The organism is Specibacter sp. NPDC057265, assembly GCF_042668835.1.
Lineage (GTDB): Bacteria > Actinomycetota > Actinomycetes > Actinomycetales > Micrococcaceae > Specibacter.
This window is the reverse complement of sequence record NZ_JBHUYE010000004.1, coordinates 57,039-112,929: the sequence shown is the minus strand read 5'-3', so window position 1 is coordinate 112,929 and position 55,891 is coordinate 57,039. Positions and strand designations below refer to the sequence as shown.

At 63.4% G+C, this 55,891-nt stretch carries 56 protein-coding genes and 1 tRNA gene (2 of these 57 only partly in view); 19 read left to right on the top strand and 38 right to left on the bottom strand.

From position 1 onward, the window contains the following. Together ACFUCV_RS04795 and ACFUCV_RS04790 are read right to left on the bottom strand one after the other, a co-directional pair. Positions 1–543 carry the 5' portion of a cystathionine gamma-synthase gene (locus ACFUCV_RS04795; RefSeq protein ID WP_380812593.1) on the bottom strand. Its footprint begins 618 nt before the window's first position, so 543 of the gene's 1,161 nt are visible here — the first part of the coding sequence; it begins with the start codon at positions 541–543; its stop codon lies beyond the left edge, outside the window. A gap of 9 nt (positions 544–552) precedes the next feature. Then, positions 553–1,938 (bottom strand): cystathionine beta-synthase, encoded by a 1,386-nt coding sequence (locus ACFUCV_RS04790; protein ID WP_380812591.1) that lies wholly within the window; start codon positions 1,936–1,938, stop codon positions 553–555. A 146-nt stretch (positions 1,939–2,084) separates the two neighbouring features. Between ACFUCV_RS04790 and ACFUCV_RS04785 the strand changes: the two genes are divergently transcribed. Then, the gene (locus ACFUCV_RS04785; protein ID WP_380812795.1) at positions 2,085–2,768 is read left to right on the top strand and encodes a type IV toxin-antitoxin system AbiEi family antitoxin domain-containing protein; all 684 of its coding nucleotides are present in this window, start codon (positions 2,085–2,087) and stop codon (positions 2,766–2,768) included. Between the two features lie 19 nt (positions 2,769–2,787). Next, a complete protein-coding gene (locus ACFUCV_RS04780; protein ID WP_380812589.1) occupies positions 2,788–3,228 on the top strand; it encodes a hypothetical protein in 441 nt (146 codons plus the stop codon). 144 nt (positions 3,229–3,372) lie between these two features. On the opposite strand, the gene ACFUCV_RS04775 is transcribed toward ACFUCV_RS04780, so the two are convergent. Continuing rightward, the gene (locus ACFUCV_RS04775) at positions 3,373–6,822 is read right to left on the bottom strand and encodes a bifunctional proline dehydrogenase/L-glutamate gamma-semialdehyde dehydrogenase (RefSeq protein ID WP_380812587.1); all 3,450 of its coding nucleotides are present in this window, start codon (positions 6,820–6,822) and stop codon (positions 3,373–3,375) included. 142 nt (positions 6,823–6,964) lie between these two features. On the opposite strand from ACFUCV_RS04775, the gene ACFUCV_RS04770 reads away from it, so the two are divergent. The 4 genes from ACFUCV_RS04770 (at position 6,965) to ACFUCV_RS04755 (ending at position 9,788) form a co-directional block, all read left to right on the top strand. Further along, positions 6,965–7,909 carry a LysR family transcriptional regulator gene (locus ACFUCV_RS04770; RefSeq protein WP_380812585.1) on the top strand — a complete coding sequence of 315 codons (945 nt, stop codon included), beginning with the start codon at positions 6,965–6,967 and terminating at the stop codon, positions 7,907–7,909. Positions 7,910–8,262: 353 nt separating this feature from the next. Further along, entirely contained in the window at positions 8,263–8,472 is a 210-nt protein-coding gene (locus ACFUCV_RS04765; protein WP_380812583.1) for a hypothetical protein, read from the top strand. After that, complete coding sequence (locus ACFUCV_RS04760) at positions 8,469–9,422, top strand: DNA-3-methyladenine glycosylase family protein (RefSeq protein WP_380812581.1); 954 nt, start codon at positions 8,469–8,471, stop codon at positions 9,420–9,422. The genes ACFUCV_RS04765 and ACFUCV_RS04760 overlap by 4 nt, the downstream gene beginning before the upstream one ends. An 87-nt stretch (positions 9,423–9,509) precedes the next feature. Next, positions 9,510–9,788, top strand: a complete 279-nt coding sequence (locus tag ACFUCV_RS04755; protein ID WP_380812579.1) for a putative quinol monooxygenase — start codon at positions 9,510–9,512, stop codon at positions 9,786–9,788. A gap of 86 nt (positions 9,789–9,874) precedes the next feature. On the opposite strand, the gene ACFUCV_RS04750 is transcribed toward ACFUCV_RS04755, so the two are convergent. Then, on the bottom strand, positions 9,875–10,255 hold the full coding sequence (locus tag ACFUCV_RS04750) for a thioredoxin family protein (protein ID WP_380812577.1): 381 nt from the start codon (positions 10,253–10,255) through the stop codon (positions 9,875–9,877). Between the two features lie 204 nt (positions 10,256–10,459). Here ACFUCV_RS04750 and ACFUCV_RS04745 point away from each other — a divergent pair, with 204 nt between their 5' ends. Continuing rightward, on the top strand, positions 10,460–10,702 hold the full coding sequence (locus ACFUCV_RS04745) for a hypothetical protein (RefSeq protein ID WP_380812575.1): 243 nt from the start codon (positions 10,460–10,462) through the stop codon (positions 10,700–10,702). 77 nt (positions 10,703–10,779) lie between these two features. On the opposite strand, the gene ACFUCV_RS04740 is transcribed toward ACFUCV_RS04745, so the two are convergent. From ACFUCV_RS04740 to ACFUCV_RS04725, 4 genes are all read right to left on the bottom strand, one after another. Next, positions 10,780–11,409, bottom strand: coding sequence for a hypothetical protein (locus ACFUCV_RS04740; RefSeq protein WP_380812573.1), 630 nt, complete (start codon positions 11,407–11,409; stop codon positions 10,780–10,782). A 157-nt stretch (positions 11,410–11,566) separates the two neighbouring features. After that, positions 11,567–12,304 carry a hypothetical protein gene (locus tag ACFUCV_RS04735; RefSeq protein ID WP_380812571.1) on the bottom strand — a complete coding sequence of 246 codons (738 nt, stop codon included), beginning with the start codon at positions 12,302–12,304 and terminating at the stop codon, positions 11,567–11,569. A gap of 138 nt (positions 12,305–12,442) precedes the next feature. Next, positions 12,443–12,527: transfer RNA gene (locus tag ACFUCV_RS04730), tRNA-Tyr, on the bottom strand. A 152-nt stretch (positions 12,528–12,679) separates the two neighbouring features. Then, positions 12,680–12,967, bottom strand: a complete 288-nt coding sequence (locus tag ACFUCV_RS04725) for a hypothetical protein (protein ID WP_380812568.1) — start codon at positions 12,965–12,967, stop codon at positions 12,680–12,682. 309 nt (positions 12,968–13,276) lie between these two features. Here ACFUCV_RS04725 and ACFUCV_RS04720 point away from each other — a divergent pair, with 309 nt between their 5' ends. After that, on the top strand, positions 13,277–13,765 hold the full coding sequence (locus ACFUCV_RS04720; protein WP_380812566.1) for a YajQ family cyclic di-GMP-binding protein: 489 nt from the start codon (positions 13,277–13,279) through the stop codon (positions 13,763–13,765). Between the two features lie 124 nt (positions 13,766–13,889). Here the strand turns inward: ACFUCV_RS04720 and ACFUCV_RS04715 are convergent, their stop codons facing one another. Genes ACFUCV_RS04715 through ACFUCV_RS04705 form a run of 3 tightly spaced genes read right to left on the bottom strand, consistent with a single transcriptional unit; the run spans position 13,890 to position 16,535 of the window. Next, positions 13,890–14,579, bottom strand: coding sequence for a response regulator (locus ACFUCV_RS04715; protein WP_380812564.1), 690 nt, complete (start codon positions 14,577–14,579; stop codon positions 13,890–13,892). A 2-nt stretch (positions 14,580–14,581) separates the two neighbouring features. Continuing rightward, a complete protein-coding gene (locus ACFUCV_RS04710; RefSeq protein WP_380812561.1) occupies positions 14,582–15,808 on the bottom strand; it encodes a sensor histidine kinase in 1,227 nt (408 codons plus the stop codon). A 34-nt stretch (positions 15,809–15,842) separates the two neighbouring features. Further along, the gene (locus tag ACFUCV_RS04705) at positions 15,843–16,535 is read right to left on the bottom strand and encodes a histidine phosphatase family protein (RefSeq protein WP_380812559.1); all 693 of its coding nucleotides are present in this window, start codon (positions 16,533–16,535) and stop codon (positions 15,843–15,845) included. 49 nt (positions 16,536–16,584) lie between these two features. On the opposite strand from ACFUCV_RS04705, the gene ACFUCV_RS04700 reads away from it, so the two are divergent. Next, complete coding sequence (locus tag ACFUCV_RS04700; RefSeq protein ID WP_380812557.1) at positions 16,585–17,472, top strand: hypothetical protein; 888 nt, start codon at positions 16,585–16,587, stop codon at positions 17,470–17,472. Continuing rightward, the gene (locus tag ACFUCV_RS04695; protein ID WP_380812555.1) at positions 17,469–17,855 is read left to right on the top strand and encodes an ankyrin repeat domain-containing protein; all 387 of its coding nucleotides are present in this window, start codon (positions 17,469–17,471) and stop codon (positions 17,853–17,855) included. The genes ACFUCV_RS04700 and ACFUCV_RS04695 overlap by 4 nt, the downstream gene beginning before the upstream one ends. Positions 17,856–17,938: 83 nt before the next feature. Here ACFUCV_RS04695 and ACFUCV_RS04690 read toward each other — a convergent pair whose 3' ends face one another. The 4 genes from ACFUCV_RS04690 to ACFUCV_RS04675 all read right to left on the bottom strand — a co-directional run bounded on the left by ACFUCV_RS04690 (position 17,939) and on the right by ACFUCV_RS04675 (position 22,440). Next, on the bottom strand, positions 17,939–19,435 hold the full coding sequence (locus tag ACFUCV_RS04690; RefSeq protein ID WP_380812553.1) for a catalase: 1,497 nt from the start codon (positions 19,433–19,435) through the stop codon (positions 17,939–17,941). A gap of 2 nt (positions 19,436–19,437) precedes the next feature. Further along, positions 19,438–19,902, bottom strand: a complete 465-nt coding sequence (locus ACFUCV_RS04685; RefSeq protein WP_380812551.1) for a Fur family transcriptional regulator — start codon at positions 19,900–19,902, stop codon at positions 19,438–19,440. A gap of 346 nt (positions 19,903–20,248) precedes the next feature. Continuing rightward, on the bottom strand, positions 20,249–21,016 hold the full coding sequence (locus tag ACFUCV_RS04680) for an oxygenase MpaB family protein (RefSeq protein ID WP_380812549.1): 768 nt from the start codon (positions 21,014–21,016) through the stop codon (positions 20,249–20,251). Between the two features lie 5 nt (positions 21,017–21,021). Beyond that, positions 21,022–22,440 carry an FAD-dependent oxidoreductase gene (locus ACFUCV_RS04675; RefSeq protein WP_380812547.1) on the bottom strand — a complete coding sequence of 473 codons (1,419 nt, stop codon included), beginning with the start codon at positions 22,438–22,440 and terminating at the stop codon, positions 21,022–21,024. A 232-nt stretch (positions 22,441–22,672) separates the two neighbouring features. Here ACFUCV_RS04675 and rarD point away from each other — a divergent pair, with 232 nt between their 5' ends. Beyond that, on the top strand, positions 22,673–23,650 hold the full coding sequence (gene rarD, locus ACFUCV_RS04670) for an EamA family transporter RarD (RefSeq protein WP_380812545.1): 978 nt from the start codon (positions 22,673–22,675) through the stop codon (positions 23,648–23,650). 103 nt (positions 23,651–23,753) lie between these two features. On the opposite strand, the gene gabT is transcribed toward rarD, so the two are convergent. Together gabT and ACFUCV_RS04660 are read right to left on the bottom strand one after the other, a co-directional pair. Continuing rightward, positions 23,754–25,115, bottom strand: coding sequence for a 4-aminobutyrate--2-oxoglutarate transaminase (gabT, locus tag ACFUCV_RS04665; RefSeq protein ID WP_380812543.1), 1,362 nt, complete (start codon positions 25,113–25,115; stop codon positions 23,754–23,756). A gap of 74 nt (positions 25,116–25,189) precedes the next feature. Continuing rightward, the gene (locus tag ACFUCV_RS04660; RefSeq protein ID WP_380812792.1) at positions 25,190–26,620 is read right to left on the bottom strand and encodes a gamma-aminobutyraldehyde dehydrogenase; all 1,431 of its coding nucleotides are present in this window, start codon (positions 26,618–26,620) and stop codon (positions 25,190–25,192) included. A 147-nt stretch (positions 26,621–26,767) separates the two neighbouring features. Between ACFUCV_RS04660 and ACFUCV_RS04655 the strand changes: the two genes are divergently transcribed. Continuing rightward, a complete protein-coding gene (locus ACFUCV_RS04655) occupies positions 26,768–28,216 on the top strand; it encodes a PucR family transcriptional regulator (RefSeq protein ID WP_380812541.1) in 1,449 nt (482 codons plus the stop codon). A gap of 87 nt (positions 28,217–28,303) precedes the next feature. On the opposite strand, the gene ACFUCV_RS04650 is transcribed toward ACFUCV_RS04655, so the two are convergent. The 8 genes from ACFUCV_RS04650 to ACFUCV_RS04615 form a co-directional block, all read right to left on the bottom strand. Further along, positions 28,304–30,361 carry a hypothetical protein gene (locus ACFUCV_RS04650; protein ID WP_380812539.1) on the bottom strand — a complete coding sequence of 686 codons (2,058 nt, stop codon included), beginning with the start codon at positions 30,359–30,361 and terminating at the stop codon, positions 28,304–28,306. A gap of 101 nt (positions 30,362–30,462) precedes the next feature. Continuing rightward, entirely contained in the window at positions 30,463–31,641 is a 1,179-nt protein-coding gene (locus ACFUCV_RS04645; RefSeq protein ID WP_380812537.1) for a hypothetical protein, read from the bottom strand. 308 nt (positions 31,642–31,949) lie between these two features. Beyond that, on the bottom strand, positions 31,950–33,407 hold the full coding sequence (locus ACFUCV_RS04640; protein ID WP_380812535.1) for an FAD-dependent oxidoreductase: 1,458 nt from the start codon (positions 33,405–33,407) through the stop codon (positions 31,950–31,952). Between the two features lie 31 nt (positions 33,408–33,438). Beyond that, positions 33,439–34,725, bottom strand: a complete 1,287-nt coding sequence (gene cobA / locus ACFUCV_RS04635; protein ID WP_380812533.1) for a uroporphyrinogen-III C-methyltransferase — start codon at positions 34,723–34,725, stop codon at positions 33,439–33,441. Between the two features lie 117 nt (positions 34,726–34,842). After that, positions 34,843–35,736, bottom strand: a complete 894-nt coding sequence (locus ACFUCV_RS04630) for an ABC transporter permease (RefSeq protein ID WP_380812531.1) — start codon at positions 35,734–35,736, stop codon at positions 34,843–34,845. Continuing rightward, positions 35,729–36,472, bottom strand: a complete 744-nt coding sequence (locus tag ACFUCV_RS04625) for an ABC transporter ATP-binding protein (protein WP_380812529.1) — start codon at positions 36,470–36,472, stop codon at positions 35,729–35,731. The genes ACFUCV_RS04630 and ACFUCV_RS04625 overlap by 8 nt, the downstream gene beginning before the upstream one ends. A 3-nt stretch (positions 36,473–36,475) precedes the next feature. Further along, positions 36,476–37,657 (bottom strand): ABC transporter substrate-binding protein, encoded by a 1,182-nt coding sequence (locus ACFUCV_RS04620; RefSeq protein ID WP_380812527.1) that lies wholly within the window; start codon positions 37,655–37,657, stop codon positions 36,476–36,478. Positions 37,658–37,843: 186 nt separating this feature from the next. Beyond that, a complete protein-coding gene (locus ACFUCV_RS04615; RefSeq protein ID WP_380812525.1) occupies positions 37,844–38,632 on the bottom strand; it encodes a helix-turn-helix domain-containing protein in 789 nt (262 codons plus the stop codon). Between the two features lie 73 nt (positions 38,633–38,705). Here ACFUCV_RS04615 and ACFUCV_RS04610 point away from each other — a divergent pair, with 73 nt between their 5' ends. Further along, a complete protein-coding gene (locus ACFUCV_RS04610) occupies positions 38,706–39,218 on the top strand; it encodes a VOC family protein (protein WP_380812523.1) in 513 nt (170 codons plus the stop codon). Positions 39,219–39,224: 6 nt separating this feature from the next. On the opposite strand, the gene ACFUCV_RS04605 is transcribed toward ACFUCV_RS04610, so the two are convergent. The 4 genes from ACFUCV_RS04605 to pnuC all read right to left on the bottom strand — a co-directional run bounded on the left by ACFUCV_RS04605 (position 39,225) and on the right by pnuC (position 42,823). Further along, positions 39,225–40,244 (bottom strand): GTP pyrophosphokinase family protein, encoded by a 1,020-nt coding sequence (locus tag ACFUCV_RS04605; protein WP_380812521.1) that lies wholly within the window; start codon positions 40,242–40,244, stop codon positions 39,225–39,227. Between the two features lie 94 nt (positions 40,245–40,338). Further along, the gene (locus ACFUCV_RS04600; protein ID WP_380812519.1) at positions 40,339–41,070 is read right to left on the bottom strand and encodes an NUDIX domain-containing protein; all 732 of its coding nucleotides are present in this window, start codon (positions 41,068–41,070) and stop codon (positions 40,339–40,341) included. Then, positions 41,067–42,167: an AAA family ATPase gene (locus ACFUCV_RS04595; RefSeq protein WP_380812517.1), complete on the bottom strand. Its 1,101-nt coding sequence runs from the start codon at positions 42,165–42,167 to the stop codon at positions 41,067–41,069. The genes ACFUCV_RS04600 and ACFUCV_RS04595 overlap by 4 nt, the downstream gene beginning before the upstream one ends. Positions 42,168–42,169: 2 nt before the next feature. After that, positions 42,170–42,823, bottom strand: coding sequence for a nicotinamide riboside transporter PnuC (gene pnuC / locus ACFUCV_RS04590; RefSeq protein WP_380812515.1), 654 nt, complete (start codon positions 42,821–42,823; stop codon positions 42,170–42,172). Positions 42,824–43,023: 200 nt separating this feature from the next. Between pnuC and ACFUCV_RS04585 the strand changes: the two genes are divergently transcribed. After that, positions 43,024–43,620, top strand: coding sequence for a hypothetical protein (locus ACFUCV_RS04585; RefSeq protein WP_380812513.1), 597 nt, complete (start codon positions 43,024–43,026; stop codon positions 43,618–43,620). Positions 43,621–43,708: 88 nt separating this feature from the next. After that, positions 43,709–43,828: a hypothetical protein gene (locus ACFUCV_RS04580; protein WP_380812511.1), complete on the top strand. Its 120-nt coding sequence runs from the start codon at positions 43,709–43,711 to the stop codon at positions 43,826–43,828. Positions 43,829–43,908: 80 nt separating this feature from the next. On the opposite strand, the gene ACFUCV_RS04575 is transcribed toward ACFUCV_RS04580, so the two are convergent. The 6 genes from ACFUCV_RS04575 to ACFUCV_RS04550 form a co-directional block, all read right to left on the bottom strand. Continuing rightward, complete coding sequence (locus ACFUCV_RS04575) at positions 43,909–44,361, bottom strand: VOC family protein (protein WP_380812509.1); 453 nt, start codon at positions 44,359–44,361, stop codon at positions 43,909–43,911. 83 nt (positions 44,362–44,444) lie between these two features. Then, positions 44,445–45,836, bottom strand: a complete 1,392-nt coding sequence (locus tag ACFUCV_RS04570; RefSeq protein WP_380812507.1) for a sulfate adenylyltransferase subunit 1 — start codon at positions 45,834–45,836, stop codon at positions 44,445–44,447. Further along, positions 45,836–46,783, bottom strand: a complete 948-nt coding sequence (cysD, locus tag ACFUCV_RS04565) for a sulfate adenylyltransferase subunit CysD (protein WP_380812505.1) — start codon at positions 46,781–46,783, stop codon at positions 45,836–45,838. Before cysD ends, ACFUCV_RS04570 begins: the two co-directional genes overlap by 1 nt. After that, on the bottom strand, positions 46,780–47,550 hold the full coding sequence (locus ACFUCV_RS04560) for a phosphoadenylyl-sulfate reductase (RefSeq protein ID WP_380812503.1): 771 nt from the start codon (positions 47,548–47,550) through the stop codon (positions 46,780–46,782). Before ACFUCV_RS04560 ends, cysD begins: the two co-directional genes overlap by 4 nt. Further along, on the bottom strand, positions 47,547–49,325 hold the full coding sequence (locus ACFUCV_RS04555) for a nitrite/sulfite reductase (RefSeq protein ID WP_380812501.1): 1,779 nt from the start codon (positions 49,323–49,325) through the stop codon (positions 47,547–47,549). The genes ACFUCV_RS04560 and ACFUCV_RS04555 overlap by 4 nt, the downstream gene beginning before the upstream one ends. 121 nt (positions 49,326–49,446) lie before the next feature. Then, positions 49,447–50,139, bottom strand: a complete 693-nt coding sequence (locus tag ACFUCV_RS04550) for a sirohydrochlorin chelatase (protein ID WP_380812499.1) — start codon at positions 50,137–50,139, stop codon at positions 49,447–49,449. A 172-nt stretch (positions 50,140–50,311) separates the two neighbouring features. Here ACFUCV_RS04550 and ACFUCV_RS04545 point away from each other — a divergent pair, with 172 nt between their 5' ends. From ACFUCV_RS04545 to ACFUCV_RS04535, 3 genes are read left to right on the top strand one after another with little or no spacing between them, the layout of a single operon-like run. After that, the gene (locus tag ACFUCV_RS04545) at positions 50,312–50,962 is read left to right on the top strand and encodes a trimeric intracellular cation channel family protein (RefSeq protein ID WP_380812497.1); all 651 of its coding nucleotides are present in this window, start codon (positions 50,312–50,314) and stop codon (positions 50,960–50,962) included. Positions 50,963–51,011: 49 nt separating this feature from the next. Further along, entirely contained in the window at positions 51,012–51,431 is a 420-nt protein-coding gene (locus ACFUCV_RS04540) for a hypothetical protein (RefSeq protein WP_380812495.1), read from the top strand. 51 nt (positions 51,432–51,482) lie between these two features. Then, positions 51,483–52,055, top strand: coding sequence for a hypothetical protein (locus ACFUCV_RS04535; protein ID WP_380812493.1), 573 nt, complete (start codon positions 51,483–51,485; stop codon positions 52,053–52,055). On the opposite strand, the gene ACFUCV_RS04530 is transcribed toward ACFUCV_RS04535, so the two are convergent. From ACFUCV_RS04530 to ACFUCV_RS04520, 3 genes are all read right to left on the bottom strand, one after another. Beyond that, entirely contained in the window at positions 52,039–53,142 is a 1,104-nt protein-coding gene (locus ACFUCV_RS04530) for a polyprenyl synthetase family protein (RefSeq protein ID WP_380812491.1), read from the bottom strand. The genes ACFUCV_RS04535 and ACFUCV_RS04530 overlap by 17 nt on opposite strands. Next, positions 53,139–54,461, bottom strand: coding sequence for a geranylgeranyl reductase family protein (locus ACFUCV_RS04525; protein WP_380812489.1), 1,323 nt, complete (start codon positions 54,459–54,461; stop codon positions 53,139–53,141). The genes ACFUCV_RS04530 and ACFUCV_RS04525 overlap by 4 nt, the downstream gene beginning before the upstream one ends. A gap of 73 nt (positions 54,462–54,534) precedes the next feature. Continuing rightward, complete coding sequence (locus tag ACFUCV_RS04520) at positions 54,535–55,236, bottom strand: demethylmenaquinone methyltransferase (protein WP_380812487.1); 702 nt, start codon at positions 55,234–55,236, stop codon at positions 54,535–54,537. A gap of 114 nt (positions 55,237–55,350) precedes the next feature. Between ACFUCV_RS04520 and ACFUCV_RS04515 the strand changes: the two genes are divergently transcribed. Further along, positions 55,351–55,891, top strand: the beginning of a protein-coding gene (locus ACFUCV_RS04515; RefSeq protein WP_380812485.1) for an isochorismate synthase MenF. Its footprint extends 800 nt past the window's final position; the window shows 541 of its 1,341 coding nt (coding positions 1–541); it begins with the start codon at positions 55,351–55,353; its stop codon lies beyond the right edge, outside the window.

Sequence of the window (55,891 nt, the reverse complement as noted above, 5' to 3'; positions counted from 1 at the left end):
GGTGTTGTCCACCACCAAGAGCGCCCCAGCCCCGCGTGCCGCCTCGGCGAGCGCTGCAATGTCGGTGATCTTCATCATGGGGTTCGACGGCGTCTCCACCCAGATCATTTTTGTCCTGCCCTCGGGTCCGCCGGCGGCAACAGCGGCAGCCAGCGCCCCGGCGTCGGACATGTCCACAGCGGCGCTGCTGATCCCCCACACCGAGAGCACACGCTTAATGAGCCGGTAGGTGCCGCCATACACGTCATTGCCCATGACAATATGATCACCTGGCACCAGCAGGGCACGGATCAAGGCGTCCTCGGCGGCCAGCCCGGAAGCGAAGCTGAAAGCAAAATCGCCGCCTTCCAGCGCCGCCAGCTGTGCCTGCAGCGAGTCCCGGGTGGGGTTGGTGCCGCGCCCATATTCGTAGCCGTTGCGCAACTGGCCAATGCCGTCCTGGGCGAAGGTGGTGGTTTGGTAGAGCGCGGGGATGACGGCGCCGGTGGTGGGATCGGGGGTTTGACCGGCGTGGACTGCCCGGGTATTGAAGCCTTCAGTCATGATGTACTCCTAGTCGTTGAGGTAGGTCAGCAGGTCGTGGCGGGTCAGGACGCCCACGGGGGCGCCCACAAAGGTCACCATCAGCGCATCCACATCCTGCAGTTTGGCGCGTGCTGCGGAGATGGGTTCCAAGGAACCAATGATGGGCAGCAGCGGCTGCATGTGTTCAGTGATCTTGTCGGTGAGTTTGGCCTCGTGGCGGAACAACTTCCCGGTCAGGGTGCGCTCATCGACGGAACCCAGCACCTCACCCATGACCACCGGAGGCTCGGCGGACAGTACGGGGATTTGCGAGACACCGTATTCACTCATCAAATTGATGACATCACGCACCGTCTCGTTCGGGTGGATGTGGACAAGTTCCGGCAGCGACCCCGTCTTGGCCTTGAGCACATCCCCAATCGCGGGCTCGTCCGTCACCTTCAGGAAGCCGTAGGACTGCATCCACTTGTCACTGAAGATCTTACCCAGGTAACCGCGGCCGCTGTCCGGCAGCAACACCACCATGACTGCCTCCGGGCCCAGATCCTTGGCGGCCTCCAACGCGGCAACCACCGCCATGCCGGAGGATCCTCCCACCAGCAGGCCCTCCTCGCGGGCCAATCTGCGGGTCATGGCAAAACTGTCATTGTCAGTGACGGCAATGATTTGGTGCGGGACGCCCTTGTCGTAGGAGCCGGGCCAAATGTCCTCCCCCACCCCTTCCACCAGGTACGGGCGTCCGGTGCCGCCGGAGTAGACGGACCCTTCCGGATCGGCGCCAATGATCTGCACCTCTCCGCCATCCGCCGCAGGCCGGTCCGCGGACACCTCACGCAGGTAGCGTCCCGTTCCGGAAATGGTGCCCCCGGTGCCCACGCCGGCCACGAAGTGCGTGATCTGACCTTCGGTGTCGCGCCAAATTTCGGGTCCGGTGGTTTCGTAGTGGCTCAGCGGACCATTCAGGTTGGAGAACTGGTCGGGTTTGTAGGCACCGGGGATCTCCTTGACCAGCCGGTCGGAAACGCCGTAGTAGGACTGGGGGCTGTCTGCGGCCACCGCCGTGGGTGTCACCACAACCTCCGCCCCATAGGCCTGCAGCACTGCGCGCTTGTCCTCGCCCACCTTGTCCGGCACCACAAACACACAGTTGTAGCCGCGGGCCTGCGCCACCATGGCCATGGCCACGCCGGTGTTGCCGCTGGTGGGTTCCACCACGGTGCCGCCGGGACGGATTTTGCCTTCCTTGGCAGCTTCGTCCAGCATTTTGACCGCAATGCGGTCCTTGGCGGAACCGCCCGGGTTCATGTATTCCAGTTTGACCAGCACGGTGGCGGCGATTCCCTCGGTGACTTTATTGAGTTTCACCAACGGGGTATTGCCAATAAGGTCCAGGACGGAGTTCGCATACTTCATATGTCCCAACGTATCGCCACGGGCCGCGCAGTCCAAAGGCGGGTTACTGTTTAGGGCTTCGGACCACCTGGGGTGCGCGGGTACCTCAGCGAATCCGGGGTGCGCAGTTGGCTGCGTATGTCCCCTCCTTTCGCGCATGTCTGGACATGCGCGAAAGGAGGGGACGTACGCGGCGCGGGACACGGAGGCGCGGGGACATACGCGGCGCGGGACACGGGCACGTTATCCACAAGTTTGCCCAAGCACTTACCTCCGGTCACGTGCGCTGGAACGCTTGGTGCATGAAGTCTCAGTTGATCCTTCCTGAAGATATGGCGCTCCAAGGCAGGGATTCCCGGTATCTTGCCAAGTTGCAGCAACGCGGGCAATTGGTCCGCATCCGGCGCGGCGCATATGTCAACGCTGCCACCTGGGAGAATTTGGATTCAGCTACCCAATATGGATTGAAATCCGCCGCATTCCAAGCCCGGTCGCAACGTCCACCGGTGTTTTGCCACGCCACGGCAGCGTTGCTGTGGGGACTGTGGCTGGTGGGAAAACCACAGAAAATCCACATCATTACGGCATCACGTGCCGGGGGACGCAGCCATCATGATGTCAGTGCGCATCCGGGGTCTTTGACCTGCAATGTTGTGCAGTGTGGCGGGCTGTTGCTCACTGACAAATTGACCACCACTTTGCAGCTGATCACCGGGTTGCCGTTTGAACATGCAGTGGCAATTTGTGATTCCAGTCTGCATAGCCCTTGGCGGCCCAAACTTGAAAACATCTTCTCGGCTCTCGGCTCCCGGCACCCCCGGCGATCTTCGCGGGCCGTCCTGGCGCAATGACCATCCCCAGGGCCCACCCTTGCAAAAATCCGAACTCCAGGCCGCGGCCCAACAATTACCATCGAAGGCCGCATGCAACCGCGCCATGGCGGTCATCACCTTCGCTTCCGGGCTTTCCGGGTCAGCGGGTGAATCCCTAAGCCGGGTCAGGATGGCAACTTTGGGCTTTATGGCGCCCGAATTGCAGCACCGGTTCGTTCTTCGCGACGGTAGCAACGCATTCGTGGATTTTTGGTTCGACGGGTCCCGTACAGTCGGTGAATTTGATGGCCGGACCAAATATCTGCGTCCGGATTGGGGCCTGGGGAGGCCCATCCAGGATCGGATCTTGAAGGAAAAGGACCGTGAAGATCAGATCCGCGCGCAGGGCATCGGTGTGGTCCGGTGGACCTGGCCCGAAATGCTGGACCTGCAGGGCTTCCAGCGTTTGCTACTGCAAGCAGGGATTCCCCGAAAATAGCACTTCAGCTGGGCGACGCGCATGTCCCCTCCTTTCGCGCACGTCCGGACGTACGCGAAAGGAGGGGACATGCGCAGCCGCCATAACCCAGCAGGAACCCAGCCATAACCCGGCAGGAACCCGGCAGGGGCGGGCGCGGTGCCCCTACACCAGAGCGTCGGTCAGGTGGTTGGCTGTGCCAAAACGGTGTGCCGTAATGCTGATGGCCTGCTCCCGCAGGAACGGCAGCAGTTCCACCCGCCCGGCCTCCGTGACGTCGCCGTGGTAAATCGCCAGGTCAGGCCGCCCACCGGTCGCGGCGTAAAGCGCCTGCGCGTCACCGCCAATCAAGCGGATCCGGCCAGCTTCGGACCGACGTGCACGGGTGAGCCAGGCGCCGTCGTCCTCCAAGCGGAGATCAATGCGCAGGCTCAGCAGCAGCGCCTTGACCTCGCTGGGAAGGTCGACGCCGCAGGAGACTTCCGGGGCCGCTCCGGCAAGGATTCCTGCCGCGAGGACGCGCAGGAGCTGGGCCACGGATCCGCCCTCGGCGAGCCGCACCAGGGGGTTCACCGGCAGGTAGCGGAAAATGTTGCGTTCGGCGGAGAGCGCCGAAACGTCCTGGGCCACGCCAAATTCCGCAGCCCACGCCTGGGCGTCGCTGTGGAGGGAGCGGGTGAGGAAGGCCCGTTCCTGCGCCGGCAGGGAGGAGGCCGCGGAGAGCACCTTGCGGGCGGCGTCCCCCAGCGGAGCCGTGGCGGCGGATGTGGCGCACCGCCAGCTGCCAAGACCCGTGAGGTAGTTGGGGCCGCCTGCTTTGGTGCCTGGTCCAACAGCGGATTTCTTCCAGCCACCAAAGGGCTGGCGCTGCACAATGGCGCCGGTGATGCCGCGGTTCACGTACAGGTTGCCCGCCTGCACGGTGTCCAGCCACAGCCCAATTTCGGCAGTGTCGAGGGAGTGCAGTCCGGAGGTGAGCCCGTAGTCGATGGCGTTGACCCAGGAAATGGCCTCCGCCAGGGTTTGGGCATGCATGACGCCCAGCACGGGGCCAAAGTACTCGGTGAGGTGGAAGTCCGAACCCGGCATGACGCCGGTGCGGATGCCCGGTGACCACAGGCGGCCGGTGCCATCGAGCTGCCGGGGTTCAAGGGCCCACGCCTCACCGCCGCCCAGGCTTGTCAGCGCGCCGAGCAGTTTGCCTGACGCAGCTTCAATGACCGGGCCCATCTGCGCGGCGGCGGACTCGGGGTAGCCCACGCTGAGACTGGTGACGGCGTCCAGGAGCTGGTTGTGAAAACGTGCGGACTGCGCCACCGGGCCCACCATGATGACTAATGAGGCGGCGGAGCACTTTTGCCCGGCATGTCCAAAGGCCGACGCCGCCACATCGCGTGCCGCCAAATCCAGGTCTGCGCTGGCGGTGACAATGATGGCGTTCTTTCCCGACGTTTCCGCCAGCAGCGGCAGGTCAGTGCGGAAGCTGCGGAACAGTTCGGCTGTCTCGTAGCCGCCGGTAAGAATCACCCGTTCCACGGCCGGGTGTGAGATGAGTTCTTGGCCCAGCTCGTCTTCGCCCAGTTGCACCAGCGCCAAAACCTCCCGTGGCACGCCGGCGTCCCACAGTGCCTGCACCATAAGCGAGGCGCAGCGCTGTGCCTGCGGGGCGGGTTTGATCACCACGGCGGACCCGGCCGCCAGGGCGGCCAGGGTGGATCCGGCCGGTATTGCCACCGGGAAGTTCCAGGGCGGGGCCACCACCGTCAGCTTGGCGGGAACGAACGCAGCGCCGTCCACCGCGTCCAGATCCTTGGCCCGCTCGGCGTAGTAGTGGGCAAAGTCCACGGCTTCGCTGACCTCGGGATCGCCCTGGTCCAGCGTCTTTCCGGTCTCGGCGGCCATGACCTCCAAAAGTTGCGCGCGCCGGGATTCCAGGACCTCCCCGGCCCGGTGCAAAACAGTTGCACGGGCGGCGCCGCTGAGGCCACCCCACGACGCGCCATGCTCGACGGCGGCCCCCACGATCCGTTCCAACTCGCCGCGTTCGGTGACGGTGGTCTCCGCGACGAGCGCGTTGCCCAGGGTCGATCCGGGGATGCGGGCCAGAATTTCCGCGCCCCAGGCACGGTTGCCGGCCAGTGCCGGGTCGGTGTCCGGGGTGTTGGCGAAACCCTCCGCCGCAGCGGCGGCAGGCTGGTTCCGGTCCTGCACCCGCCGGCTGGGCGGAACGCTGGTGTCCAGGGTTGCCAGGGATGCCAGGAAGCGGTCCTTTTCCCGGGTAAACAGCTCCTCGTTCTCGGATAGTTCAAACACCGCCGACATGAAGTTTTCACTGCTGGCGCCCTCTTCCAGGCGGCGGATCAAGTAGGCAATGGCCACGTCGAATTCCCCGGGGTGGACCACTGGGGTGTACAGCAGCAGGGAGCCCACATCGCGGCGGACCGCCTCGGCCTGCCCGGTGGCCATGCCCAACAGCATTTCAAATTCCAGCTGGCCCGTGCCCACGGCCACGCCGCGCCTTTGGGCCAGCAGCCAGGCATAGGCCACGTCAAAAAGGTTGTGTCCGGCCACGCCGACGTGCACATTGTCCAGATGCTCGGCAGTCAGCGCATAGTTGATCAGGCGCTTGTAGTTGGTGTCGGTGTCCGCTTTGGTGCCCCAGGTGGCCAGGGGCCAGCCGGTGAGCGATGCCTGGACCTGTTCCATGGGCAGATTGGCGCCCTTGACGATCCGCACCTTGATGGCGGCTCCCCCGGCGGCGCGGCGCGCAGCGGCCCATTCCTGCAACTCCATCAGGGCCGCCAGGGTGTCGGGAAGGTAGGCCTGGAGCACAATGCCGGCCTCCAGCTTGGCAAATTCCGGCTTGTCCAAAATGCCCTTGAACACGGCCAGGGTCATGCCCAGATCCTTGTATTCCTCCATGTCCAGGTTAATGAATTTGGCTTTCGGGAAGGAATTGGCCAGGCGGAACAGCGGGGTGAGTTTTTCCACCACATGCGCCACGGCGTCGTCGAAGGCCCAGGGCGAATGCGGGGCCACTGTGGCGGATTCCTTGATGGAGACATAGTCGACGTCGTTTCGCGCCAGCAGCGCCAGCGTCCCCTCCAAGCGCCGGTTGGCTTCCTTTTCCCCCAGCACCGCCTCACCGAGCAGGTTGATGTTCAAGTCCACGCCGGCGCGGCTGATCTTGGCAATGGCCGGCCCCAGCCTGCGCTCGGTGGCATCCACAATGAGGTGCCCCACCATTTCCCGCAGCACGCGGCGGGCCACGGGAATGACCAGCTGCGGCAGGGCCGGGGCCATGACACCACCCAGCCGGACGGCTGCCCGCATGTACCAGGGCAGAAATGCCGGCACCTTGGGAGCCAGGGCGGCCAGATTGCGCCCGGCCACGGCCAGATCCTCGGGGCGGACCACTCCGTCCACAAACCCCACCGTGAAGTCCAGGCCGCCGGGGTCCTTGAGCACCTCCGCCAACCGCTGGGCGGCGGCATCGACGGGGAATTGTGCCGCCTCCGTGAGCCAACGCCGCACCAATGCAATGGTTTCTTCGGCGAGGTCCTGCTCGGGTGTGGGAATGGTGCTGGTTGTGGTTGCAGCGGTGGCGCTGGTCATGGCGGTGGGTACTCAATTCCTCTAGCGTGGCAGGCGCCGTTGAGCTGGCGTCCAAGATCAGTATGGAACTTTTATCCATTTAGTAAAAGTGGTGATTTATGATGAATACCCATCACTTATATTGACGTGAATCGAGGCCCCCATGCTGGACATTAAAAGGTTGCGTCTGCTGCGCGAATTGCACCTCCGGGGCACCTTGGCCGACGTGGCCGCGGCGCTGCAATACAGCCCCTCGGCCATTTCGCAGCAGCTGGCGTTGCTGGAGAAGGAAGCCGGGACCCCGTTGCTGCGGAAGGTGGGCCGACGTGTGCAATTGACGCCCCAGGCGGAGATTCTGGTGGCCCACACCACCGAAATTTTGGAGACCCTGGAGCGGGCGGAGGCGGATCTTTCGGCGTCGCTGTCCACGGTCACAGGCACTGTGCGTCTGGCGGTGTTCCAATCGGCGGCGCTGGCCCTGCTGCCGTCCCTGCTCACGGCCATGGCGCAGACCCATCCCGAGGTGCGCATTGAGGTGGTGCAGCGCGAGCCTGAAGCCGCCCTGTATGAGACGTGGGCGCGGGACTTTGATTTGGTGGTGGCCGAGCAGTACCCGGGGCACGCCGCTGCGCTGCATCCTGAACTGGACCGGACCACCTTGACCACCGATGCCATCCGGCTGGCCGTTCCGGCCGAGGGTGTCAGCGGTGGCATGGCACGGCTTTTTGCCGGCCCCATCACCGGCATTGCCGACACCGCCAAACTTCCCTGGGTCATGGAGCCGCACGGCGCCGCGTCCCGCCATTGGGCTGAGCAAACGTGCCGCCAGGCCGGTTTTGAACCCGACGTGCGCTTTGAGACCGCTGATCTGCAGGCCCAGATCCGGCTCATTGAATCAGGCAATGCCGTAGGGCTCATGCCGGATCTCATGTGGACCGGCGGCGCGCCCGCGCTGTCGCTCATTGAGCTCCCGGACCGTCCCCGCCGCACCGTGTTCACCTCCGCGCGGCTGGCCAGCCGTACCCGTCCGGCCATCCTGGCCTGCCGGGAAATTCTGCAGCAGACCGCGGCGGGGCTTTCCGGGGAAAGTCCGACGCCGGCGGGCTGAGCCCATGGCGGGGTGAGCGCTGACGGGTTTCGGAACGAAAGCTGCGCAGACGCTGCCCCAGCAGCGCAGTTTCCGCTGCAATGAGGGCATAGCCGGCATGATCTTGACCGGCAAGCTCGGCGGTGGCAAGCAGGAAGGCGCACCGGCGGGACTTGGCATGGCGGTCGCGATGGCGGGCCAACGCGTCAAAAACCGCCAAAAGGCGCATCGAGGGTGGCCATGGAAACTTCCGCCCTTGCCAGGACGCTGTCAACACCGGTGGCAGTGATTTCGTTGAGATAAAACGGTCCATCCGCGGCATCCATGGGACTGGCCGCCTGGTCATTGGCGTTTGGCCTTCGAAGCTACCGGCCGTGTACCTGGGCGGAACGCTTTTCGGCGGCAGCTACGTTGCACTTGGCGGTGTCCTCATCGCGTGGGCAGCTGCCACGCTTCCCGGACGTGAACCGGCAGGAACGGCGGCGCTGTTCATAGTGCTGGTCCTGGGCCAGGCCCAACCACCCAGCCGGGCGGTCCCCGCCACCAGTCTCTTGTCAGGGCCCCGTGTCATCATGGAGCCATGAGAGCCGCAGCCACCGCCGGACCTGCCGCGGTCTATGACACCGCCGGCCCCTATTCCCTCAGCCAGACGCTGGGCATCATCCGCCGCGGCCCGGGCGACAGGACCATGGCACTGGCCCCCGGCCTCGCCTGGCTGGCCTTCACCACATCCCTTGGCCCGGCCACACTGGGGATCACGCAGCGCGCAAGCAGGCTCCACGTGCGGTCCTGGGGGGCCGGAGCGGAGCAGGCGCTGGCAGGTGTCCCGTCCCTGCTGGGGCTTCACGACGACTGGACCGCCTTCGACTCCCCCACCTTTGCCGCAACCCTCCCGCACCGTGTCCGGGAAGCCCGACGCCGGCACCAGAGTGTGCGTCTGCCGTCCACGGGCCGCATTGTTGACGCGCTGGTGCCGGCCATTTTGGAGCAAAAAGTCACCACACTTGAGGCGGTGCGGGCCTACACCGCACTGCTGCGCAAATACGGCACCCCCGCACCGGGAGCCGGCCTGCACCCGGACGTGCCCGGCACCTTGACCGTGGCGCCCACCGCGGCGCAGTGGGCCGCCATTCCGTCCTGGGACTGGCACCGGGTGGGCGTTGGACCACAGCGCTCGGACACAATCCAGCGGATGGTGCGTTCGGCGTCGGGCCTGGAAAGGCTGAACCAGCTGCCCGCAAAAGAGGCGGGCCGGAAAATGCAGAGCATTCCCGGCATTGGTGTGTGGACAGCGGCGGAAGCCACCCAGCGCACCCACGGCGACCCCGATCAAGTGTCAGTGGGCGACTACCATCTGGCGGCTTACGTGGGGTGGGCGCTGGCCGGAAAACCGGTGGACGACGCGGGCATGCTGGAACTGCTGCAGCCCTGGCAGGGGCACCGGCAACGGGTGGTGCGGATGCTGCAGCTGAGCGGTTTCCGCAAGCCCACATTTGGCCCCCGGATGACCGTCCAGGACCATCGCAGGCATTGACTGCGATGGCCGCGGCTTCACTGCGCGGGGCGTTCACAGTGCGGATGCGCTTGTTGTGCGTGTGCGCCCATGCCCTAGGCTGTTTTCATGAGCGAGATCATTAACCTACAGGCCACTTTTTTCCCCAACAAGGGCGAGTTCTTCCGCGTGAAGCTTGCCCTTGAAATTGCCATCGAGCAGGTTGTGGCAGAGGCGGGCTGCATCCAGTATGAGATCACGGAGGAATCGGACGAGAAGATTGTCCTGACCGAGCAGTGGGCCTCCGAAGCGGACCTTGAAAAGCACAGCAACGGCATCGCTGTGCAGGACCTCAACGAATCCCTCAGCGCCCTTCTGGCCAAGCCCGTGGAACTCGTCCGCCGCTAAAGGCACAAAGGCACAAAGACGCCGCACGCCCTGTGAAGTCAGGGGTGTGCGGCGTCTTGGTGCTGCGGGGCGCGTCGGCTTGTACGTCAGGCGGGGGCGGAACCCTCGGCCTGCTTCGCTGCCACGGCGGCGTGGACCTCCTTCATGTCCAAGGCCTTTACCGCATCAATGACGGAATCCAGCTGGGTTGCATTCAGTGCACCGGGCTGGGCAAACACCAGCACCTTTTCCCGGAACGCCATCAGCGTGGGGATGGATGTGATGTTCGCTTCCGCGGCCAGCTCCTGCTGGGCTTCGGTGTCAACCTTGCCGAACACAATGTCGGCATGCTTGGTGGAGGCAGCCTCAAAGGTGGGGGCAAACCGCACACACGGCTGGCACCAGGACGCCCAGAAATCCACAATGACAATGTCATTGCCATCAATGGTGGGTCCAAAAGATTCCGTGGTGATTTCAACAGTAGCCATGGCTTCCACGGTACGGCAGGGAAGCAAAGCCTGGCCAGCCATTTCGCTCAGCGCGTGAGCCTCCCGCCGTGGGCCTGTGCCGCCTGTTTCGTGAACGGTGGCCAAAAAGACGCCCCCCGTTCACAGGGAGTTCATCCGTGTCGGGAACACTGAAGGTGTTGACAACTAAAGGAAGCAGCGATGACTTCCAGCCAAGGAGAACCCATGAGCCGCCGAGCAATCCCCCGAACCTTTACGGACCCTGAAAACAACGATGTCTGGCCTGCCTTGCCCGCGGACAGGCCCGTGGCGCTGATCAATGAGCGTGGCTGGCGTCTGGAAGGGCGCGTGGAGACCCTCTCCCACGACAGGCAGTGCCTGTGGATCCAGCTCAACTCTGGAATGGGCCGCCAGCTTATTCACCATCAAGACGGCTTTGTCCTGGAAGGCGGCTCTGAGGACAGCTAAGCGCTTGTCCCAAATGCAAATTGCCCGGCCCCACAAGGGCCGGGCAATTTTTTCATGTGCGGTGCAGGCGCATCCCGCTAAACCTTGGATTTGCGGTAGCCGGCCTGCTTGGCGGCGGCCTCGGTGCTGAAGCAAATCTCAGGAGTTGTCTTGGCGTAGAAACGCTGGTTCTTGAGGTGGTAGATCTTGCTTGGCGCGTTGCCCTTGATGGGCGCCCACGACGGGCAGTTCCACTTGCTGGCAGGCTTGGCTGAGGTGGGACTGGGCGCCGGCACCACCTTGATGGCTTTGACGGCCGTGGACGAGGCCTTGTAGCTGCCCTGAGCCGGCAGCGTTACGGACCATTTGCCTGAAACTGCCGCCACTGCCGTTGCATTGAACTTACCCGCTGAAGTGGTCCTCAGCGTCCGGACCAGCTTTTTGGGTGCGGAACCGTCGGCATCAAAGTAGACGTTTACCGTCACGGCTCCGGCGTTTGCCCAAGCCTTGCCCGAAAGCCGCTGCACCAGTCCGGAATAGCTGATGTTCTTGCCCTTGACGACTGTGGCCGGACCCGCTGCAAAGTTGGCAATACGGGTGCTGGTGGTTGCGGCGGCATGTGCGGATGTCGGGGCCACCACCATGGGCAGCACTACAGCCAGGGAAGCCACAACGGCGAGCAGGAAATAGCGCAGCTTTCGCGAGCCGAGACGCATGGAAACGTTCAAACGATCCCCCAAAGGACATGGCCGGCAGGTCGCCCTGCAGGCAAAGAATTTACAACTGACTGCCAAACATTAGCGAAAGACTGTCCGTTTGGTTATTCTTTATGGCCTATATGACGCACCGGCCCGCAAATGAGACAGGAACGCCCCGCATCAGCCATTAGTCTTCGGGACCAATCATTGAGACAAACTCCCGGGCATCCTCGACCCCAATGTCCGCGTGGTCCCGGAGCAGGCTGGCAGCGGCGTCATAATTTCCGGACTGTGCCAGTTGCCGGATCCGGGTGTAAATATCCGCGTTCAGCCGCGTGCTCGCCACCTCACGGACGTCGTCACCGCGGGAGACAATGGCGCGGTAGCGGTAGCTGCCGGCAGCGGCCACGGGCGGGGCGGCCTGCGCAGCTTCCGGAACGGACCCGGCGGCAAGAATGTCCTCCACCGTCAAAGGTGCCTCGGCCGCAGGCTGCGCGGATTGCGGGGCCACACCCGCTTTTGCCTGCGTGGACTGCGGCTTCACGTCTGCCTGTTTTTCAACTTTCCGCTCCGGGGCAGGCTGCGGGAACTGCGCCAGGGCGGCCACACTTGCAGTTGCTTCCCGCAGTCCCGTCCGGGTCGCCTGCCGGTATTCCTTCACGGCGTTGAACACTTGGCGCTGGGCAATCAGGGAATAGATCCGCCGGTGGGTTTCGGGGTCCAGCCGCGCACTGGCCCGTTCGGCATCCGCTCGAGTGATGTCCATGCCGCTGCCGGCCTTGCCGGCACCTTGCGTGGGCCCCACAGCTGCGGCCGGGGCAGCCGTCCCGTCCTCGTGGTGGCTGCGCCGCCCCAGGAACCGCGATCCCATCCAAACGATCAGGACAATAACCAACACAATGACCAGCGGGACCAGATATTCCATCCCCTAACTGTAGTTTGCTTCCCCGCGCCGCCGTTAGCCATGGCTGGAGTGGGACCGGGTGGGGCTTCGCTGCCCGGGCAGCGAAAACAGAAAGACCCGGAACCCCGCGTTTTGCGCGTGGTTCCGGGTCTTCCCGTTTGGTGGCAGATACTGGATTCGAACCAGTGAAGGCGTTGCCAGCTGATTTACAGTCAGCCCCCTTTGGCCGCTCGGGTAATCTGCCGTGGCCTGCCAGACCCCAACTGCGGATCGGACTTTCGCCCCCAACAAGTGGGAGCAGTAAAACAATACAGGGAATTTGCCCAAGAATCGAATCGGGCGGCATCCGGGGTGGTTTGGACACCGCCGGGGCACCGGCAAGCTGGCGATTGTCCGCTAAATGGGCAATGCACCTGATTGGATCCGGCGCACCAGCTGCTCCGCCACAAACGCCGCCTGCTCCGACGTGAGCTGCTGCAGTTCCACGGCCCGGGCCGTGTCTGCCTTGACGCCGGCAATGCGCTGCTCCACGGACTCCCCTGCGCTGTGCTGCACATGGCACACGTTCACCTCCGTGCCCGTTTCACCGGGGACCTCCGATGCGCCAAGTAGCGCCACAGCCGCCAATGAGGCTGCGGCAATTTTGATGGTCCCCCGCTGGGCGGCCGACAGTGGCATTGGCACGGTTCCTCCTGTTTCGGTGTTTCCTTTGCCTCCACTGTGGCTCCTCCAGATGTGCACGTTCCCTGAAGCCACCCGGAGAAGGCTGTGGGCGCGCCCTGCTCCGAACTGGTGGCCGGTTGTTCGCATGGAGGTGCCATGTGCCGAACCGGGCTTGGGTTTTTCGCATGGCGGGGCGGGCACCGCCGTGGGTCCCGGGCCCGCGGACCCAGGGCTGCCCAGCTGGCCACAGCACGCTTCCCCGGCTTTGGCCAGCTCTGGCGCTAGGCTTGGAAGCAAAGCTCATTAATCTTTTTACCAGGTGGAGGAATCATGGCCAGTGAGTCAACGTTCGACGTCGTCAGCAAAGTGGACAAGCAGGAAGTCGCCAATGCACTGCACCAGGCCCAGAAGGAAATTGTGCAGCGTTATGACTTCAAGGGTGTGGGAGCGGAAATAGATTTCAGTGGCGAGAAGCTGCTGCTCAAGGCGAATTCGGAAGAACGCGTCATGGCTGTCATGGATGTCTTTGAGTCCAAGCTGATCAAGCGCGGCATCTCGCTGAAGTCCCTCGACGCCGGCGAACCGTACGCCTCGGGCAAGGAGTACCGTCTGGAGGCTGAGATCAAGGAAGGCATTGCCCAGGACGTGGCCAAGAAGATCAACAAGCTCATCCGTGACGAAGGCCCCAAAGGTGTCAAGTCCACCATCCAAGGTGACGAGCTGCGCGTGAGCTCCAAGAGCCGCGACGACCTCCAGGAAGTCATGGCCATGCTGCGCAAGTTCGAGGATGCGGATCTGCAGTTTGTGAACCTGCGTTAATCCTGCATTCCACAAGCGCCCATGGCAGTGGCTGCCATGGGCGCTCGTGCCTGCCCGCGCGTCTGGGAGCCGTAGCTGCTGTGGCCCCCAGCAGCAGCAACTGTCCGTTCCCGGCCCCGCAGGCTCAGCCGCCGTCCCCGAAACCCGGCGCCACCAAGCCGGTTTCATAAGCCAGGACCACCGCCTGCACCCGGTCCCGCAGGCTTAGCTTGGCCAAAATTTTACTCACGTGGGTTTTGACCGTCTGCTGGGCAATAAAAAGCTCCGCGGCAATTTCCTGGTTGGAGAATCCGCGTCCAATCAAGGTCATGACCTCCAGCTCGCGTTCGGTCAGGCTGTCCAGGCGCTCACGGGAGGGCACCGAACGGGGTCCGGCGGTGGCAAATTGCTCAATCAGCCGTTTGGTGACGGAGGGCGCCAAGAGTGCCTCACCTGAGGCCACCACCCGCACCGCGGAAACCAGTTCCTCGGCGAGCGCGTCCTTGAGCAGGAATCCACTGGCGCCCAGACGCAGGGCGTCATAGACGTAGTCGTCAATGTCGAATGTTGTCAGCATGAGTATGTGTGCATGGTCCGCTTGATCCGCATGTGGCGGAAATGCCAGAATTTGGCGCGCTGCTTCAAGCCCGTCCATCACCGGCATGCGGACGTCCATGAGGACCACATCCGGGTGGTGCAGTGCCGCCAGCTCAACAGCCCTGGCGCCATTCTCCGCCTGCCCCACAATGGTGATGTCCTCCTGCGCACCCAACAGGGCGGCAAAACCTTCCCGGACCATGGCCTGGTCGTCCACCACAAGGACCCTGATGGTCATGTTTACACCCTCCGGTTTGTTGTGCCGCTGGCATCCAGGGGCAACACGGCATTTACGGCGAATCCGCCGTCGCGCGTTGGTGCGCACGTCACTTCCCCACCCACAATGGAGGCGCGTTCACGCATGCCAATCAAGCCTTGGCCCACATGCCCGCCCCTGTCCAGTTGAGCCATTACGGCACCCACATCGGAACGGGAATTGACTATGGAAACGGCAAGCCGGCCGCCGGTGACCCCGATGGCGACCTCGGCGGTGGCTCCCGGGGCGTGGCGGACCACGTTGCTCAGTGCCTCCTGGACAATTCTGTAGGCCGTCAAGGCAATGACCTCCCCAATGTCATGATCACCGACCCCGGAAATTTTCGGTTCCAGCACCTTCACCCCCGTGGAGCGGATTGAGGAAATGAGTTCGGGCAGATCGGCCAGACCTGGTTGCGGGCCCAGCTCACGGCCCGGAGCGGTATTGCGAAGGGAACCGAGCATGCTGCGCATTTCCGTCATGGCACGGCGGGAATTTGCGGCAATGTCATCAAATTCCCGCTTCAGTTCCGGGCTCAATCCCGGATGGCGGTAGACGGCGGTGGTGGCCTGGACCACCACGACCGACATGCCATGCGCCACCACATCGTGCAATTCACGGGCTATGCGGGTGCGCTCTTCAGCCAATCTGCGCCGGGATTGTTCTTCGGCGCTGACCGTTCGCTCCGCGGCCAATTCAACACGCAGGTGCTGCCACTGTTGGACCACCACCGAGGCCACCATGAGCCCCCCTGAGACGGCGGCAAAAATGACCACATTGTTCTGGGCGCCGTCGTCGGGCCCCTCGGGCATGGTGAGGTAGTTGCTCAGCACACCCACCACAACGCTGGCCAGCCAGCCTCCGGCGGACACCATCCAATGGGCACGCAGACCCGCGACGCAAAGCACCAGGACCTGGGTGATCATGGCCACCACGCTAAAAGGCATCGGGACAAGCAGCACCGGCGCGGACACCAGCGGCAGGATCACCAAAGGCGCCAGGGAAGCCAGAATGCCGGCGGTCGGCCGCGCCGCCGTCAGACCCAGCGACCCGGCGTGCAAAATGGCCAGACCCAAGCCGAAGGGCAGGCTCATGTTGTACAGGTTGATGTTCAGCGGGGCACCGACGGCCAAGAGGGCAATGCAGACGGCCGCCGTGCCGAGCCACACCCAACTCAGGCCCTTCATCCCCCACAAGGTGATGGTGCTCAAGGGATCAACCAGGCCTTCGCCTCTGGGGTTGGGTTTAGCGGCCATGGTGGGCGGCAGGGGTGTCCTGGTCCGAAAGTTCCGCCGTCGGACCGTCCGCGTCAAGGCCGCTGAGTCCGCCGGCGGGCTCGCCGTGCCACGATTGGATCCGCCACCCGCCCGTAGCCGCGCTGCCGGTGGGTTCGCCCTCGAGCGTGACGATCCCGGTGTTGGACAGCTCGTGATAACGCCTGTCCGACCAGTCAAGGTTTTCCCCGCGGTGCGCTGCCCAAAAGCGGATCATGGCTCCGTGGCTGACCATGGCCACCGCCTCATGGGCGGCCGCTTCCGCCACCACCGCATCAAAGCGTTCCAGCACCTCAAATCCAGTGTCGGCTCCGGGCATGCGGGCGGACAAGTCACCTGACAACCAGATTTTGACTGTTTGCAGATAACTTGCAATGGAGGTTCCATCGCCGCGCATCTCCAGGTCGCCGGCGCTGATTTCCCGCAAGCCCTCGCGAACTTGCGGTACGAGTGCCCTCTGGGCGGCAAGGGGCGCGGCGGTCAGGGCGGTGCGGGTGAGGTTGGAGATGAACAGGGCATCGATCCGCTCAGCGGCGAGGTCACCGGCAACTGCCTGCGCCTGCGCAACCCCCAACGCTGTCAACCCCGGACCCGGAGCGGCAGTATCCAGGAGTCCGCGCACATTATTGGGGGTTTGGCCGTGCCTAATCAAGATCAATCGCATGGTTCCATTCTGTCCTATGGGGCTGCGTTATGCTGGCAACAATTGACATGTGGAAAGGGGCCTGCCGGTGCCAGGGCGCGAGCAGCTTTACGCTTCCACTTTTTGGGGGGTTAGACGGCCTCAGTTTCCACTGACGCCCGGACACTTTGTCATCCGGCTTGCCGACCCTTCGCTGGCCTTCGGTCCTGATTCCGCCGGCGACCTGCTGCATTGCTACGGTCGGCTGCGGCAGGCGCTGACTGCACTGCGGGGCGCCACGGCCGCGCAACTTTTTATCTCACGGAACTGGTCTCCGGTGGGCGACGCCATTGGCGAGCCCCTTTCTGAAACCTCCACACCCACGCTTCACGCCTTCATCAGCTGGCCGGGAAGCCCCCTGGCAGCTGCCGCTCTCCGCCTGCCGGCCCATCTGCGTGCCGCGACGCCACCGGACGCGGATCAGGATGAGGCGCTGCGCCTGTGGAGCGGCAGCAAGGGGCCGCTGCGGGAGCCGGAGGGGCCCACCAGAGGGCCCACCAGGGCCAGCCACGCCCAAGATGCGGCAGCTGCTGCGCAGGGGGTTGCTCTGTGGCAGTCGCGGGCCTTTGCGGTGCAGGCTGCCCCGGCGGCGAACGCGGGCACGTCCCGTACGCAGCATTGGACGGCCGTTCCGCGCCAGAGTGTGAAGTCCCTGGACGGGATGGGCACCGATGCCTTGTTGGAATTGGCTGCCGGCGTGGAACAACTGGCATGGAATGCCAACCCCCGCCACGCCGGCATGACGGTCTGGGCCACCGATGTGTGGGGCGGAGGCGCCTCCATTGACATTTTTGGCCGCGAACATGGCCAAGCGACCAATCAGCTGGCTGAATTCGTCACCCATGGCGGGCTCGGTCTTGAGCAGGCGGCGTTAAGAACGCGCGAATTCCGGGGCCCATCCCCTACTGTTGAGAAATGACCAATTCATCCCCCCTCAATGACGACCAGACCGCACAAATCATTGCCCTCGCCATGGATTTGGCACGTGCGGGCAAGACCACTGAACTGGCGGAATTTTTGGATCACGGCCTCCCCCTTGACGTGCAGGACGGCGACGGAAACACGCTGCTGATGCTGGCCACCTACAGGGGCCACGGGCAGACGGCATCGCTGTTGCTGGACCGTGGCGCCAATGTGGATCTTTGCAATGCGCGCGGGCAGTCACCACTGGCCGGTGCACTTTTCAAGGGCGAGGATGAAATAGTGGCACTGCTGGTGGCTGCCGGGGCCGATCTTGAGGGCGGCACACCATCCGCCCGCGCCACCGCTGCCATGTTCGGCCGCGAACATTTGCTGCCGTAAAGGGATCCGTCCCGGCAGTCCCACGGCAACAAAAATGCCCGGAGGCAACCGTGAATGGTTGCCTCCGGGCATTTGGTGGTGGCTTAGGCTGCGTCCGTGTTGACGTCCACGGGTGACAAGTTGCCGGCCTTCAGGGCCTCAATGGCTGCACGGACACCTGCGCCGTAGGCCGGATCGGCCTGGGTGCAGTTGTAAATGTGACGCTCAATGGTGGCCTCGGAGGCGCCGTCAATGGCGCGCGCGGTGTTCTCGAAGAGCACCTGGCGCTGCTCGTCATTCATCTTCTCGCGGAAGAGGATGCCGGGCTGCTCAAAGTAGTTGGCGTCGTCTTCACGGTAGTTGAACCGGTCCGCCGTGGCACCTGTGGCCAGTGCCGGATCAGCGTAGGCGGGCTGTTCCTGCCAGCGGCCGTAGGAGTTCGGTTCGATGCCGGGGGTGCGTCCCTGGTTGCCGTCCACCCGTCCCTGTCCATCGCGGTGGTAGGTGTTGACGGGGCTCTTGGGCGCGTTCACCGGAATCTGGTGGTGGTTCACACCCAGGCGGTAGCGCTGGGCATCGCCGTAGGAGAACAGGCGGCCCTGCAGCATGCGGTCCGGGGAGAAGCTGATGCCCGGAACCACGTTGGCCGGAGTGAAGGCGGACTGCTCGACGTCGGCGTAGTAGTTCTCCGCATTGCGGTTCAACTCCCATTCACCCACCTCGATCAACGGGTAGTCCTTCTTGGACCAGACCTTGGTCAGGTCGAACGGGTGGTACTTGTAGCTATTGGCGTCGGCCTCGGGCATGATCTGCACCATGAGCTTCCACTTCGGGAAGTCGCCTTCCTCGATGGACTCGAAAAGGTCGCGCTGGGCGGACTCGCGGTCTTCACCCACCAGGCTGGCAGCTTCCGCGTCAGTCAGGTTTTTAATGCCCTGCTGCGTGCGGTGGTGGAACTTGACCCAGTAACGCTCGCCTTCGGCGTTGATGAAGGAGAAGGTGTGTGAACCAAATCCATGCATGTGCCGGTAGCTGGCCGGGATGCCACGGTCGGACATGACAATCGTGATCTGGTGCAGGGCCTCGGGCAGGTTGGTCCAGAAGTCCCAGTTGTTCTCGGCATTGCGCAGGTTGGTGCGCGGATCGCGCTTCACTGCACGGTTCAGGTCGGGGAACTTCAGCGGATCACGGAAGAAGAACACAGGGGTGTTGTTGCCCACCAGGTCCCAGTTGCCTTCGTCGGTGTAGAACTTCAGGGAGAACCCGCGGATGTCGCGCTCTGCATCGGCTGCGCCGCGTTCGCCGGCAACGGTGGAGAAGCGTGCGAACATTTCAGTCTTTTTGCCCACCTCGGAGAAGATGCTGGCCTTGGTGTACTTGGTGATGTCGTTCGTCACGGTGAAAGTACCAAAGGCACCTGAACCCTTGGCGTGCATGCGGCGCTCGGGGATGACCTCGCGGCTGAAGTGGGCCAGCTTCTCAAGCAGCCACACGTCCTGAAGCAGCACTGGCCCCCGGGGACCAGCTGTCATGCTGTCCTGGTTGTTGGCAACGGGTGCGCCCGCGGCGGTTGTCAATGGTGCGGTGTTGTCGACAGTCATCTTTACTTATCGCTCCTAGCGGTGGTGAGATCTTGATTCAAAAGTCTTTTGGCGGTGCAGTCGGGGCAGCTTCCCCAATAAATGACCTCGGCTTCATCAATGCTGAAGCCGTGGCTGTTGGAAGCATGCAGACATGGCGCCTCCCCAATGGCGCAATCCACATCCGCAATGTCTCCGCAGGAACGGCACACCACGTGGTGGTGGTTGTCCCCCACCCGGCTTTCGTACCGGGTGGCCGAACCCGCCGGTTCAATGCGGCGGACCAGATTGGCATCGACCAACGCGGCAAGCACATCGTAGACGGCCTGCTTTGAGACGCTGCCCAACTCTGCCCGCACCGCGCCAATGATGGAGTCCGCGTCCGCATGTGGGTGCGCGCTGACAGCATCCAGCACCGCGACACGGGGACGGGTGACACGCAGTGACGCTGCCCGCAACTTGTCTTCGTAGTGCTGATTACTGATCATGGGTCCAGTATGTCCACTTTTCTGGACTGAGTCCAATTTGGACGGTTTTAGTTACTTTGCCCGCAACAGCAGCCGCCGTTCCGCTGACCATGGTTGTCACCACCGGGCTTCGTGCCGCATCTGCCCAATTCCGCCGGGCACGGGGGCACAGCTGGTGGAACGTGGGGGCAGGCCCTGCCTGTCACCGGCCCAAGTCCCCGGGAGAACCAGCCCCGGGGACTTGGGCAACCCTTCTTTGGCAGCACCGGGGTCAACTGCCGCCAATGCGGATCCACCCAATCCTTGGGTGTCTGCCTGCGGGTCCCGGCGGTTAGGGCGGTTTCGGCATGGCTCAAGAAAGCTGCATTCAGCCCAAACGTTTCAGGTAGTAACGCATGGGGGCGTGGCGGATGCCTGCGGGGACAACGCGCACCAGATGGGAGGTCAGGGCCAAAAGGGTGCGCAGCAGACGCTCCCGCCGCGGTGACCAGCTGAATCCGTACAGCTGCCGAACCGGCGCGGGTAGAAGGCCCACGCTGAGAAATCGCACCAGGGGCATGAAAGGCTTGAGCCAGACGGGGGCCTGCCGCGCCGCCAAAAGTTCCCGGGCCACCTCCCTGACGGTCCCGTCCACGCTGAGCGTCGCCAGCTGGCGGTCCCAGTACTCCTTGAAGTCCGCGCGGGAGGCAGGCCACAGTTGGGCCGGCATGCCCAATTCCACACCAAGCACGGCATAGCCTTGATACACGGATTCATCATCCGCTTCAGAGAGCGCCGGAAAGACAGCGGCATAGACATCCCTGGCAGAGTCGTAGAGTGTGGCGGCCACCCATAACTGCAGCTGCCCGTCAGAGGCATCATAAGCGGGGGTGGCGGCGGTGCCAGGGGACCGCACCGGCAGATGAGCCCTTTGCACATGGGCCTTCATGGTGCGACGTTGTTGCGTTGTTCCATTGCTGAGGGCATAGATGTACTGCAGCGTGTGATGGAGGCGCTTGAGGGGGTTGGCGGTAAAATCCGAATGCTGCGCAACGCCATAACCCACTGCCGGGTTGGCCAGCTGCAGCAAAATGGCACGGCCCGCTCCGGCCAGCAGCACCCCTTCAGGTGCAACGTCCGCCAATGTCTTGACCACGGCAGCTAGCTGTCCGTGGAGATGCGCACCATGTGGTCACGGTCCACGACTTTAATGCGCTCGCGCGCAACATTGACGCCCGGGTCCGCCAGATAGGCGGCGCCCAACTGTTTTTCGTGGCTGTCCAAGCGGTTCCACCCCTCCCACGTGGTGAACTGCACGCCCCGTGATTGGAGCAGTTCCACAATGTGCTGCTCTGTGGAATGTGCAGGCTCAGGCAGGCTGAGACGGTCTTCCAGGAGGCAGCCGATGGTCTCCAAGGCATCACCCTTGGTGCTGCCGATCAAGCCCACAGGACCACGCTTGATCCATCCGGTGGCATAGAGCCCGGGAACGGGGCTGCCATCGGCGGCAAGGACCCTGCCGCCTTCGTTGGGGATGACACCGCGCTGGGCATCGAAAGCCACCTCGGCAAGCTCAGCGCCAAAATACCCCACAGCCCGGTACACGGCTTGCACGGGATAGTGGATCAGCTCCCCGGTCCCGCGGACATTGCCGGTCCCGTCCAGCTCATTGCGCTCAAAGGTAATACCTGTGACTGCGCCATTGCTGCCGGTGATTTGCTGGGGTGTGTGGAGGAAATGCAGGTGCAGGCGCCGCGAGGCGGGTTGTTTTTTTGCATCGTGTTCCTCGGCCAACCAGTTGCTGAGGGTGTTCACCATGATCTTGACCTGGTTGTTGCTCCTAATGGCCAGGTCAGAGGCCGCATCAAAATCGAAGTCCTCTTCATAAAGAACAATGTCAACGTCACGTGAGTGGCTTAACTCCCGTAATTCCAGCGGCGTGAACTTCACCTGCGCAGGCCCCCGGCGGCCGAAAATGTGCACATCCGTCACCGGAGAGGACTTGAGGCCGCGGTAGACGTTCTCTGGAATTTCGGTCACCAGCAGATCGTCGGGGTGTTTGGACAGTATCCGGGCTATGTCCAGGGCTACATTGCCATTGCCGATCACCGCTATCTCCTTGGCATTCAAGGGCCACTCCCGGGGCACATCGGGATGACCGTCGTACCAGGAGACAAAATCGGCCCCGCCATAGGAGCCCTCAAGATCAATGCCGGGAATGTCCAAGGCTGCATCCCTCATGGCTCCGGTGGCGAAGATGACGGCGTTGTAGTGGCTCTGCAGGTCCGCCAGCGTCACGTCCCTGCCGTACGTGACGTTGCCAAAGAACCGGATGTCTCCGCGGTCCAATACCTTATGCAGCGCATTCATGATGCCTTTGATGCGGGGATGGTCAGGAGCCACTCCATAGCGGATCAATCCGTAGGGTGCCGGCTGGGATTCAAATAAATCAATGCCCAGCTGGACGTCCCCGCCAGCCACCTCCTGCGATTTGGTGAGAATGTCTGCTGCATAGACTCCCGCCGGACCGGATCCAACAATGGCAACACGGAACGGTTGGTTGACACTTGAAGAAGACAAGTCGGAAGCCCCTTTGAACTGTGAACCGGCACAAGATTGCCGTGCATCAACAGTTGCACATAAAAGCACACCTGATGCGTTGGCTCCTTCAGTCTAATGAACATGGCACACGGCCATAAGTGGCCAGCCAGCGCGGCACCTGCACTCCAAAGCCGCGGTGTTGCGCTGCTGCCTGCAGCGGGGGGTTGTAACTTATTGGCATAGATCCGGACACAAGTTTGTTATCAGCGGTGTGACCTCCAAAAAAACAGCAGCCCCCACCACGCACGGGCAATTGGCCAAACCGCCCAAAGCCGCCCGTTCAGATGGCACCACAGGGGTCCTCTTTGGCCTGGGAGCCTATGGCTTGTGGGGGCTCATGCCCTTGTACTTTGTTTTGTTGGTCCCGGCGAACAGCCTGGAGATTGTGGCCAACCGCGTGCTCTGGTCCTTGGTCTTTTGCGCCCTCATCACCACCGTCAGCCGGGGCTGGGGAAAAATCAAGGCAGCCGCACGCAACCGGCGCATCATGGGATCTTTGACCGTGGCTGGTTTGCTCATTGCCATCAACTGGCTGACATACGTTTTTGCCGTCACCACCGGCAATGCCATTGAGGCGTCCCTGGGTTATTTCATCAACCCGTTGTTCTCAGTGTTGTTGGGGGTGTTCCTCTTGAAGGAAAAGCTGCGGCCCCTGCAGTGGCTGGCCGTGGGGGTGGGTTTCGTGGCCGTGGCCATTTTGACCATTGGTTATGGCAAGCTGCCCTGGGTTGCGCTCGTTTTGGCCACCAGCTTTGGCTTGTACGGCTTGGTGAAAAACCGCATGGGCAAGAAGGTCGACGCCATCACCAGCTTAAGTCTGGAAACCGCCGCCTTGGCGCCACTGGCCTTAACCACCATGCTGATCCTGACATCTTTGGGCCAGGCCACATTGACTGACAGAGGCCCGGGGCACTTTTGGTTGATGGCTGCCTCGGGCGTCATCACTGCCGTTCCACTGCTGTTCTTTGGCGCCTCCGCCAGCCGGCTGTCGCTGACCAGCATTGGTTTGCTGCAGTTCGTGGCGCCGCTGCTTCAGTTCATTGTGGCGATAACCGTGCTGGGCGAAACCATGACCCTCGAACGCTGGATTGGGTTTGCAGTGGTGTGGGTGGCGCTGGCCATACTCATAGTTGACATGCTGCGCACCTACCGCAAATTTTCCACGAAGAATTCCGTGGCTGCCCACTAAAACTCCGGCACCGGCCAGCTTCAGCCACGGGCCCGGCGGGGGATGCATGGCGGCACCCGCCGGAGGCAATGCCACCGGCGGGTGCCGCATGCGGACCGTGTTGTCAGGCCGCTTGGCGAATGGCCTCGCAGAGCACGTCCAAACCGTCGACCAGCAGTTCGTCGCTGATGACCAGCGGCGGGAGCAGACGGATCACGTTGCCATAGGTGCCACAGGTCAAAATGATGACGCCGGCCTGCAGGCAGGCACCAGCAATGGCCTTGGCAGCTTCGGCGTTGGCTTCCTTGGTGGTGTTCGCCGTTCCGGGCTTGACCAGTTCAAGGGCCAGCATGGCCCCGCGGCCGCGAATTTCCCCAATGATGCCTGACTGGCCCAGTTCTTCCGCGAGCGCCTTGAAGCGATCGGTCACAATCCGTTCAATGTTTACGGCACGGGCGTTGAGGTCGTGCTCCTTCATCGTCTTGATGGCAGCCAGCGCCGCGGCGCAGGCAATCGGGTTTCCACCGTAAGTGCCACCCAGACCACCGGGATGCACAGCGTCCATGAGGTCGGCGCGGCCAGTGATGGCTGAGAGCGGCAATCCGCCGGCAATGCCCTTGGCCATGGTGATGATGTCCGGGACAACACCTTCGTGCTGGCTGGCGAACCATTCCCCCGTGCGGCAGAAGCCGGACTGGACCTCGTCTGCAATGAAGACCACACCGTTGTCCTTGGCCCAGGCGGCCAGGGTGGGCAGGAAGCCCTCCGCCGGGACGATGAAGCCACCCTCGCCTTGAATGGGTTCGATCAAAATTGCAGCCACGGAGCCTGCACCAATTTGCTTCTCGATCATGGTGATCGCCCGGCGTGCGGCGTCCTCGCCCTTGATCTGGGATTCTTCGCGGTACGGGTAGGACATGGGCACGCGGTAGATCTCCGGCGCAAAAGGACCGAAGTTGGTCTTGTACGGCATGGCCTTCGCCGTGAGCGCCATGGTCAGGTTGGTGCGGCCATGGTAGGCGTGGTCGAATGCGACGACGGCGTCGCGGCCAGTGGCCAGGCGGGCCACCTTGACGGCGTTCTCCACCGCTTCGGCACCGGAGTTGAACAGCACGGTGCGCTTCTCATGGGTGCCGGGCGTCAAGGCGTTGAGTTCCTCGGCGACCTCAATGTAGCTTTCGTAGGGGGTGACCATGAAGCAGGTGTGGGTGAAGTGTCCGACCTGCTCGCGGACGGCCTCAACCACGTTGGCATCCGAGGCGCCCACGGAGGTGACGGCAATGCCGGAACCCAGGTCAATAAAGGAGTTGCCGTCAACGTCGGTGATGATGCCGCCGTCGGCGTCCGCTACATAAACGGGAACGGTGGAGGCCACGCCGCCGGCAACGACCGACTTGCGGCGCTCGTTGAGCGCTTGGGACCTGGGCCCGGGGAAGGAAGCCGAAATCTGGCGTTTTTGGGCAAGGCGGTATTGGATGTCGCTCATGGAAGTTCCTTTCACAAAGTGCAGTGCACGGTTGGTGACCAACGCGCCCCAGCCAGGGCCCGCCGTCGTGGTTCTCAGCTGTCGAGGTTGCTCATGACGTGCTTGATGCGCGTGTAGTCCTCCACGCCATAGATGGACAGGTCCTTGCCGTAGCCGGACTGCTTAAATCCGCCGTGGGGCATCTCGGCCGTCAACATGATGTGCGTGTTGATCCACACGGCGCCAAAGTCCAGGTCACGTGAGACGCGCATGGCCACGCCATGGTTGGAGGTCCACACGCTGGAAGCGAGGGCGTAGTCGACGTCGTTGGCCAATTCCACCGCCTCGTCCTCGGTCTTGAACGTCTGCACGGTGATGACAGGACCAAATGTTTCCTGCTGGACAATGTCATCGCTTTGCTTAACGCCGTCCACCACGGTGGGCGCGAAGAAGAACCCCTTGTCCCCCACCCGCTGGCCACCGGTGACAACTGTTGCGTGCGCGGGGATGTTCTCCACCACCTCCAACACTTGGTTGAAGTGGTTGATGTTGTTCAACGGACCAAAGTAGTTCTTGGATTCGTCAGGGTTGCCGGTTTCCAAGCCCTTCGCGGCCGTGGCCAGAGCCGCCACAAATTCTTCATGCGCGGATTCCTCCACCAGAATGCGGGTAATGGCGGTGCAGTCCTGCCCGGCGTTGAAGAAGGCGTATTCCGCAATTTCCTGGGCCGTCCTGCCCAAGTTGGCATCCGCAAAAACAATGGCCGGGGCCTTGCCCCCCAGTTCCAAATGCGCGCGCTTAAGACCCTTGGCGGCACCGGTGGCCACGGCGATGCCTGCACGCACGGAACCCGTAATGGACACCATAGCAGGAACCTTGTGCTCCACCAGGGCGGCGCCCGTGGCACCATTGCCCAAGACAAAATTCAACACGCCCGCCGGAACAATGTCTTTGGCAATGTCGGCGAAGACCAGGGTGCTTTCAGGGGTGGTGTCGCTGGGTTTAAGCACCACCGTGTTTCCCGCCGCCAACGCCGGACCAAGCTTCCAAATCAACATCAGGAAGGGGTAGTTCCAGGGCGTGACCTGGGCAATGACGCCCACCGGTTCACGGCGCACGAAGGAGGTGAAGTTCTCCATGTATTCACCTGCGGAACGGCCCTCAAGCAAGCGGGCGGCACCAGCAAAGAAGCGCAACTGGTCAGCACCGGCGGCCACCTCCTCGGCGGCAATCATGGCCTTGACCTGGCCTGTGTTGCGATGCTGCGCCTCCACAATTTCATCGCTGCGGGCCTCGACCGCATCCGCCAGTTTCAGCAACACGCTTTGACGCTGGCCGGGGGTGGCACGCTTCCAGGTTTTAAAGGCCTCCGCGGCAGCCGTCATTGCTGCATCCACATCGGCCTGGTTGGAAATTGGCGCATGGGCAACAACGTCACCGGTGCTGGGATTGACAATGTCCAGCAACTGCGTGCCGATGACTGGGACAAATGCTCCATTGATGAAATTTTGCAAGGTCTGGACCACGGTGTTCAACCTCTTTAGTTTGTTGAGTACGGCACGCAGCATTTCATGCGACGTCTTACGCGCAAGCCTAGGCCCGCCCGCCCCGCAATTGAATAGCCAATTGCACCATCGCCGCTATTTTTAGCAGTGCGTTTGTATAGTTGCCCTATGGCACTTTCTTTGGCGGACCTGCTCACCATTCCCGCCCTGCACCTGAAAAACATGGGTTCCACCCTGATTCCCTTGACAGCACCCATTGATTGGGTGGCTGTCACCGAACTGGAAAATCCGCAGGCGTTTCTCAGCGGCGGGGAATTGGTGTTGACCACCGGAGCCCGCCACAACACTGCAGCGGCCCAGCGGTCCTTTGTCCGCCAAATTAGGCGTGCCGGCGCCGTCGGCATTGGTTTCGGTGTTGGTTTTGAGCACGACGCCGTTCCTGCGGCATTGCTGGCCGAGGCCAACCGCTGGTCGGTCCCCGTGGTGGAAGTGCCCTACACCACGCCTTTCATTGCCATCGGCAAGCTCGTGGCCGACGCCCGCTCGTCGGACCATTACACAAAGCTGGAGCGGCTGCTGCGCGAACACCAACTGCTTGCCCGGACCCTTTTGACAGGTGGCGGGTTGCCGGCACTTTTGAAAAAGCTTTCCACCCTTGTGGCCGCGGACCTGATCATTACCCAGTACGGCGGCGTCGTGGCCAGCACCGCCACCAACACCGTCCCTGAAGAGGGCACATGGCATGCCGTGGCGCTGTCCACGGGCAAGCGCGATTCAAGCGTTTTATGGTTGCGCAAACCCTTTCACGACGACGGGATAGTTGACTATGCCCGCGGGCTCATCAGCATTGAGTTGAACAACCTGGTGCAGCGCCGTCACAGCATGCGGCAGATAGCCGGGCAGGTTTTGCAGGACATCATTCGGGGCACGTTGGAACCCGCCGATGCCATGGCCCGGCTGGAGACCGTGGGCGTATCCACCGCCGGGAAGAACCTGGTCCTGCTGGTCAGCGCCGGTGAGGAACACTTCGAAGCGCTCGCCGGGCTGACCCTGCCAGCCAGCTTGGTCAATGCTGTGGCCGCGACAATTGTTTCCGAAGGCAGACGTGAATTACTGCTGGTGGTGCCGGCTGCTGTGGGTGAGCCGGCCAAACTGGGCAGGCAATTGAGCCAGCAAATGCATAATGTCGGCATCAATGCCCCGGTGGGCATTGGGGGTGCGTACTCCCAAGCCAACGGCCTGCGGTGGAGCTACTTTGAAGCTCGTGAAGCCGCAACACGGGGTTTGGACGTTAATGTTCCGGAACGCCTGAGCCTGACCTCGCTGTTGTTGGCCAGCGAAGACGTGCCCATGGCAGCCATGGCCAAGGAGGCCCTTGATCCGCTGCTGACCTTCGATGCAATCCACGGCTCTGAGTTGCTCGAAACCCTGGAAAGGTATTTACAGCTCAACGGATCGGTGGCAGCAGTAGCCGAGGCCCTGGCACTTCACCGCAATACCGTGCGTTACCGGCTGACCCAGATTGCTGAACTGACGGGTTATGACCCTGCCTCGACGCCGGACCGTGTCCAGCTGTGGCTGGCGCTGGCCGTCCGAAGGCTTACTCCGCACAACTGACGGAAGGATCCGCTGCCAGCGCCCACAGGTCACGCCGGCCTCCTGCGAGGCCAGCGTGACCTGTGGATTGGGCAGGAACTGAAACCACTAGCTCAGACGTGCCGCCCTGCGCAGGACCAGCAGGCCCAGGCCTGACAGGAGCAACATGACCGACAGGAATACCGGCCACATGCCGGTGCCCGTGTAGGCCAGCTGAGCGGATGCTGCACTGCCCATGGCCTGCAGCTTGCTGTCCGCGCCCATGGAAATCCCTGCCGCTGCCGTGTGTGCCGGGTTCAGCGTCACTGTCACAGCTGAATCAGCGGACGACGCCGGTGCCAGCGGAGTTGCCGGGTTGCCGGGATTGATCGGTGCCACCGGAGCAACAGGCGCTACGGGTGAAACTGGGGTAACTGGGGTAACCGGGGTAACCGGTGTAACCGGTGTAACCGGTGTAACCGGTGTAACCGGCGTTACGGGTGTGACCGGTGCAACCGGCGTTACAGGTGTGACGGGGGTGACCGGAGCTACGGGAACCACGACGGCGGTGTCCGCACCGATGGTTTCGGCGTCACCAACAACTGCGAGGGCATTGTCGGAAATGTTCACCGGGATGGTGATGGGCAGATCCAATCCAATGTCGCCCAGGACGCCGTCGAGCAATCCGCCACCGTTGTTGGTGCCACCGGTGCTGCCGTTGCCGGCACCCGGGTTCACCACAGGAACAGTGTTCGTGGTCTCAGCGCCGTTCGAGGAAGCATCACCAACAACACCCACGGCGTTACCCGACACATTCACAGGAATGGTGATGGGCAGATCCAATCCAATGTCGCCCAGGACGCCGTCGAGCAATCCGCCGCCATTGTTGGTGCCACCGGTGCTGCCGTTGCCGGCGCCCGGGTTCACCACAGGAACAGTGTTCGTGGTCTCAGCACCGTTCGAGGACGCATCACCAACAACACCCACGGCGTTACCCGACACATTCACTGGAATGGTGATGGGCAAATCCACCTGAACATCACCAAGGATGCCCTCGAGCAATCCGCCACCATTGTTGGTGCCACCGGTGCTGCCGTTGCCGGTACCCGGGTTCACCACAGGAACAGTGTTCGTGGTCTCAGCCCCGTTCGAGGAAGCATCACCAACAACACCCACGGCATTACCCGACACATTCACAGGAACCGTCACCGGCACATCCACTCCAATGTCACCCAGGACGCCGTCCGGTGAGCCAGCACCTGTGGCACCGTTGCCGACACCTGTGTTGACCACAGGAACACTGTTCGTGGTCTCAGCACCGTTCGAGGACGCATCACCAATAACGGACACACCGTTCCCTGAAACGTTCACAGGAACCGTGATGGGCAAATCCACCTGGACATCACCGAGGATGCCCTCGAGCAAACCGCCACCGTTGTTGGTGGTACCTGTGCCACCGGTGCCGGCACCCGGGTTCACCACAGGAACAGTGTTCGTGGTCTCAGCACCGTTCGAGGACGCATCACCAATAACGGACACACCGTTCCCTGAAACGTTCACAGGAACCGTCACCGGCACATCCACCTGGACATCACCGAGGATGCCCTCGAGCAATCCACCGCCGTTGTTGGTGGTACCTGTGGCACCATTGCCGGCACCCGGGTTCACCACGGGAGCAGGAACACTGTTCGTGGTCTCAGCACCGTTCGAGGACGCATCACCAATGACAGACACACCGTTCCCCGAAACGTTCACAGGAACGGTGACCGGCACATGGATCGGCAACTCACCGAGGACCCCACCCAGCAGCCCTCCATTGTTTGAAGCGTTTGAGGTGACAACGGACCCGTCGTTCACCACCGGCGCGGGAACACTGTTGGTGGTGTCAGCGGCGTTCGAAGACGCATCACCAACAACGCCCACCGCGTTGCCGGAGACATTCAGGGGAACGGTGACCGGCACGGTGGCCTGGACGCCATCAATGACGCCTCCCACCACCCCATCAAGCAACCCGGCAAGGAGTCCCTGTGAGCCGTTGTGGGCAGCGGGCTGGTTGTACACGCCGGTGGTGGATTCTCTGGCGGCTGGGGTGGACTGGTCTGCAGCATTGGCTGCACCTACGCCGAGGGCAAGAAGCCCGCCGGCAAAGACCGCTGCACTGAGCGATCGACGAATGACAGTACGCATGATTGTTTACTCCTGAATTAAGATTTTTTGACCGTGTCCGCGAATGCGAAACAGGGAAAGACCGTGGCCTGCCGCCTTGGTGGCGGAAGGCTGAGGGTCATCTAGCCAGGGGTTGAACCGGGATTTTCAGGCATGGAGGCGGGCAGCGGCCAATCCGCTGCCAGCGGCTGTGCCGCACCGCCTGCGTTGTGGAAGTAGCTCCAGAAATGCTCACTGGCCGCCGCGGCGCTGCCGCTGGCACCGGACCCGCCGGATACCAGGCTTGAGGACGAACCAGATGCGGCGGCTGTCGTCGCAGCCGGTGCGCAGGGACCCACGGCATCGCCGTCGGAGTCCGATCCGCATGCCTGGATGGCAGCGGGAGCAGTGGAGGAAGCGGGTGCCTGGACGCCAACGCCGTCAACAGAAGTGGAGAAAGCCGGCAGCGCGGCGGCCGCCAGGTAGCGTGCCAAGACACCGGGTGTGGCGGCTTGCGGGGATGCATCGGCAGCCTGCTGCGCTGCTCCGGTCGAAACCGGACCGTCCACCCGAGCGGGGCTGTCCATTTGAACCGGGCTGTCCACGGATTCCGTGGCTGCTCCACCACCAGCGGGCGCTGCAGGCGCGCTTGGGAGCACCGGTGCGGCGGGCAGGGTGTCAACACCTGCCGGCAACTCGGTGACGGGATCAGTTGGGCTTGGAACGTCGGCCGCTCCACCGGGGCCACCTGGCACGGCCGGGGGTACCAGCGGACTCACAACGGGAGTGACAACGCTGTCCACCAGCTCTGCCGCGCCACCTGCCACTCCGTCAACAACGGGCTTTACAGCTCCGGTGACGGGATCAAGCACGGGGGCGGTGATCTGAAGAACCGGAGCGGTCACCTGGTTCACGGCACCAACGGTGGGGGTGACCACCGAATCTGCCAGCTGAACCACCGGGGTGACAACACCGGTGGTGATGCCCTGCACCGGCGTCAGCACCTGTCCCACCACCGGAACGGAGGTCAGATTGCTTTCCAGCTGATCCGTGGCGCCGGTGACAGGAGCCACCAGATTGCCCACGGTGTTCGGGCCGGTAATGTCCTTGACCACGGGAACCTGCTGCACCGTGGTGTCCAGCAGATCGCCCACGGGGTCAAGAATTCCGGAGAGCAGCCCCTTGTCCGAGGCCGTTTTGAGGGACGCGGACGAGGATCCTGAAGCCGCGGAGGCGTTCGTGGAACCGAGCACAATGAGGACGGCTGCTAAAAGGGCGGTGCCTAAAGCGATCCGCAGAATGCGCACCAGAGGGGCACTCATGGGCAAAGACATGAGCCTGCCATCCATTGAGTCCACCCCCAGTCGGCAACATCGTGAGACCAGCTATAAGACCTGACACCGCAACTGCACGGCGTCTGAGACCGCCCGGCTCCGCACGAACTTCAAGGTGCGAAGCAGAACATGCATCCCACCCTATGGCCCAAATCACAGAACGTCAAAGGTTCTCACCATCCGCCTGGCACAGCGGTCCTTAAAGCAACGACGGCGGGGACCCACCTGACAAAGGTGGGTCCCCGCCGTCGTTGCTCCGGCAACCTGCGCCGGCGGGCTGTATCCAGCGGGTGGGGCTATCGGGTGAGGGAGGCGCCTCGGGAGACGCCCACCATCTCATCCCGGGCCACCACCTTGATGCGTTCACGCTGCACGGCGCTTGAGTCGGTGGCTGCCGCGCCCAACGCCTTCTCGTGGGCGTCAAGCTCCAGCCAGCCTTCCCAAGTGGTGAATTCCACGCCGCGGGCATCGAGCAGTTCCACCACTGTTTCCGGTGCCGCCTCGGCGGCCAACGGCAGGTCCCCGCGGTCAGCCAACAGGTGGGTGATGGTTTCCAAGGCATCGCCCTTGGTGTGGCCAATCAAGCCCACGGGCCCACGCTTGATCCAGCCGGTCGCATAGAGGCCGGGAACGTGGCTTCCATCAGTGGCCAGGACGCGGCCGGCGTCGTTCATGACCACCCCGCGAAGGTGGTCAAACTCAACATCGGGCACGGCCGAGCCGAAGTAGCCCACGGAGCGGTACACGGCCTGTACGGGGTAGTCCAGGAATTCACCGGTGCCGCGGACATTGCCCGTGCCGTCCAGTTCAGTGCGTTCAAACTTAATGCCCGAGACCTTGCCGTCCTCGCCCACGATTTCCACCGGGTTGTGGAGGAAGTGCAGGTGCAGCCGGCGGGAAGCTCCGGTGGTGGGATCGGCGGCGTCATCATCCTGCTCGGCCAGCCAGTTGGTGAGGGTGTTGACCATGGTCTTGACCTGGTTGTTGCTCTTGACGGCGGCATCGGAGGCTTCGTCGAAGTCGAAATCCTCCTCATACAGGACAATGTCCACATCGCGGGAGTGGCTCAGTTCGCGCAGCTCCATGGGCGTGAACTTCACCTGGGCAGGGCCACGGCGGCCAAAGATGTGCACATCCGTCACTGGAGAGGACAACAGGCCCTGGTAGACATTGTCGGGAATCTCCGTCACCAGCAGATCATCGGCGTGCTTGGACAGGATGCGTGCCACATCCAAGGCAACATTGCCATTGCCAATGACGGCTATTTCCTTGGCGTTCAAAGGCCATTCACGGGGCACATCGGGGTGGCCGTCATACCAGGAGACAAAGTCGGCGCCGCCGTAGGAGCCGTCCAGTTCAATGCCGGGGATGTTCAAATCCGCGTCCTTGATGGCGCCGGTGGCGAAGATGACCGCGTCGTAGTGCTTTTGCAGGTCTTCAAGGTTGAGGTCCGTGCCGTAATTGACGTTGCCAAAGAAACGGATGTCACCGCGGTCCAGGACCTTGTACAGGGCGTTCACGATCCCCTTGATCCTGGGGTGGTCGGGGGCCACGCCGTAGCGGATCAGGCCGTAGGGTGCCGGGTAGCGGTCAAAGAGGTCAATGCTGACCACCAGACCGTCACGGACCTCGGCGCTCTTGGTCAACATGTCCGCCGCGTAGACGCCTGCCGGGCCGGAGCCAATGACGGCGATGCGCAGCGGGCGCTCCTGCGTGCCGGGCGCTGAAGAGTTTGAAGACACAGCTGTGCTCATTTCCTTGGGTTCAAAGGGCTTATGGATAATTCTAAGAGACGGAACTGACAGTTTCCCGCGTGCCGTAGTGGGCTGTGGCAAGTTCCGGCGGAGCGAGCGGGCTGACCCGCACCACGTCGCCAACAATGACGACGGCCGGGTTGCGCACCTGGGCCGTCCGGGCGAGTTCCACAATGGTGCCCAAGGTGCCGATGGTGACGCGTTGGTTCTTGGCATAGCCGTTCTCGATGATGGCCACCGGACATCCGCTGCCACGGCCGGCGGCGGCCAGAAGGGGCATGGACCGGTTGAGGGTCCCCACCCCCATCAGCAGCACAACCGTGTGATCACTGCCGTGGGGGATGTGCTCAAGTTCCTCATGGCCGCTGATCATGGTGAAGGCCTTCGCCACTCCGCGGTGTGTGACGGGGATCCCCGCCGCCGCCGGAACGCTCACGGCGCTGGTGACCCCCGGGACCACCTCGACGTCCACCCCGGCGTCGCGGCAGGCAATGGCTTCCTCCCCGCCCCGGCCCAGCACGAAGGGGTCGCCGCCTTTAAGCCGGACCACCCGTTTCCCGGCCAACGCTTCCCGGACCAGGATCGCGTTGATTTCAGTTTGCGGCACGGGATGGTGGCCGGGGGTTTTTCCCACTTCAATGACCGTGACGTTTTGGCCCAGGGTTTCCAGCAGACCGCGCGGTCCCAATCTGTCGGCCACCACCACGTCAGCCTCCGCCAAGAGCCTGCGGCCGCGCACTGTAATAAGGTCTTCAGCTCCCGGGCCGCCGCCAACAAGTGCCACGGAACCGCTGCGGCCCAGGCCCGATTCCCGGTGGGCAGGGCCGTGGGGGGTGCCCCGGTACCGGCGCAACGGCAGGTCACCGCTTTCCAGCGCCGCCGCGATGGCATTGCGCAGGGCGGCCGCACGCAAGGGGTCTCCCCCGGCATTGACCGCCACCATAATGTCCTCAACAGTGGCCACGGCGGGGGTCCAGGCAGCTGATTCCTGCGCGTCGGAATGGTTCACACACCAAATGCGCTGGGCCTGGGCATCGGCGGCCACCTGGGCATCAAGTTCCACATCCTGCGTTGCCGCCACCGCATACCAAACGCCGTCCATGTCCGAGCTCAGGTAGTTGCGGGCCCGCCACGTCAGCAGGCCGGCGTCGGCCAGCTCCCGTGCGGCGGCACTGAGGGTGGGGGCCACGAGGGTGAGCTGCGCACCGGCGTCGAGCAGGGCCTTGGCCCGCCGTGCAGCGACGGTCCCGCCGCCGGCAACGAGCACAGGGCGGCCCAGCAGCCGCAGCGAGGTGGGATAAAGGTCAGCAATAGCCATGAAACGACCCTAGATACCGGCGTTCCCGGCAGACAACAGCGCCGTTACACCCGTTCACGCAGCGTCACGTGGGGACATATTAACGGCGCTGCCTTGCCCCACATGTCAGGGGAAGCCCTACCGCGTGCTGCCGGCCAGGAGACCGCGGCCGCGCAAAAGACGCTTTTCCACGGGCGCAAACACTGCCAGTTCCACCAGGATCCCTACAAAAAGGATGATCAGGATGGCGGACATCACAATGCCCATGTCGGAGAGTTGCCGGCCCTGTTCCAGCAATGATCCCAGTCCGAAGCCCAAGGAGCCGCCCATGGCAATGATTTCCGCCGCCATGAGGGAGCGCCAGGAGAACGCCCAGCCTTGCTTCAACCCGCCCACATATCCCGGCAGGGCTGCCGGGAGCACCACATTGACAGCCATCTCCCAGCGCGAAGCGCCCAGAATGCGGCCCACCCGGCGGTGCTGGGGCGGTATTTGATCCACCCCGGCAATGAGCCCGTTAATGATGGAGGGGATGGCGCCCATGAACATGACAAAATACACGGTGGCGTCGGTGAGGCCGAACCAAATGATGGCTGCCGGCACCCACGCCACCGAGGGCAGCACCTGCAGTCCGGAGATCAGCGGACCGAAGGCCCGGCGCAGCACCCGCACCTGTGAAAGCAGCAGGCCCAGCGGGGTGCCCACCAGGATGCTGATGGTGAAGCCCACCAGGCCGCGCTGCAGCGAGGTCCAAATTGCTTCCTGTGTGGTGCCGTCCTGCCACAGCGCCCCCAGGGAATGCAGCACGTCCAAGGGACCGGGCACCAGGTCGCGGCGGCGCAGACCCAGTGAGACGTAGAACTGCCAAGCCAGCAGCAACACCACGAAAGCCGCCAGCGGAAGCAGAATGCGGGACCAGTCAAGGCGCCGGCGTATTTGCTGCTCGGACTGCAGGGAATCCAGCCCGGCTTCCAGCGAGCGCATCTCCTCCTCGGCGCTCTTGAGGATGGGGGAGGTTATTGTTTCAGGCATGCTTGCGGATCTCCTGACGCAGTCGGGCGGTGATGGTGGCGGTGAGCTGGCCCGCCGCGCCCGCATCACTGCGGTGCTCCTGGGACACCTGCCATTCGGCCACCACCTTGCCGGGCCGTGAGGACAGCAGCAGCACCCGTTGACCCAACCGCACGGCTTCGCGCACATTGTGGGTGACAAAAATGATGGTCCGGCCGGTTTCCTTCCAGACCCGTTCCAACTCGTTGTGGAGCAGGTCGCGCGTGATGGCATCGAGCGCGCCGAACGGTTCGTCCATCAGCAGCAGCGGGCGGTCCTGCGCCAGGGCGCGTGCCAGCGCCACGCGTTGGCGCATGCCCCCGGACAGTTCGTGCGGACGTTTGTTCACGGCATGGCCCAAATTCACCAAATCCAAAAGTTCCCCGGCGCGCGCCCTGCGTTCGGGGCGCCCCACACCGCGCAGCTTCAAGGCCAGTTCCACGTTTCCGCGGGCTGAAAGCCAGGGGAACAACGCCGAATCCTGGAACATGAACGCCGCCCCCTCCGCCGGCACCTCAAGGGCGCCGGCGGTGGGTGCATCCAGTCCGGAAATGATGTTCAGCAGCGTTGACTTTCCGCAGCCAGAGGCCCCCAGCAGGGCCACAAACTCACCTTGCTGGACAGTGGCGTTAATGTCTTCCAGCACGGGAGGTCCGCTGTCGAAGCTTTTACCCAGCTTTTCCAGCACAACGGCGGCACCCTTGGAACTTTCCGACATGCTCTAGTCCAGTCCGGCGGCGGCAACGCCTGGCTGGGACTGCTGTTCAAGCAGTGCGTTCAACGGTTTGAGGTCAAAGATTCCCGCCAGGTCCGCGTCCTGGCCCACCCCGGCGGTGACACCATCTTGGAGAAGTTTGGGGAAGGTCCGGGCCAGCGGGTCAACAGTGAAGCTGAGTTCACTTAGGGACCGCGCAATCACGGTGGCGGGCAGTTCCTTGCCCGCTGCGGACTTTAGGGCCGTGTTGACGGCGGCGGCCGCTTCGCCAGGGTGCTTGTCAAGCCAGTCAACAGCGGCCAGGTTGCCGGCCAACAAGGCTTCCACGGTCTCTGGATGGGCTTCGAGGAACTGCTTGTTGACTATTAAAATGGTGGTGGCGAACTCACCCTTTTCCCACAAATCCGCCTCATTGACCAGCACTTTGGCATCCGCCTCCAGCACCAGCCGCGAAGCCCACGGCTCCGGCAGCCATGCGCCGTCGAGCTTTCCTTCCTGGAACAACTTCAAGGTGCTGGCGTTTTCCGTGGGGTTGATGGCCACATCGCCGCCGCCGCTGGGTGTGGTGGCAAGGCCTGCACCTGCCAGCCAGGAACGCAGGGCCACGTCCTGGGTTCCGCCCAACTGTGGGGTGGCCAGGATTTTCCCGCGCAGCTGCTCTGCCGAATCAATGCCGTCGCGGACCACCAGCTGGGCGCCGCCGCTGGTGGACCCGGCAATGATGCGGATGGATTCGCCGCCACTTTTTACGTAGGAGTTGATGGCGGGATTGGGACCCAAATAGGCGGCATCAATGGCGCCGGCGTTAAGCGCCTCAATTGCTGAGGGACCGGCATTGAACACTTGGGTGGTCAACTTGGTTGCACCCAGTTTTTCAGCCAGAATGCCTTGTTCCACACCCACCAGCGCCGGGGCGTGGGTGACATTGGCAAAATAGCCAAGTTTCAGTTCAGCCGCGGGACCCGAAGCCACCGGCTGCGGCGAGGAGGCTGACTTGCCTGCTGTCACCGTGGCCACGGCGGCGCCGGCGCCAATCAACGCCACCACCGCTATGAGGGCGGCAATTTCGATGGCGCGCAGCTTGCGGCGCTTGTGCGTTCCGGCCGTGATGCGGGTGGTGTTCAGCGCCGGAGCTGAAGCAGTGGTGTTTTTATCGTCATGGGGACGGGTGCGGTGTTGCTCAGGCATGGGAAGTCCTTGGTGCGAAGGGATGGTGGGCTCAGCTGCTGAGCCGGCAACATCGCCGGGTGCGGATCCCGTGGGCTGCTGCCCCGACTATGGCTGTGCCAATTATTTGCATTCCCCAAGGCTAGGGACGCCATCGGGCCCGGCTCAATGCCGGCGACGTCCAAGGTCACCGGAGTTCATGCACCGTCACAATGGAGCAGTTAGCGACTTCTGGTAACTGCTGGGCGTGAACCCCAGAAAACGTTGGAAGTCATTGGCCAGGTGCGCCTGGTCGGCGTAGCCAAACTGCGTGGCCAAGGCTGCCAGTTCCAAACCCGGGTGGGTGCGGACCTGGTTGGCCGCTTCCTGCAGGCGGCGGCGGCGGATCAGCGCTGACGGGCTCAAGCCCACATATTTCACAGCCAGCCGTTGCAGCGTCCTGGTTGATACGGACAGCTGTTGCGCCACGTCAGCAATACGCACCAAATCCGGATTGTTGGAAATTGATTCGGCCATGGCATTGGCCAGCAAGGCCTCCTGGCCAACCTGGGGCACGCGCTCCAACAGCCAGGCGGCAAAAACCGCGGCAGCTTCCGCCCCCCGCGCAGTCGTTTCTTTTCCCATGACCTCAACCACGTGGGCAAGAAGATCGGGCGCATCGATCATCAGCCGTCCATCACGCAAATCCGCCGGCCTGCTGGTAAAGGAAGGAACGGCTGCCGGGCGCAGCAGGGCACCCACCGCCCAACCCTTTCCGGAAAGGTCTTGGTGTGAGGCCCGGGTGGTGGGTCCGGACAGCTCCACGCCATCGTGCTGCACCACAAGATTGCAGGCGGCGAAGGCAATAAGGTGCTGGCGGGAGGAACGTCCCGGCGCAATGTCCCACTCGGGAATCCAAAACCATGACACCAGATGGTGCACCTGCGGGGGCGCTGGAAAGCGCCCAAAGCTGGGAAGCCTGGTGGGGTAAAGAATGCCCTTGAAACTGCTGTCCACCGACCCAGTCTATGGTTGTGGCTGTCGCGAATCTACAAGCCTTCCCAAGCCGCAGCAGGGTAACTTGGCTGACATGAATACGTCATCCCAGACCTCCAGCACCCCTGCCGCCCACGGCCAATTCACCGACAACGGCATTCCCCATGGGTTTACCAGCCTGACCCCGTTTCTTGCCATTCCCCGCGCGGCGGAAGCCATTGAGTTTTACCACAGGGTTTTTGGCGCACGCACTGTGGGCATCACCGAGTTCAATGCGGTGGTGGTGCATGCGGAGTTGGACTTTGGCCAAGGCAGGTTGCAGCTGGGTGAACCGAACCCCGACTACCACCTGGTTCAAGCACCTGCAGCTGACGATGACTGTTACTCCATGGGCCTGTACTGCCCCGATGTGGACGCCACGCTGGAACGGGCCGTCGCCTGCGGGGCCACCATCCGGGAGGCCGCCAGCAATTTTGTTTCCGGCGACCGTTTTGCCAGCATTCGGGACCCCTTCGGTGTGCGTTGGTCGATTATGACGCGTGTGGAAGACCTGTCCGAAGAAGAAAGCGGCGCCCGCGTGGCGGAATGGGCCGCCACGCAGGGCTGATGCCGCCTAGGCGGGCCCTGCGTTCTCCGGCGCCTCATCGCTGCGGAGCCGGCGCAGCCGCGAGCGCAGTTTCAGTTCGCGGTTGCGGTCGCTGCCCACGGCTTTGGTGGCAGCGACATGGGATTCGCCAAAGGTCTGCAGCAAAAGATCGTCGGCAACACGCACCTGCCCGGGATTGAAACGGTATTCCATCAATTGGGCCAGGCGCTGCGGATCGAAGGAGTTCAGCCAATCCTCCGCGGCGGCCACGGTGTCAATGCCGTTGGCGGCCAACACCTGCACCATCCAGTCGTACTGGTTTTCCTTGCTGTTGCGGTACGTGGGGAAGGCCCGGGTCAACACACTTTGCAGGGACCCGGCGTCGAGCATTTTCGCCTCCGGCACCTCCAGGGCACCCTCCGCCTGCAGCCGCTTGAGGGTGTCGGCAATGTTCACAAACTGTTGGTCGGCCAATTCAATGAGGGTGGACGCCATGGTGAACGCGCGGCTGATTTCGGCATTGTCACCGCTGGGGCCCTTGAAGCGGATGTCGTGTTCAAACTCCGCCCACGCGTGTTGAAGAATGGTGCGGATTTGCACCTCAAAACGACGTCCGGCAAAGTGCGCGCAGTTAAGGGGCGCCTTTTCAAAAGGAACCTGCAGGGTCAAATGGCGCCCGGCGTAGCCAATGCCGCCGTTCTTGCGCATGATGGCCGTCTTGTCCTCATCATCGAGGCAGGTGAACTGGCTGCTCAGGGCAATGGCCACCGCCTCGATGTCCGACTCCACGAACAAAATGACCCGCACGCCAATGAGGTCATCAAGCTTTTCCAGCCCGCCCGGATACTTCAGCCGCCCCAGGCGGTCCCGGCGGGACATCTTCTCCGCCGCGGACGCCGGGGACTTGACCCGGAATTGCACATCGTGATGGTTCAGGCCGTCATCATGCAGCCGCCCCACAATGGCGTTGCGGATGGCTTGCGCAGCCTCCGTCAAAAGCTGCTCCTGGAAAAGGGGGTGTTCGATGGTGCTGTCCGCATCTTCCACGGCAAAAATTTCGATGACGACCCCACCCCTTTGATCCTGCCACGGCAACCCTGCCTTACCCTTGATTCTCCCAGCTTTGCCTCGCTTGTCCAGCTCATTGGCGCGGCCGGATCCAAGGGGGTGAAATCCAGTCGCTGCCCACCCTGAAGAGCGACGCCGGCGCACCCACAGCCTGCACCTTGCCCCCTGTGGAGGTCAGGAAGGGGCGCATTTTGCGGGTGAAGTTCCCGGCCGGCAGCTCCACCTGCCACACGGCGGTGTAGACGTCACGGAGCGCTGAGAGGGTGAATTCCGCAGGCAGCAGCCGGGTGGCCAGGGTGCTGTATTCCATTTTTCCAGCCAGCCTTTCCAGCCCGGCAGCCACAATGCCGCCGTGGTCGAAGGCCAGGCCGGCGGTGTCCACGGCATGCACCGGCCGCCAGTGCGCCGCGGCCGCGTCGGTGCCCGCCTGCAGGGGCGGCAGGCTGGCGCCATCACCGCCGAACAGCACCAAATGCGCCACGGAAACCACCCGCATGCGGGGGTCGCGGTCAGGGTCGCTGAAAGTGGACAGCTGCTCCACAAAAACGCGGTGTTCGGCCAAATCCAGCCCCATTTCCTCCGCCAGTTCCCGCCGCGCAGCCTCCAGTGCGTTTTCCTGCGGCCCCACAAAACCTCCCGGGAGCGCCAAGGTGCCCAGGAACGGCTGCGCGCCGCGTTCCACCAGCGCCACATGGAGCCTTTTTTGGGCCACGGCAAACACCACCAGGTCCACCGTCAGGGCAACGGGCGGGAATTCAGCGGGGTCATAGGCGGCTAGGAAGTCCACTTCCGTGCCGTGGTTCATGCCGTCGCCAAGACTGTCCGCCCGGCCCAGGCCGGTGAGGTGAAGGTGCCTTGCTGGGTGAGCATGGCGTCGATCACCGCGGTGGCGGTGGCGAGGCGGCGCTCGCGGCTGCCGGTGGCCAGGATCCAGGAGTGTCCCGCCTCGGTCAGCGTCTCCTTGAACCACTCGGTCATTTCAGGGCGGCGGTGTTCGCCTTCGCGCCAGCCGTCGTCCTCGAATTCCACGCCCTGGCAGTCTGTGAGCAAATAAATGTCACGCCGCGGCAAACCGGCGGCCGCAGCGTACGACCCATAGCTGCCATCACCGAGGTAGTAGCGCTCCCACAGGGTGGTGGCGAGCGCGTCGGTGTCGGCAATGACCAGCGGAGCGGCCTCCGCAGCGGCCTCTTCAAGCGCGCTTTGGCGTTCGGCAATGACGCCGAAGTCGGCAGCCGTCCAGACAAGCTGCTCCACCGTGGCCTCCGGCCGGCTCTGTTGAAGTTCCGCGAGCTTTTCATAAGTGTAGTGGCGGCCATGCTCGGGGACGCTGGCGAGGGCTGGGAACTGCTGGCGGTAGTGCGCGGCAAGGGCCTCGCTCAAGGTGGTGGTGCCGGTTGATTCCGCGCCCACCACTATGACCCGCACAGCCATACCCCGGCGGGCCGCCGGCAGGATCTGCTTCCAGTTGCCGGCCAGGTCCTCGCGGCACGCGGTTCCGCTGATGGGCCGGGTGCTCCGTTGCGGATCGACGCAGACGTGAACGGCATTGAAGGCCGCGGCCAGCCGGGCGCCGTAGTCTTCCGAGCTGTAGACGGCGTCAATGGCCTCCACGCCGCGGATCTTCAGTGCCCAGCGCATGTTGTCCACCTGGGCGGTCCAGACCTCGTCGCTGGCATAGTCCACCGGGCAGTCGTTGCGCACGGGCACCACGGTGACGTTGGCGCCGGCGAACTCTTCAGCCAGCCAACGGGCCCGTTCAGCCACGGCGATTGATTCAAAGCGGCTGCCCTGTACCAGAACCCAGAGGTGCCCGGCCTGCGCCGCGGCCGTTTCAATCAAGTGCCGGTGACCGGTGTGCGGTGGATAAAACTTGCCAATGACCAATGCTGTGGCGTGCATGGCTAGACTCCTGCCAGTTCGGGGACGGGTTTGCTTGTTGCGCGCAGGCGGTTCCAGCCCACCAGGCCGTAGATGCACAGGGCCAGGAATCCAATGTAAAGGATTCCGGTGAGCGCCAGGCCGCGGCTGAAGTAGAGCGGGACCGAGACCAGGTCAATGGCAATCCACACGTACCAGTGGGCGAAGATCTTCTTGGCCTGGGCATAGGTGGCCACCAGCGAGGCGGCCAAAACAAAGGCGTCCGGGATGGGAACCTGCGAATCCGTGCCTGCGTGCAGCAGCCAGGCCACGGCGGCGGTGCCCAGCATAACGGCGGCCACTGCCCCGAACGCCTCGGTGCGGCTGGCGTCGCGGATGGGCAGGTCATTGCTGCCCGTGGTGCCGCTGGCGCCCCGGCTCCACTTGATCCAGCCGTAGACGGCAATGGCCGCGAAAATGAGCTGCAGAACTGTTTCCCCGTAAAGACCCGCCCCTAGGAAGAGGATCACAAAGGCAATGTTGTTGGCAATTCCCACGGGCCAGTTCCAGATCTTCTGGCGGGCCACACCCCAGACGCAAGCAGCGCCCGTCACGAAGCCAATCACCTCGACCCAGCTGACGGTATTGCCTATGAGCGTAAAAGCAGTGGTGCCGAGCCAGTCAACGATGAAGTTCATGGCGCTCTCCCTTGGGATGTTTATTATCAACTTGATAATAACAATAGCACGGGTTGCGGCCATGGCGTCACGTCAGGCAGGCCCTGCCGCGGCCGGCCGACCCCACAGCCGAGAATGTCCGACCCCTTCGCCACACTGATTTCAATCAAGGAATACACCCGGCATCCACCCAAGGGAGAAACTGCATGTGGGGAACATATATGGACAGCACTGAAGTGGACGTCGAAGAATTGGCTCCGGAGTTGCTGCGGGCATGGCTGGGCAAATCACCTGCCATTGGACTCATGGATTATTTATGGAATGGGTACCTGAACGGCCGCGAAGTGGCCGGTGACGAGCTGGGCGGCGCTGAAGATGCACTGAGTTTTCTGGCCATTGCAAAGGTATGCGCAGGCGCATTGGAGATTGCGGCCGATCAAAACACCCTTGACGCCTGGGACTGGGTGGAGGCCGGAGCTGAGCTTGTGCACCCTTTTATTCTGGGATATCTGCTGGCCTCGCGGGATGAAGCCGTGGATTTTGAAGACAGTCATGGCTTCCACCTGTCCACCCTCATTGACAGCTACCAAGGGCAGACGCTGGATGAACTGGCGAAAAGGGTGACCGAGTCGGACTTTTTCATTGCCATTTGGTCGGCACATTTGGGCATTGAACATTTCCCTCCCAGGGCCGAAGACATGGCTGATCATGGCTTCCATCTGGATGAACTGAAATGGGGGCAGGGACCACTGCTGGAGCACGTGGGCAATCTCTGGCCCCGCACCTTCCACGCGCCGGCTGCCGACACTTTGTTTTAGGAAAGGTTCTGCATCCTTTGGGCCCCGGCTTCATTGAAACACCGGTCCCTGGCGCCACGGACCGGGAATTGTTGTTCTCCACCACGCCATGGCCCGCTGGGGCCGCCCGGACGACGTCGCGGCAGTGATCTTGTTTGCTGCCAGCGACGATGCCGCATTCATGACAGGTTCGGAACTGGGGGGCGGCAGCGGCCACACTGCCCGCTGACAACCGGAACGCTTGATTGGCCAGTCAAAAACCTGCCGAAAGCAAGCTTCCGGCAGGTTTTTTGGTGTGCCCAGCAGTGCCTAGGAGTGCCCCAGCTCAGCCTCCTGCTCGGCGGTGAACGCCTCGGGGCCCTGCTCGGCCGCTTGGGGATCCATCCACATGATGCTGAACCAGTTCCCGTCGGGATCCTCGAAGTCGCGGGAGTACATGAAGTCCATCTCCATTGCCGGGCGGGGTTCCTTGCCGCCGGCGGCCAAGGCCTTCTCCAGCAGCTCATCAACGGCTTGCCGGCTTTCACGGCTCAACGCCGTCTGTACCTGCAGCTGTTCCGCCGGGTCCATGATGGGCTTGTCGGTGAATGTGGCAAAGAAGTCATACGTCAGCATCATCAGGTACACATTTTCATCAATGACCACACAGGCTGCGTTTTGGTCAGTGAAATAGGGATTGACGTGCCAGCCCAGGCTTTCAAAGAAGGCCTTTGAGCGGTCCAAATCCTTGGTGGGAAGATTGACGAACACGGAAGTGGACATGGGCTGACTCCTTGATGAAGCAATGTGAGCGGGGCTCCCATGCTTGCGGACGCCCAGCCAGGGTGTCAATGGTTTTCCGCGGATTAGATGCTGTAACGCTCCTCCTCGTGATCCCCCGGGTGGTCCTTGATCAGCCCGGCGGCGAGGGTGTTGCCGTCCTGGGGGTCAATGACCAGGAATGCGCCCGTGCGGCGGTGCAGCGCATACGTCTCCAGGGGCAGTGCCGAGGCCAGTCGGATTTGCGCGGTGCCAATGTCGTTTAGTTCCAGTCCGGACGCGCCCTGGTAGCTGAAGGACTCCAGTTCCAGCTTCCCGGTCACCGCCCGGACCAGCCCCTGCACCGTCTTGCTGCCGTGCTTGATCAGCACCTTGGCACCCTCGCGCAGCGGCTTGGTGGACAACCAGCACAGCTGTGCATACAGATCCTGGCTGACCTCCCCAAAGGTGCCGGTGGCGGCAATGACGTCACCGCGGGCAATGTCAATCTCCTGATCCAGGCGCAGTGAGACCGACTGCGGTGCAACCGCGCGGTTCAAGGCGCGGCCGGCAAAATCAATGCCCGTCACGGTGGCCGTGCGCCCGGAGGGAAGCACTGTCACCGCATCCCCCACCGAGACTGAACCCGAGGCCAGCTGCCCGGCGTAGGCGCGGTAGTCACGGAAGGAGGCCCCGGCGTCGTCTGCGGCGGCCAGCCCGGGCGCCAGCGCACCCTGCGGCCGGATCACCAACTGTACCGGGAAGCGGAAGGGCTCCAGTCCACGCTCCAGCTCATCGGTGGTGGGCAGCGTTTCCAACAGCTCCAGCAGGCTGGCGCCGGTGTACCAGGGCGTGTGGGTGGAAGGCTCCACCACGTTGTCGCCCTCCAGCGCGGACACGGGAATGACCACCACGTCCCCCAGCCCGATCCCCTGCGCCACAGCCTGCACATCGGTTTCAATGCGGCGGAAGACGTCCTCGCTGAAATCCACCAGGTCAATCTTGTTCACCGCCACCAGCACGTTGGGCACGCGCAGCAGCCGCAGCACCGACAAGTGCCGCCGGGTCTGTTCCAGCACGCCCTTGCGGGCGTCAATGAGCACCACCACGGCATCGGCGGTGGATGCACCCGTCACAGTGTTCTTGGTGTACTGGATGTGTCCGGGGCAATCGGCCAGGATGAAGCTGCGGCGGGCGGTGGCAAAATACCTGTAGGCCACGTCAATGGTGATGCCCTGTTCACGCTCGGCCCGCAGCCCGTCGGTCAGCAGCGCCAGGTCAATTTTCTGCGTGCTGCCGCCCCCACCGCCAAAGCCACGGTCCGCGGAGGTGCGGGTGACGGCGTCGAGCGTGTCGGCCAAAATGGCCTTGGAATCGTGAAGGAGGCGGCCCACCAGGGTGGACTTTCCATCATCGACGGAACCCGCGGTGGCGAAGCGGAACAACGTGCCCTCGGACAGTGCGGGCGTTTCGAACAAGGTGCTGGTGGATGTGCTCATTAGAAATAGCCGTCCTTCTTGCGGTCTTCCATGGCAGCCTCGGAGATCCGGTCATCGGCCCGGGTGGCACCACGTTCGGTCAGGGTTGAGGCGGCAACTTCACGCACCACGTCGTGGACCGTGGCGGCATCGGAGGCCACGGCGCCGGTGCAGGACATGTCCCCCACCGTGCGGTAGCGCACTTGTTTGAGAACCACTTCCTCATCGGGGCGCGGCCGGGACACCTCCCCCACGGCACGCCACATGCCGTCGCGCTCAAAGACCTCCCGCTGGTGGGCGTAGTACAGGCCCGGCAAGGCAATGTCCTCGCGGGCAATGTAACGCCACACATCCAGCTCGGTCCAGTTGCTGATGGGGAAGGCCCGCACATGCTGGCCCACCGTGTGGCGGCCGTTGTACAGGTTCCACAGTTCGGGGCGCTGGTTGCGCGGGTCCCACTGGCCAAACTCGTCACGCAGGGACAGGATGCGTTCCTTGGCGCGTGCCTTGTCCTCGTCACGGCGGCCGCCGCCAAAGACGGCGTCGAACTTGTTGCTGGCAATGGCCGCCAGCAGCGGCACCGTCTGCAGCGGATTGCGGGTGCCGTCGGCGCGTTCGGCCAGCTCACCGGAATCAATGAACTCCTGCACGGAGCCCACTTCCAGGCGCAGGCCCAAACGCGCCACCGTCTCATCACGGAACTCAATGACCTCAGGGAAATTGTGGCCGGTGTCCACATGCAGCACGGGGAAGGGGACCTTGCCCGGCCAAAACGCCTTGGTGGCCAGGTGCAGCATCACCACTGAATCCTTGCCGCCGGAGAACAGCAGCGCGGGGCGCTCAAATTCAGCCACCACCTCACGGATGATGTGGATGGCTTCAGACTCGAGCAGGTCCAGCGACACCAGCTGCTCAAACTCGGAATCCGGGGTGTCCAGGACAGTGGTTTCATCCACGTGGGTGCTCATAGGTGTAATCCGCATTCTGTTTTGGAGGTTCCGGCCCAGCGTCCGCTTCTGGGATCGGCGCCGGGGGCCACTTTTTTGGTGCAGGGCGCGCAGCCAATGGACGGATAGCCCTGGCTGAGCAACGGGTTCATGGGCAGGAGCTGATCTTCGGAATAAGCCACGATCTGCCCGTAGCTCCAGGTGGCCACGGGATTGACCTTGACCAGCTTGTTCTTTTCATCCCAGACCACCAGGGGGGTGTTGGTGCGGGTGGGTGCCTCATCGCGGCGCACACCGGTAAACCACAGCTCGTAGCCGGCAAGGGCGCGGCTCAGCGGCTCCACCTTGCGCAAAGCACAGCACTGCCCGGGGTCACGGCCAAAAAGATCACGGCCCAACAGCGCATCCTGCTCCGCCACGGTGTGCACCGGCATCACGTCCACAATATTGACGCGCAGGTTCTCCGCCACCTCATTGCGGGTGGCATGGGTTTGCGGGAAATGGTAGCCCGTGTCCAAAAACAACACGTCCACACCGGGCAGCTGATCGGCCACGAGGGCAGGCAGCACGGCGTCAGCCATGGAACAGGCGACGGCGGTGGCCCCGGTGGCGAAATTGCGTGCCACCCAGGCAATGACCTCCTGCGCGGACGCGTCCCAAGCCAGTTCCGCCGCGCCGGACTCCGCCAGTGCCTGCAGTTCGGCATGAGGGCGCAGCGCCGTACCCGGCCGCGCGCCGGACGGGGACTGATCCGCGGGTGCACCCGGCAACTGGGGCAGCTGTGTCATTTGAGCAGCTCCTCATCGGCGCGGTGGGCGAACTCGGCGAAGGTTTCCCCTTCGGTGCGGGCGCCCACGTAGTGGCGCACCACCCGCTCCACATAGTCGGGCAGTTCGGCGGCCGTGACCTTCAAACCCCGGATGGTGCGGCCCAACCCCGCCTCCACCCGGTTGTCCGTGGCCAGGCCGCCACCGAGGTGGACTTGGAAGCCCGGGGCGGTGCCGCCGTCGTCGGTGGGAAGCATCATGCCCTTGAGGCCAATGTCCGCGGTCTGAATGCGTGCGCAGGAGTTGGGGCAGCCATTGATGTTCAACGCAATGGACTGATTTAGCACACCCGTGTCAACCAGGTCGGCAAGCCTGGTTTCCAGGCTGGCAATGGCGGTGGCGGCAGTGTCCTTGGTGTTCACCAGCGCCAGCTTGCAGTATTCAATCCCGGTGCAGGCAATGGTGGAACGGCGGAACAACGACGGCCGGGCAGACAACCCCAAGCCGTCCAAAACCTCAATGAGAGGCTCCACCTGGTCCTGGGGCACATCCAAAATCACCAGCTTCTGATGCGGGGTGGTGCGCAGCCGGAACGAGCCGTGGGCCTCCAGGGCATCCGCCAGGGCAGTCAGGATCGATCCCGAAACCCGGCCCACCGTGGGGGTGACGCCAATGAAGAACCGGCCGTCCTTTTGTTCATGAACACCAATGTGGTCGCCCGGGGAGGTGGGCTTGGGCGCCGCGTTGCCATCGGGAAGCTTGTGGCCGAGGTATTCGTCCTCCAGGATTTGGCGGAACTTGGCCGGACCCCAGTCGGCCAGCAGGAACTTCAGCCTGGCCTTGGTGCGCATGCGCCGGTAGCCGTAGTCACGGAAAATGCTGGTCACCCCCAACCAGACCTCGGCGGCTGTCTCCGGGGAGACAAAGACGCCAAGCCGTTCGGCCAGCCGCGGGTTGGTGGACAGCCCGCCTCCCACCCAGAGGTCGTAGCCGGCCCCCAGCTCGGGGTGGACCACACCCACCAGGGCAAAGTCATTGATTTCATGCACCACGTCCTGGGAGGGGTGGCCGGTGATGGCTGTCTTGTACTTGCGCGGCAGGTTCGCAAAATCCGGATTGCCAATGAAGCGTTCACTTAGTTCACGGATCAGCGCAGTGGGATCAATGATCTCGTCCTTGGCGATCCCTGCCACCGGTGAACCCAGAATGACCCGCGGCACATCGCCGCAGGCCTCGGTGGTGGAAAGGCCGGCCGCTTCCAGCCGCTTCCAGATTTCCGGTACGTCCTCCACCCGCACCCAGTGGAGCTGGACGTTCTGCCGGTCGGTGAGATCGGCCGTGTCTCGGCCAAAATCAGTGGAGATGGAGCCAATGACACGCAGTTGCCCGGTGGTCAGGGCACCGCCGTCAATGCGGACCCGGAGCATGAAGTACTTGTCCTCCAGCTCATGGGGTTCCAGCGTGGCCGTCTTGCCGCCGTCGATCCCCTGCTTGCGCTGGGTGTAGAGCCCCCACCAGCGGAAGCGGCCATGCAGATCGGTTTTGTCAATGCTGTCGAAGCCGCCTGCAGCATAAATGGTCTCAATGCGCTCCCGCACGCTGAGTCCGCCATCTTCCTGTTTCCAGATTTCATTGGCGTTCAGCGGCGTGGTGCCGTCAACCTTCCACTGCCCGTGCGGCTTGGCTGCGGGACGGGCGCGCACCGGGCGGACCGCTTTTGCCCCGCTGGCTGTGCCAGCCTCGGAGGCGGGCGTGGATGTCTCGGCGTTCGCCCCGGCTAGAGCTGTGTGTGTCATGCAGACGAGCGTAGGTTGTGCCGGCGCAGCGGCCAATCACCGCTGCAACGCAACGCAACGGTGGGCAACAATTCGTCACACCCGCCATCGGCGGCCTAAATGTGCATGGTGGCTGGTGCCGCTACGCAGTTGCTCCACGGGAAATTGCCGCATCGAAGTGTTCCAAGGCAAGCTGGGCCAACAGCGTGGAGGGCAGCAGGGGTGGTGCGACCAGATCCGCACCGGCAGCTGACAATTGTTGGTGGAAGAATCCCGGCGCCAGTAAATAGGACGCAATGGCCACGCCGGCTGCGCCCTCATCCCGCAGTTGCTTTACGGCCTCCGGCACCAGCGGATGTGCGCTCGCGCCGTAGGCGGCGAGGATGCGCTGGGGCCGGAGCACGGCCAAGTGTGCGGCAAGCACTTCAATGTGTTCGGCCGCCTCCGGCCGGGAGGAACCGGCAGCAGCCAAGACAATGCCCCAATCGGCCGGCAGCTCCCCCAGACGGTCGTCAAGGAGCTTGGCCAGCCGCGGATCCGGACCCAGCGGCGCGGCGGCCAAGGTGCTGGGGCGGGACGCCACGGCGTCGGCAATGTCCACCTGCACGTGGAAACCCACCGTCAGCAGCAGCGGCACCACCACGGCCCGGACCCCCGGTGCCACGCCCGCCACAACGTCCGGCAGCGCGGGCTCCTGCACGTCCACATACGCCTCCAGCACTTCCAACCCCGGGCGCAAGGCGGCAATGTCAGCCCGCAACTGCGTGATGCGGGCTTGGCCCTCGGTATTTCCCGTGCCGTGGGCACAGGCAATCATGAGCGTTGGAGATTCCATGGACCAACCTTTCCGCAGTGTTGTTGCAAGTCAATGTACGGTACCGCGCCGCGGGCCCACGAAGCTGTGCACCACCCGCTTCTTATTTAAGCGCGTTCCGGGCCGGGCCCGTGCTGGGCACGGGCATCCCGGCCGGGCCCGTTTTCCGCTTTAGCCGCGCAGCACCGAGAATATGGCCATGACCTTTGATGTAGCCATGTTCCTTGACCTTCTGGGTGTCTTCTTCTTTGCCGTGTCCGGAAGCCTCCTGGCGGCCCGCCGGGGCTTTGACATTGTGGGCTCGGTGCTCCTGGCCTGCATGGTGGGTTTGGGCGGCGGGGTGGTGCGGGACATTGTCATCAACCAGGGCCCGCCCGCGGCGTTCTCCAATCAGCTCTATCTCATCCCGCCGCTGCTTGCCGCAACGCTGGTCTACTTCACGCTTAAAAACGTCCAGCGCAGCGGACGCCTGCTGGATTTGTTCGACGCCGGCGGCTTGGCCCTGTTTTGCGTCACCGGCACGGTGAAGGCGCTGGAGGCGGGCATGAACCCGGTGGCTGCCTGCCTGCTGGGTGTCACCACCGCAGTGGGCGGCGGGATTCTGCGCGACATCACCGCCAATGACGTGCCCAAGGTGTTTGACCCGAAGGATCTGTACGCCATTCCGGCCTTTGCCGGTGGGGCGCTGGCGGCAATCCTGTGGCAGCTGGGGTGGCTTGGCCTCGGCACCGGAACCGTCGCCGCCACGGTGGTTTTTGCTTTGCGCGTGCTCAGCCTTCGCTTCGGCTGGCATGCCCCGCTGGCCACCCGTGGCGGGGAGCCGCAGCCGCTTGGACGCGGCTAGAATTGGACGCAAGTGTTTTAGTGCAGCTTGCCAAATGGTGGAGAATTAAATGTCTGACATGTTTTTGGAAAAATTCCGCGGCTTGGTGCCTCTGTACCTTGAGGAGCCGTGGCAGGAAGCTGACGGAATTGCCCTTTCGGACCTGGATGCCATCTTTGCCGAGCTGCGCCTCACGGTGCCATTGGCGCTGCGCGAATTCCTGCATGCCTTGGGCAATTGTGAAGAGCTCATGGAGGCCTACTACTACTTTTGGGACCCGGAGGAGCTGGAAGTTGAAGACGGCTACCTGTTGTTCCTGGAGGACGAGGACGAGGCCTACACCTGGGGCATGTTGGCGGACCAGGCCGACGTTCCGGACCCCATTGTGTGGCGCCGGAACAATGCCACGGGTGAATGGGTCAATGAAGAAGGCACCTTCAGCGAGTTTGTCTTTGACATGCTCGATTGGGTCTTTACCGACGAGGACTAATCCTGCGGCAAAGCTCTGGGATTTCCCCGGCACGGGATGTACGGTGGCGGTATGGACGCACAGGAGCCTTCAAACGTTTTAAATCCGTCCCCGGCCGACGTGGTCAGCCTGGTGGAGCAGCTGGCGGAGGGCATGTGGCCCCGCTCGGACGCCGACCGCAAGACTTGGTTTGCCCGCCTGGGCTTTGTGTCAGGTGCCAGCTGGGACGATCCGGCCACCGGGCCCGCAGTGGCCCACTATGCCCTGCGCACACCGCTGGCCAGCGGGGAAATATCCTCGTCCTGGACCTCCCACGGCGGCCGCTTTTTGGGCGTCAACTTACAGCTGTACTCCTCCATGGACATTGACAACCCCTCCACCCGGGAAGGGTTCGACGCGATCCGGGAGGGCTTGGCGGCTCGCTACGGCGACGGCGCCAACCCGTGGCGGGACCCGGTGGTGCAGGCCAGCACCTGGCACGTCAACGGCCGCCGGATAGTGATCCGCTTCTTCAATCTCCAGCACAGTGGTGTCATGGTCAGTGTCGAGGACGCCGGCCTGGCCACAGCTTCAGAAGCCGAGGCCCGACGCCGGCATGCCGCCGGGCAGTGGAACACCGACAGTCCCGCTACACTTCGCGGCTGACCACTGCTTCGGCAAAACTGGCCAAGGCGGTTTTCACCATGCCCTCGGGCAACGGGGCCAGCGCGGCAATGGCGGCATCGGACCAGTGACGTGCCACGGCCCAGGATTCTGCCGTCACAGCATGCTCACGCAGTGCCTTGACCGCGGCGGCGAGCTCGTCGTCGCCGCTAAGGTCACCGTCCACCAGCGTCAAGGCGGAGACGGCGGAGGCATCGCCGGCGGCCGCAGCCTTGCGCAGCAGCAGCACAGGCAGGGTGGGCACGCCTTCACGCAGATCCGTCCCCGGTGACTTCCCCGAAACCTGCTTCAACCCGGTGACGTCAATGACGTCGTCGGCCAGCTGGAAGGCGACACCCACCTTTTCGCCGTATTCCAACAAAATGTTCTGGCCCTCTTCGGAGACGCCGCCAAAAATGGCGCCCAACTGTCCCGATGCCGCCACCAGGGACCCTGTCTTGTCTGCAATGACTGACAGGTAGTGCTCAATGGGGTCCTCGTCCCCGCGCGGGCCGACTGTTTCATGCAGTTGACCCAGGCACAGGCGTTCAAAGGTGCGGGCCTGGATTTCCAGGGCCCGGCCGCCCAGCTGCGAGACCAAAATGGAGGCGCGGGCAAAGAGCAGGTCGCCGGTGAGGATGGCCACGGTGTTGCCCCACACCTCATGGGCGGTGGGGGCGCCGCGGCGGAACGGCGCGGAGTCCATGACGTCGTCGTGGTACAGGGTGGCCAGGTGTGTCAGTTCCACCACCACGGCGGCCTGCACCACTTCATCGCAGTGCGGGTTTCCCAGGTTGGCGGCCAGCAGCGCCAAGAGCGGGCGGATCCGCTTGCCACCGGCTTCCACCAGGTGACGGCTGGTGGCATCGGCCAGAGGATCGGAGTGGGCAATGGCCTCACGGAGCACTTTTTCCACTTTGGCCAGACTCATGGAGATGGAGGGCCCCAGTTCGGGATCCTCCGCCACGGCAGTGAATCCGGGCGGCAGCTGCAACCCCGTGGCAATGGACATGGTGCTGGGTGCGGGATCAACGGGTTCGGGGCGTCCTTGCCCTGCGTGGGTCCAGCTGTGGTTCGCGGAAGTAGTCACTGCTTAACACTAACTATTGGTAGGGATTGTTGCTTGGGGGTGCCGGCGCGGTCTTGGTTGCTGGTGGCTGGCACCAGCTTCTCCAGTAGATGAATCACTCTATCCTCAAAACCACGCTCGCCCGGGTCGGTGAGGTTCGCCATGAGCCGCACCACAAAGCGCATCAGCACCGGCACCGGCATGCCCGTGCGAAGCGCCAGTTTCATAATGCGCGGGTTGCCAATCAGGGAGGCAAAAACCCGCCCCAGGGTGAAGTGGCTGCCCCATTGTTCACGCACGAAGCCGGAATAGCCGGCCAATGCGTGGTTGGCCGCCAGACGCGAGTTGGTCCCTGCAGCCCGGACAATGAACTCGGCGGCGAAGCGGGCCGATTCCATAGCGTAGGAAATGCCTTCACCGTTGAACGGGCTCACCATGCCCCCGGAATCCCCCAGCAGCATGAGCCCGGGGGAATAGTGCGGAGTCCGGTTGAAGCCCATGGGCAGCGCCGCACCCCGGATGGGGCCCACCTGGTTCTCCGGGTTGAAACCCCATTCCGCCGGCATGCCGGCAGTCCAGTCCCGCAAAACCTGACGGTAGTCGAGCTTGCCGAACTCCTTGGAGGAATTCAAAATGCCCAGGCCCACATTGGCCGTGCCGTCACCGACCCCAAACACCCAGCCGTAGCCGGGCAGCGTTTTCCCACTGGGGGAGGACAGCTCCAGCCATCCCTCCATCCAGTCCTCGGTGTGGCGCGGAGAGGTGAAATAGGTGCGGTAGGCCACCCCCAAGGGACGGTCGTCACGTTTTTCGTGGCCCAGCGAGAGCGCGGTGCGGCTGGAGTTGCCGTCGGCGGCCAGCACCACGTCGGCGTAAAAATCCTGGGTCTCGCCGGTCTTGCGGCCCGTTTCATCCAGCAGCGACGCCGTGGCGCCCACCACAGTGCCGGCGTCGTCGGTGATGGCGCCGGTGACCGAACGGCCTTCCAAAATGGTGGCTCCAGCGGCGCGGGCATGCATGGCGAGGGATTCGTCAAAGCCCAGGCGCGTGCGGATCAGGCCATAGTTCGGGAAGTTGTCCAGCTCCGGCCAAGGCAGTTCAACGGTGCGGCCGCCGGCAATCAGGCGCAGGCCCTTGTTCCGGCGCCACCCCTCGGCGGGGTCGTGCGGCAGGCCCAGCAGCTGCATCTCGCGCACGGCCCGCGGTGTCAGTCCGTCACCGCAGACCTTTTCACGCGGGAAGCGTGTCTTTTCCAGAACTGTCACGTCGATCCCGGCGTTGGCCAAATGCCAGGCCGCGGTGGACCCTGCGGGGCCGGCACCTACAACAAGTACCTTCACGGTGGGTGGGGTTCCTTTAGTTGGCTAAGAATGGTCAGGCAGGCATGAAAGCTGCCAAAAGGGTGCGGTCCCGCTAGCTTGCGGCGGCTTTGGTGGCGCGGTGGACTGCCACAATCCCGCCAGTCAAATTCCGGTAGGCCACCGTCTCCCACCCGGATTCGCTGAGCCAGGCGGACAGCTGCTCTTGGTTGGGCCAGGCGCGGATTGATTCCGCCAGGTACACGTAGGCTGCCGGGTTCGAGGCCACCTTGGTTGCAATGGAGGGCAGGGCGCGCATGAGGTACTCGGTGTAGACGGTTCGGAACAGCGTCAACGTGGGGTGGGAAAATTCCGCCACCACCAGCTTGCCGCCGGGCTTGGTCACACGCAGCATTTCACGCAGGGCCTTTTTGGGGTCAATGACATTGCGCAGGCCAAAGGAAATGGTGGTGGCGTCAAAGGAATCATCGGCAAAGGGCAGGTTGGTGGCGTCACCGGCCACAAAATCAATGTCGGGGCGGCGGCGCTTGCCCACTTTCAGCATGCCCACGGAGAAGTCGCAGGCCACCACATCAACACCGGCGTCCGCGTACGGCTCGCTGGAGGTGCCGGTGCCGGCGGCCAGGTCCAGCACGCGTTGGCCCGGCACGGCTCCCACGGCATCGACCACGATCCGACGCCAGCGGCGCGTCTGCCCCAGGGACAAAATGTCGTTGACGATGTCGTATTTGGGTGCCACGTCGTCAAACATGGCTGCCACTTCTTCCGGACGCTTCTCCAAGGATGCACGGTTCACCCCTTTAGTGTCTCAAACTTTGTGCCAGTTCGTGCATTGATGGGGGACAGTTGTGGGCCATCACACCGCCCATTCACCAAACATTGTGCTGCAGGGGCGTAATCTGGACTCATCATGACTGCTTCCCTGGGCACCCATCCGCTGCGCACCCTCACCCACGCCGTGGATCCGGCCACCCTCAGTGGGCTTGGGATCACGGGAGCCGCCAGCCTCCTGAACTCCGGCCCCTCCGGCGGCCCCCTGTGCTGGCTGCGCCGCGGAGAGGGCCTGCTGGGCTTCGGTGAGATCAGCTCCTTCGCCAGCCAGGGGCCCGGCCGCTTCGCCGACGCCGAGCACTGGTGGAAGACGCTTTTAAACGACGCCCAGGTCAATGACGCGGTGCGCATGCCCGGCACCGGGCCACTGGCCTTTGGCTCCTTTGCGTTTTCCAAGCGCAGCACACACCCTTCCGAGCTTATTGTCCCGGCCCTGGTGGTGGGTTTTGCAGCAGGCGGGGTGTGGATCACCCAACTGACACTTGACGGGACCGCCCCCACCGCCCAATCGGCCCTGGCCCTGCTGCGGGAACTCGCCGCTTCAGCCGCTGCGCGCTCCACCCCGGCGGCTCCTTCAGGGGGCACGGTGCGTTCCGGCGCGCTCACCGAGGAGCAGTGGA

Bases quoted from the DNA above. Each gene is read 5' to 3' on its own strand.
- ACFUCV_RS04770 (WP_380812585.1), top strand. From the start codon at position 6,965: ATGCTGGACATTAAAAGGTTGCGTCTGCTGCGCGAATTGCACCTCCGG.
- ACFUCV_RS04720 (WP_380812566.1), top strand. From the start codon at position 13,277: ATGGCCAGTGAGTCAACGTTCGACGTCGTCAGCAAAGTGGACAAGCAG.
- ACFUCV_RS04575 (WP_380812509.1), bottom strand. From the start codon at position 44,361: ATGTCCACTTCCGTGTTCGTCAATCTTCCCACCAAGGATTTGGACCGC.
- ACFUCV_RS04705 (WP_380812559.1), bottom strand. From the start codon at position 16,535: ATGCGATTGATCTTGATTAGGCACGGCCAAACCCCCAATAATGTGCGC.
- ACFUCV_RS04785 (WP_380812795.1), top strand. From the start codon at position 2,085: ATGCGCGAAAGGAGGGGACGTACGCGGCGCGGGACACGGAGGCGCGGG.
- ACFUCV_RS04620 (WP_380812527.1), bottom strand. From the start codon at position 37,657: ATGCCTGAGCAACACCGCACCCGTCCCCATGACGATAAAAACACCACT.
- ACFUCV_RS04685 (WP_380812551.1), bottom strand. From the start codon at position 19,902: ATGATCAGTAATCAGCACTACGAAGACAAGTTGCGGGCAGCGTCACTG.
- ACFUCV_RS04545 (WP_380812497.1), top strand. From the start codon at position 50,312: ATGGCCATGACCTTTGATGTAGCCATGTTCCTTGACCTTCTGGGTGTC.
- ACFUCV_RS04645 (WP_380812537.1), bottom strand. From the start codon at position 31,641: ATGAGTGCCCCTCTGGTGCGCATTCTGCGGATCGCTTTAGGCACCGCC.
- ACFUCV_RS04640 (WP_380812535.1), bottom strand. From the start codon at position 33,407: ATGAGCACAGCTGTGTCTTCAAACTCTTCAGCGCCCGGCACGCAGGAG.
- ACFUCV_RS04750 (WP_380812577.1), bottom strand. From the start codon at position 10,255: ATGGCTACTGTTGAAATCACCACGGAATCTTTTGGACCCACCATTGAT.
- ACFUCV_RS04775 (WP_380812587.1), bottom strand. From the start codon at position 6,822: ATGACCAGCGCCACCGCTGCAACCACAACCAGCACCATTCCCACACCC.
- ACFUCV_RS04585 (WP_380812513.1), top strand. From the start codon at position 43,024: ATGGACAGCACTGAAGTGGACGTCGAAGAATTGGCTCCGGAGTTGCTG.
- ACFUCV_RS04695 (WP_380812555.1), top strand. From the start codon at position 17,469: ATGACCAATTCATCCCCCCTCAATGACGACCAGACCGCACAAATCATT.
- ACFUCV_RS04540 (WP_380812495.1), top strand. From the start codon at position 51,012: ATGTCTGACATGTTTTTGGAAAAATTCCGCGGCTTGGTGCCTCTGTAC.
- ACFUCV_RS04745 (WP_380812575.1), top strand. From the start codon at position 10,460: ATGAGCCGCCGAGCAATCCCCCGAACCTTTACGGACCCTGAAAACAAC.
- ACFUCV_RS04535 (WP_380812493.1), top strand. From the start codon at position 51,483: ATGGACGCACAGGAGCCTTCAAACGTTTTAAATCCGTCCCCGGCCGAC.
- pnuC (WP_380812515.1), bottom strand. From the start codon at position 42,823: ATGAACTTCATCGTTGACTGGCTCGGCACCACTGCTTTTACGCTCATA.
- ACFUCV_RS04570 (WP_380812507.1), bottom strand. From the start codon at position 45,836: ATGAGCACATCCACCAGCACCTTGTTCGAAACGCCCGCACTGTCCGAG.
- gabT (WP_380812543.1), bottom strand. From the start codon at position 25,115: ATGAGCGACATCCAATACCGCCTTGCCCAAAAACGCCAGATTTCGGCT.
- ACFUCV_RS04600 (WP_380812519.1), bottom strand. From the start codon at position 41,070: ATGAACCACGGCACGGAAGTGGACTTCCTAGCCGCCTATGACCCCGCT.
- ACFUCV_RS04595 (WP_380812517.1), bottom strand. From the start codon at position 42,167: ATGCACGCCACAGCATTGGTCATTGGCAAGTTTTATCCACCGCACACC.
- ACFUCV_RS04625 (WP_380812529.1), bottom strand. From the start codon at position 36,472: ATGTCGGAAAGTTCCAAGGGTGCCGCCGTTGTGCTGGAAAAGCTGGGT.
- ACFUCV_RS04550 (WP_380812499.1), bottom strand. From the start codon at position 50,139: ATGGAATCTCCAACGCTCATGATTGCCTGTGCCCACGGCACGGGAAAT.
- ACFUCV_RS04790 (WP_380812591.1), bottom strand. From the start codon at position 1,938: ATGAAGTATGCGAACTCCGTCCTGGACCTTATTGGCAATACCCCGTTG.
- ACFUCV_RS04715 (WP_380812564.1), bottom strand. From the start codon at position 14,579: ATGACCATCAGGGTCCTTGTGGTGGACGACCAGGCCATGGTCCGGGAA.
- ACFUCV_RS04735 (WP_380812571.1), bottom strand. From the start codon at position 12,304: ATGGAATATCTGGTCCCGCTGGTCATTGTGTTGGTTATTGTCCTGATC.
- cobA (WP_380812533.1), bottom strand. From the start codon at position 34,725: ATGGCTATTGCTGACCTTTATCCCACCTCGCTGCGGCTGCTGGGCCGC.
- ACFUCV_RS04650 (WP_380812539.1), bottom strand. From the start codon at position 30,361: ATGCGTACTGTCATTCGTCGATCGCTCAGTGCAGCGGTCTTTGCCGGC.
- ACFUCV_RS04755 (WP_380812579.1), top strand. From the start codon at position 9,510: ATGAGCGAGATCATTAACCTACAGGCCACTTTTTTCCCCAACAAGGGC.
- ACFUCV_RS04560 (WP_380812503.1), bottom strand. From the start codon at position 47,550: ATGACACAGCTGCCCCAGTTGCCGGGTGCACCCGCGGATCAGTCCCCG.
- ACFUCV_RS04555 (WP_380812501.1), bottom strand. From the start codon at position 49,325: ATGACACACACAGCTCTAGCCGGGGCGAACGCCGAGACATCCACGCCC.
- ACFUCV_RS04580 (WP_380812511.1), top strand. From the start codon at position 43,709: ATGGCCCGCTGGGGCCGCCCGGACGACGTCGCGGCAGTGATCTTGTTT.
- ACFUCV_RS04690 (WP_380812553.1), bottom strand. From the start codon at position 19,435: ATGACTGTCGACAACACCGCACCATTGACAACCGCCGCGGGCGCACCC.
- ACFUCV_RS04760 (WP_380812581.1), top strand. From the start codon at position 8,469: ATGAGAGCCGCAGCCACCGCCGGACCTGCCGCGGTCTATGACACCGCC.
- ACFUCV_RS04630 (WP_380812531.1), bottom strand. From the start codon at position 35,736: ATGCCTGAAACAATAACCTCCCCCATCCTCAAGAGCGCCGAGGAGGAG.
- ACFUCV_RS04610 (WP_380812523.1), top strand. From the start codon at position 38,706: ATGAATACGTCATCCCAGACCTCCAGCACCCCTGCCGCCCACGGCCAA.
- cysD (WP_380812505.1), bottom strand. From the start codon at position 46,783: ATGAGCACCCACGTGGATGAAACCACTGTCCTGGACACCCCGGATTCC.
- ACFUCV_RS04655 (WP_380812541.1), top strand. From the start codon at position 26,768: ATGGCACTTTCTTTGGCGGACCTGCTCACCATTCCCGCCCTGCACCTG.